The sequence below is a fragment of the Microbulbifer mangrovi genome (assembly GCF_002009015.1).
Lineage (GTDB): Bacteria > Pseudomonadota > Gammaproteobacteria > Pseudomonadales > Cellvibrionaceae > Microbulbifer > Microbulbifer mangrovi.
Genome location: NZ_LZDE01000320.1, coordinates 1 through 40,839, shown reverse-complemented (window position 1 = coordinate 40,839; position 40,839 = coordinate 1). Strand labels below are relative to the sequence as shown.

At 55.9% G+C, this 40,839-nt stretch carries 27 protein-coding genes and 1 tRNA gene; 13 read left to right on the top strand and 15 right to left on the bottom strand.

Going from position 1 to position 40,839, the window contains the following annotated elements; all coding sequences use genetic code 11:
- Positions 1-13: 13 nt before the first annotated feature.
- The 6 genes from B4U49_RS11790 to B4U49_RS11765 all read right to left on the bottom strand — a co-directional run bounded on the left by B4U49_RS11790 (position 14) and on the right by B4U49_RS11765 (position 5,579).
- Positions 14-1,279 carry a hypothetical protein gene (locus B4U49_RS11790; protein ID WP_193432841.1) on the bottom strand — a complete coding sequence of 422 codons (1,266 nt, stop codon included), beginning with the start codon at positions 1,277-1,279 and terminating at the stop codon, positions 14-16.
- A 116-nt stretch (positions 1,280-1,395) separates the two neighbouring features.
- A complete protein-coding gene (lhpI, locus tag B4U49_RS11785; protein ID WP_078084796.1) occupies positions 1,396-2,349 on the bottom strand; it encodes a bifunctional Delta(1)-pyrroline-2-carboxylate/Delta(1)-piperideine-2-carboxylate reductase in 954 nt (317 codons plus the stop codon).
- Positions 2,350-2,381: 32 nt separating this feature from the next.
- On the bottom strand, positions 2,382-3,434 hold the full coding sequence (locus B4U49_RS11780) for a proline racemase family protein (protein WP_204903028.1): 1,053 nt from the start codon (positions 3,432-3,434) through the stop codon (positions 2,382-2,384).
- 150 nt (positions 3,435-3,584) lie between these two features.
- Positions 3,585-4,256, bottom strand: coding sequence for a cupin domain-containing protein (locus B4U49_RS11775; protein WP_078084794.1), 672 nt, complete (start codon positions 4,254-4,256; stop codon positions 3,585-3,587).
- A 258-nt stretch (positions 4,257-4,514) separates the two neighbouring features.
- Positions 4,515-4,591: transfer RNA gene (locus B4U49_RS11770), tRNA-Pro, on the bottom strand.
- 139 nt (positions 4,592-4,730) lie between these two features.
- The gene (locus B4U49_RS11765; RefSeq protein ID WP_078084793.1) at positions 4,731-5,579 is read right to left on the bottom strand and encodes an acyl-CoA thioesterase; all 849 of its coding nucleotides are present in this window, start codon (positions 5,577-5,579) and stop codon (positions 4,731-4,733) included.
- A gap of 103 nt (positions 5,580-5,682) precedes the next feature.
- On the opposite strand from B4U49_RS11765, the gene B4U49_RS11760 reads away from it, so the two are divergent.
- Positions 5,683-6,555 carry a GntR family transcriptional regulator gene (locus B4U49_RS11760; RefSeq protein WP_078084792.1) on the top strand — a complete coding sequence of 291 codons (873 nt, stop codon included), beginning with the start codon at positions 5,683-5,685 and terminating at the stop codon, positions 6,553-6,555.
- Between the two features lie 5 nt (positions 6,556-6,560).
- On the opposite strand, the gene B4U49_RS11755 is transcribed toward B4U49_RS11760, so the two are convergent.
- The 3 genes from B4U49_RS11755 to B4U49_RS11745 are packed head-to-tail and all read right to left on the bottom strand — an operon-like array spanning position 6,561 to position 10,097.
- Complete coding sequence (locus tag B4U49_RS11755; protein ID WP_239692602.1) at positions 6,561-7,544, bottom strand: proline racemase family protein; 984 nt, start codon at positions 7,542-7,544, stop codon at positions 6,561-6,563.
- 55 nt (positions 7,545-7,599) lie between these two features.
- Positions 7,600-9,174, bottom strand: a complete 1,575-nt coding sequence (locus B4U49_RS11750) for an aldehyde dehydrogenase (NADP(+)) (protein ID WP_078084790.1) — start codon at positions 9,172-9,174, stop codon at positions 7,600-7,602.
- Between the two features lie 23 nt (positions 9,175-9,197).
- Positions 9,198-10,097, bottom strand: a complete 900-nt coding sequence (locus tag B4U49_RS11745; protein ID WP_078084789.1) for a dihydrodipicolinate synthase family protein — start codon at positions 10,095-10,097, stop codon at positions 9,198-9,200.
- Between the two features lie 224 nt (positions 10,098-10,321).
- Here B4U49_RS11745 and pepQ point away from each other — a divergent pair, with 224 nt between their 5' ends.
- Positions 10,322-11,704 (top strand): Xaa-Pro dipeptidase, encoded by a 1,383-nt coding sequence (pepQ, locus tag B4U49_RS11740; RefSeq protein WP_078084788.1) that lies wholly within the window; start codon positions 10,322-10,324, stop codon positions 11,702-11,704.
- Positions 11,705-11,772: 68 nt separating this feature from the next.
- On the top strand, positions 11,773-13,029 hold the full coding sequence (locus tag B4U49_RS11735; RefSeq protein WP_078084797.1) for an NAD(P)/FAD-dependent oxidoreductase: 1,257 nt from the start codon (positions 11,773-11,775) through the stop codon (positions 13,027-13,029).
- A 71-nt stretch (positions 13,030-13,100) separates the two neighbouring features.
- Here B4U49_RS11735 and B4U49_RS11730 read toward each other — a convergent pair whose 3' ends face one another.
- Positions 13,101-14,192, bottom strand: a complete 1,092-nt coding sequence (locus tag B4U49_RS11730; protein ID WP_078084787.1) for a M24 family metallopeptidase — start codon at positions 14,190-14,192, stop codon at positions 13,101-13,103.
- Entirely contained in the window at positions 14,189-15,463 is a 1,275-nt protein-coding gene (locus tag B4U49_RS11725; RefSeq protein WP_239692601.1) for an MFS transporter, read from the bottom strand. Before B4U49_RS11725 ends, B4U49_RS11730 begins: the two co-directional genes overlap by 4 nt.
- 266 nt (positions 15,464-15,729) lie before the next feature.
- On the opposite strand from B4U49_RS11725, the gene B4U49_RS11720 reads away from it, so the two are divergent.
- Entirely contained in the window at positions 15,730-18,684 is a 2,955-nt protein-coding gene (locus B4U49_RS11720) for a TonB-dependent receptor (RefSeq protein WP_078084785.1), read from the top strand.
- Positions 18,685-19,006: 322 nt separating this feature from the next.
- Here B4U49_RS11720 and B4U49_RS11715 read toward each other — a convergent pair whose 3' ends face one another.
- The 3 genes from B4U49_RS11715 to B4U49_RS11705 all read right to left on the bottom strand — a co-directional run bounded on the left by B4U49_RS11715 (position 19,007) and on the right by B4U49_RS11705 (position 26,506).
- Entirely contained in the window at positions 19,007-21,853 is a 2,847-nt protein-coding gene (locus B4U49_RS11715; RefSeq protein ID WP_078084784.1) for a TonB-dependent receptor domain-containing protein, read from the bottom strand.
- A 180-nt stretch (positions 21,854-22,033) separates the two neighbouring features.
- Positions 22,034-23,491 (bottom strand): collagenase, encoded by a 1,458-nt coding sequence (locus B4U49_RS11710; RefSeq protein ID WP_158078612.1) that lies wholly within the window; start codon positions 23,489-23,491, stop codon positions 22,034-22,036.
- Positions 23,492-23,911: 420 nt separating this feature from the next.
- Positions 23,912-26,506 (bottom strand): M9 family metallopeptidase, encoded by a 2,595-nt coding sequence (locus tag B4U49_RS11705; protein WP_078084782.1) that lies wholly within the window; start codon positions 26,504-26,506, stop codon positions 23,912-23,914.
- Between the two features lie 523 nt (positions 26,507-27,029).
- Here B4U49_RS11705 and B4U49_RS11700 point away from each other — a divergent pair.
- The 4 genes from B4U49_RS11700 (at position 27,030) to B4U49_RS11685 (ending at position 33,197) form a co-directional block, all read left to right on the top strand.
- On the top strand, positions 27,030-27,728 hold the full coding sequence (locus tag B4U49_RS11700; RefSeq protein ID WP_078084781.1) for a TetR/AcrR family transcriptional regulator: 699 nt from the start codon (positions 27,030-27,032) through the stop codon (positions 27,726-27,728).
- Positions 27,721-28,275, top strand: a complete 555-nt coding sequence (locus B4U49_RS11695) for a DUF1285 domain-containing protein (RefSeq protein WP_078084780.1) — start codon at positions 27,721-27,723, stop codon at positions 28,273-28,275. The genes B4U49_RS11700 and B4U49_RS11695 overlap by 8 nt, the downstream gene beginning before the upstream one ends.
- 361 nt (positions 28,276-28,636) lie before the next feature.
- Entirely contained in the window at positions 28,637-30,310 is a 1,674-nt protein-coding gene (locus B4U49_RS11690; RefSeq protein ID WP_078084779.1) for a serine/threonine protein kinase, read from the top strand.
- 163 nt (positions 30,311-30,473) lie between these two features.
- Positions 30,474-33,197, top strand: coding sequence for a TonB-dependent receptor domain-containing protein (locus B4U49_RS11685; RefSeq protein WP_078084778.1), 2,724 nt, complete (start codon positions 30,474-30,476; stop codon positions 33,195-33,197).
- Positions 33,198-33,352: 155 nt separating this feature from the next.
- On the opposite strand, the gene B4U49_RS11680 is transcribed toward B4U49_RS11685, so the two are convergent.
- A complete protein-coding gene (locus B4U49_RS11680) occupies positions 33,353-34,990 on the bottom strand; it encodes an electron transfer flavoprotein-ubiquinone oxidoreductase (protein ID WP_078084777.1) in 1,638 nt (545 codons plus the stop codon).
- A 440-nt stretch (positions 34,991-35,430) separates the two neighbouring features.
- Here B4U49_RS11680 and B4U49_RS11675 point away from each other — a divergent pair, with 440 nt between their 5' ends.
- From B4U49_RS11675 to B4U49_RS11655, 5 genes are all read left to right on the top strand, one after another.
- Positions 35,431-36,180 (top strand): electron transfer flavoprotein subunit beta/FixA family protein, encoded by a 750-nt coding sequence (locus B4U49_RS11675; RefSeq protein ID WP_078084776.1) that lies wholly within the window; start codon positions 35,431-35,433, stop codon positions 36,178-36,180.
- On the top strand, positions 36,180-37,109 hold the full coding sequence (locus B4U49_RS11670; protein ID WP_078084775.1) for an electron transfer flavoprotein subunit alpha/FixB family protein: 930 nt from the start codon (positions 36,180-36,182) through the stop codon (positions 37,107-37,109). The genes B4U49_RS11675 and B4U49_RS11670 overlap by 1 nt, the downstream gene beginning before the upstream one ends.
- Before the next feature lie 219 nt (positions 37,110-37,328).
- Positions 37,329-38,009 carry a type II secretion system protein N gene (locus B4U49_RS11665; RefSeq protein ID WP_078084774.1) on the top strand — a complete coding sequence of 227 codons (681 nt, stop codon included), beginning with the start codon at positions 37,329-37,331 and terminating at the stop codon, positions 38,007-38,009.
- Positions 38,010-38,093: 84 nt separating this feature from the next.
- Entirely contained in the window at positions 38,094-40,061 is a 1,968-nt protein-coding gene (gene gspD, locus B4U49_RS11660; RefSeq protein ID WP_078084773.1) for a type II secretion system secretin GspD, read from the top strand.
- Positions 40,061-40,839 (top strand): GspE/PulE family protein (locus B4U49_RS11655; protein ID WP_162276139.1); only part of this gene is annotated, 779 nt, incomplete at its 3' end. The genes gspD and B4U49_RS11655, both read left to right, overlap by 1 nt.

Sequence of the window (40,839 nt, the reverse complement as noted above, 5' to 3'; positions counted from 1 at the left end):
CCCCCCCCCGTCGTCAGGGCTTTTTTTTGCCCGTAAGAAATGTACGGTCGAGCTGTGGAATCTCCGCGCCGGCGGCCTGCTCCGCGAGCGTGCGAAATTTCTCCAGGGTGATTTCCCCGCGATCCACGGCAATAGCGCGCACCACATCATCCAAACTTTTCTCTCCATTGCTGGATTTCTGAATCGCGTCGTCAATCTCAGACAATACGACCGCCGCCCTGGCGGTGGTTGGGCCGGATGAGCGTTTGACCAGAAGATTGGGAGACTCTTCCCCCCATTTTGCGAGCTCGTCTAGTGCCTGCAGGTATCGCTTCTGGCTAATGCCGCGGGTGCGGCGCAGTGTCTTTAGCGAGTAGTATTCCGCGATGCCCTCGACAATCCAGTCGCTTTCCTTGTCTCCACGAATCCCTGTCGCGACATGGACCAGCTCATGCAGCATGCTGCTAGTCCGGTTCCCGGAAATTAGCGGTCGGTCTGCGTGCATAAACAACGAGCGAGTACCCGACAGGCCACCACGCCACATGGGGTCGCCCGCCATGACGATCAGAAGTTTGTCCGGAAATTGAGGGAACACTTTTTTCAATTCAGGCAGGGTCCAGCTTAGGAAGGCCAGGGTGTCCTGCCTGCGCAGGCCTTTGCCCAACGGGCCCGCAACAACCGTGTCAGAGCCGTCGATGATGTCTTGGCGGCTGCCAATTCTTCCCGCGATCATCCAGCCTTTAGGGCGGATGAAGCGGCGGCCGGGGTCCTTCAGGGTAAAGGTATCGGGCGCTTTCTTTTCATAGGGCAAGAGCACATTCCAGCGATCCGGTGCTTCTATTTTAAGGGTTGCTCTGGAGTGGAGGTGCTTCGGTGCTCGAGCTGCGATCGGCGGAATAAGCTTGTCGCTGCGCAGGATGGCCCACTTGTCGGTGATCCGGGAGTCGTATCTACCGGAAGACTTTTTGGCGTCTATTACAAACTGATAGCGGATGCCATCGCGCGCGCCGCTGGGTTTCCAGGTAGCCTTGTCGCCTTCTAGCGTCAGAGACTCGCCGACGAGAGCCGTGTGTCGCTCGGGATCAAGGTGGAGAGTGAGTTTGCTGGGTAGCTCTTTACCGGAGAGCGTGATTTCCACATCCGCCAGGCCACTTTCGGGGTCCAGCTGTGCCTTGTATTGGATGTCGTAGTACTGCTTCTCGGCGGCTGCCGCCGCTCCGGCGAAAGTACTGGTTATCACGAACAGGGCGGTGGCTATGGCGGCACGGCAGGAAAAAATAACGCGCAACGTATGGAACATGAATTCTGTCTGGCTCCGTTACCAATGGGCGGCAAGTACATCTTATGACCGCAGGCAAGGTTAACAGTGCCACGACAGGCTTTTCAAAGTCTTATCAGAACCTTTTTGGTTAAAATTCAACCTATCCTGCTGCACGACTTGATTTGCGAGTGGACCAGGCTGGCGGCGACCAGGTCTTCGAGGGCATGTCCCACGGACTTGAAGCAGGTAACCCCTGTGCGTTCCGCTGGCGCTGAGGATTTACACAGGGAGGGGAGGTCGCCGAGGACCGATTGCGGGGTAATCACGCCTTCGGCGATGGGGATCGCGAGATCGCCGGTCTCACTCAGGGCATGGGGCATTACATCCGCATAAAGGGCCACGCGGCGGACCAGCAGATCATCCGCTTCCCGCATATCCGGCCGGTAGGCGCCTACCAGGTCAATATGCTGTTCCTCTCTCAGCCACTTGCCATAGATCAGCGGCGTTCTGCTCATGGTAGCGCAGCTGACGATGTCGGCCTGCTGCATCCCGGATTGGATATCACTGCACGGCGAGACTTCGAAAGGTTCGTCCTGCAAAGCAGTTGCCACCGCCCGGGCTTTTTCTGCGGAACGCCCCCAGATCAACACTTCTTTTATCGGGCGAACAGTGGCATGTGCGCGAATCAGCTCGGGCGCGAGTGTTCCCGTGCCGACCATCAGCAGGGTGTGGGCACCGACCGGTGCCAGATAGTCCGCCGCCAGGGCTGAGGCCGCTGCGGTTCGTCGTGCCGTGATACTGGCAGCATCCATTACCACCCTGGGGGTTCCTGTGGCTGCATCAAAAAGGGTGTACTGCCCCTGTATGGTCGGTTCCCCCGTATTGTCTGGCGCGACCACTACGGTCTTTACTCCCAAATAGCCGTCCGCCTGCCACGCGGGCATCAGCAGCAGCGTATTTTCGCGGTTATGGTCTGCAGAGTAACGGTAGTGGTGGTGATGTCGTTGGGGCACCTGCACATTTTGTTCGCGAAATGCCTTTCGCAATGCGGAGATGAGCGCCGGATATTCTAGTGACTGGCGAACGGTGTTGGCATCAATGTACTGCATGGTTTGGATCTTTCTGATTATTGAGGCGGTATTCAGTCGAGCAAAAAACCGGTGTTGAGCGGATCTCGCGGATCAATATAAAAACGGTGTTGGCCGGTTATGTGCGCTGTGCCACTAATCTCGGGTATAACCGCCTTGCGGCCAGCGTAGTCGAGTGTTTCTGTGATACTTCCCTGAAAACTGCTACCGGTGATGCTTTCTACTGCCAGCGTTTTGCCGGCTGATAATTTCCCCTGGGCCAGGTGCAGTGCGAGTCGTCCTGCCACGCCGGATCCAGTTGGGGACCTGTCCAGTTCTCCATCGGCAAAAATACACACATTGCGACTGCGAATATGGTCGTCACCGGTGCTCGACGCTGGGCTCCTGGAAAGCGCGCTCATATCCATAAATATGGTGCCGTATAAAAAACCGAGATCCGGCTGTTCAGGATGTTGGATTGGGACACCCTGCGTAATCACCGCTTCCTTGATGGCGCGTCCGGCAGTTATGAGCTGTTGTGCATTTTCAGGGAGGAGCGGGAAGGGGAGCTGGCTGGCATCCACGTATGCGTAAAACGCACCGCCATATGCAATGTCGTAACGGATGTCGCCAAGGCCAGCTACAGTGACTTGCTGATTCTGGGCGAGACTAAAGGACGGTACACAGATAAATCGCGAGGAGACCACATGTCCCTCGGTGTCTGTTTTCGCGAATGCGCGAATACGACCACAGGGCGCATCAATAACTACCGGGATTTCGCTGCCTGGCGGGCGGGACTCGACCCAACCCATTTCCACTGCCAGCTTGGCCAGCGCTATCACTGCGTGACCACACATGGTGCTGAAGCCCTCATTGTGAATAAAGAGGGCCCCGAAATCCGCGCCATCGTCATTGGGCGGCACCAGTATCGCGCCATACATATCCCGGTGTCCGCGGGGTTCCCACATCAGGGCCGTGCGCAGGTAATCGTAGTGTTCGCGAGCATACCTTCTGCGTGCCAGTACATTCTCGCCTTCCAGTTCAGGGAACCCCGCAAGAATCACGCGCAATGGCTCGCCACCGGTGTGCATATCGATAGTGTCGATAGCCTGCATGGCGGCGGCCATGGGTGGGGCACAAGGATGGAGGGTCGTCCTGATTTTTTCGAATGCGCTTTTCCGAACCATATAGACCTGCCGATATTGTTATATTGGGCACAATAACAATGTCGAGCTGCGGAATCAATTGGCGCTGGCGCGGTGGGAAGAGTCTTTCTTTCAGGCAGATCGATTCATCACATCGCCAAGATGGTTTTGCTTTTCGAAGTAGGTGACACCATCGCTACCGGCGAGAAATTCAGGGTATTCCCCAGCCGGGAGGCGTATCCAGCTACCTTTTGCGAATCGCTTTTCGCCGGTGCACAGCGTACCGGAGAGGATGAGTAGTTCAGCGCTCTGGATAGGTTCCGGGAACAGCGTTACACCTGCGTTTACTCGCTGAAGGCTAACCTGCTCATAGCCGCCGGTAAAAAGAGGGCAGATTTCCCGATCTGTCAGTTGTTGCCAACAATTCGGATCGTTGGTGTCTGCGCGCACAGTCCGATTTTCTTCCTCTGGCATTTGCCTCAGCTTCACGAAAATAATCGCACCCGGATCGCTGAAAGGCTGATGCGCGGATCCCGGTGGATTGCGAAGATACCAGCCCGCCGGATAATCGCCCATCTCGTCTGAAAAGGTACCGGATAGCACCAGAATCTCCTCGCCGCCGGGATGCTGGTGCTGGGGAAAATGAGAGTTGGGTGCATACCTTACGATACTGGTGGCTCGCGCTTTTTCTTCTCCGATACGATCCAGCATCACGCGCTCGACACCCTTTTGAGGGGAGGCAATCCACTGATACTCGTCGCCACTTACAGTGGCGCGGCGTGAAAAATCTGCGTTGATGAGCATTTGAGGTATTCCTTAAGGGCGCAGTCGTAATGAATTTTGTACTGGCAATATACCTGTTTCTGGCACTGCGAATGTTAGTTCGACAGCGGAGCCGTTGGGCTCAGGAAGGTAGTTTATATGGCGGCCAGGTGATAGAGGTGGGGGCTAAGAAAACGGAATCTGGCTGACCAGCTCAAGACGCGCGGGATATCAGCATCACGGGCAATTGGCTGAAAGAAAGGCATAAAAAAACCCGCTCGAAAGCGGGTTTTTAAAATATGGTCGGTGAGAGAGGATTCGAACCTCCGACCCCTTCGTCCCGAACGAAGTGCGCTACCAGGCTGCGCTACTCACCGATTGTTTGAGCATCCCGGCGTCGGGATTAACTCGGGCTTCCTTAAGAAGCGGGCGGCATTATAACAAGCGTTTCGCTTCTGTAAACCACTGATTTCATTAAATTTAACTCCGGAGCCGGTCAGGGCCCCGGAAGCCGCGTCAGCCCTTGATTTGGCGGATTAAACCTTCTTGTGTGGTGGAGGCCACCAAGCGTCCGTCGCGGGCGTAGATCTGGCCTCGACAGTAGCCCCGGGCGCCACTCGCGGAGGGGCTGTCCGTCACATACAGCAGCCATTCGTCTGCGCGGAACGGGCGGTGGAACCACATGGCGTGGTCCAGGCTGGCGGGCATCAGGTTGCGGTCAAACAGGCTGATCGGGTGTGGCTGCAGGCTGGTGCCCAGTAGCGCCATATCTGACGCATAGCAGAGGGCGCTGCGGTGTTCGACCGGGTCGTCAGATAGTTCGCTGTCCACCTTGAACCAGAACATACAGCGGGGTTCGCGGATCTCACGGTCAAAGTAGCTCATTGGGTCGATCGGGCGGAAATCCACCATATAGCGGCGCTGGTTCTGTGCCGCACCATTCATTCCCGCTTCTTCAGCCAGCTGTTGGGTGTTTTTCAGCTTCTCGGGCGGTATTACCCCTTCGGTGGGCATTTCAGACTGATGATCGAACCCCGGCTCCTCGATCTGGAAAGAGGCCGACATATTGAAGATGGCTTTGCCACTCTGTTTGGCAACCACACGGCGGGTGGTGAAACTTCCACCATCGCGAATAGGATCCACATCGTAGATCACCGGCTTCTCGCTGCTGCCGGGGCGCAGGAAGTAAGCGTGCAGGGAGTGGGGGAGGCGGTCTTCCACGGTGCGAGCGGCCGCCATCAGTGCCTGGCCCAACACCTGGCCACCAAAGAGTACCTTGCGGTAATTTTCCACATGTTCCCGGCTACGGAACAGATTCGTGTCAAGTTCTTCTACGTCAAGGAGCTTGCTCAGCTTTTCCAACATGGGCGATACTGCCTGTCTTCTGTAAATTTATTACCTTTTTCCCCGCCCTGCAGCGAATCACGCCGCGAGGGTAGGGCTGAAAATAATAGCAAGTGTTGGCTCAATGACCATTACTGAATTTATCAAATCTGATGTAAAAGCCGTTCTCCAGGCAGAGGGCCAGTTGCCTTACAAGCTGACTCTGGGCGCCATGTCGGAGCATTACAAGGTCAGTTTGACACCGGTACGTCATGCCGTCGATGAGCTGGTAGAAGAGGGCGTAATCCGCCGCAAAGACAACGGCCGGCTGGAAGCCCAGCCCGAAGTATTGGAAGGGGTGAAACTCGAGACCCCGAGAGCCGATGCCACCGAGCACAAACTGTACGATGCAATTCGCGAGGACGTCATCGCGAGAAGCCTGAAACAGGATACCGAATACCTGCGTGAGCAGGCTACCGCAGAGCAATACGGCGCTGGCCGTACCGTGGTGCGGCAGATTTTTTCGCGCCTGGCCGGGGCGGGGTTGATCGAACATGTGCCGCGCTGCGGCTGGCGGGTGCACCCGTTCAGCGAGCAGGACATGCACAATTATCTCGATATACGGGAAATGCTGGAATTGAAAGCGCTGGATCTCGCACGGGGGCATTTTACCGACGAGGAACTACAGCAGTTACTCAAGGCAAACCGCCCGGCCACCGGCGCCGCGCAGTCTGAGCTGGATTTTGATCTGCACGATTACTGGATAAAACGCTGCGGAAACCGTTACATCGAAGAGTTTTTCGAGCGCTACAGCCCTTTCTACAATGCCCTGTTCAATTACGCGGTGATTGATGAAAAAGTGAAGCGGGAAATGGCGCGTGAGCACTGCGATATTGTGGAGTGCCTGCTGGCGAAAGACTGGAAGGGCGCTCGTAAAGCGTTGAGCGCCCATATCCGTGAGCAGCGGGAGGCGGTGTCCAGAATGATCGCGTTCCTGAACGAAAAGCAGTCCGCGTGATCGTATCAGCCGATGCCGTGGGCGAACGGGTCTTCAGGATCCAGGATAATACGGCATTCGGCACTGATATAAGCGTTGCCGGTTATGGTGGGAGTCACTTCAATCCTGCCGTCCTGCGAGGCCGGTAGTGCTTTAACCCTTCCTTCAAAAACACTGCCAATGACGCTTTCCTGGCGCCACACGTCGCCTTCCTGGATAACCCCGTCCGCATACAAACAAGCGAGTTTTGCACTGGTCCCGGTGCCGCAGGGTGAGCGGTCGTATGCGTTGCCCGGGCACAGCACAAAGTTCTTGCTGTCCGCTTTCGCGGGGTCAGACGGGAGTGCAAACAGCTCGATGTGATCGATCTCGCCGCCGTCTTCGCCGACAATATGGTTTTCCGCCAAAGCAATGCGCACACGTTGACAATAGTCCGAGAGCTGGTCGGTATTATCTACATCGACACGCAGGCCGTGTTCGCCAATCAGAAAGAACCAGTTACCGCCCCAGGCGATATCCCCGGTGACGGTCCCCAGACCTTCTACTTCCACAGAGACAGATTTCCGATAGCGATAACTGGCAACATTATCCACGCTTACCCGGTGGTTGTTGTGCAGGACAAACGACACTTTGCCGACCGGCGTTTCCAGCTGGTGCTCCCCCGGTGCGATCAATCCCTTGCGGGTAAGGGTAACCGCCAGACCGATGGTGCCGTGGCCGCACATACCGAGATAGCCGACATTGTTGAAAAAGATAACCCCGGCAGCGCACTCCGGATCCTGAGGCTGGCAAAGCAGGGCACCGACCAGTACATCGGAACCTCGCGGTTCGCGGATCAGCGCAGCGCGCAGGTGGTCGAAATGCTCGCGAAACTGCGCCAGACGGTCGGCCATACTCCCGTTACCCAGGTCGGGGCCGCCGTCCACGATGACGCGAGTGGGCTCTCCACCGGTATGGGAGTCCACGACTTCGATACTGTGATTTACGGTTTGATTCTTGTCACCGAGCACGATAACTCTCCGGATTATTCTTATTGTCGCTGTTAGCAGAATGGATTCAAAGTGATCAAAGTGGCGCTCTGGTCCATTCTCCGTCCACCAGTCGCCAGGCCCCGGTGGGGTTGTCATTTTGCAGCGATGGGGGCAAACGGTGCGCGCGCACATTGTCATAGCAATCGAGCTTGCTAAAACGGATGAGCGAGGCCGGGATTCCAACCGCGGTGAAACCGGGGTGCCCGGATGCCGGGAAGGGGCCGCCGTGATTCATCGCCGGGGACACGGCTACGCCCGTGGGCATCTTGTCGTTCAGCAGGCGGCCAACCTTACTCCGCATTACCGGTTCGATCTGATTGTAATCGGAATCGTCACCGTCATCCGCTGCGGAGTAGATGCAGCCCGTGAGATTACCTTCCAGCGCACCGAGAATCTGGCGTGTCTCATCCGTACTGTCGCTCACCACGACCAGTGCGGTATTTCCGAAAGCCTCGGTCTGGCAGCGTTCTGGTTGCTGGAGAAACTCCCGGCCGGAAACCCGAAGCAGGGTATTTGGCCGGGCGACCCGGGTTGGGTCACCAGTGACGTTATCCGTCAAAAGCGTTGCCCCTGCGGATTGTAATTCCTCCACGGCGCGGCTGAGGTTGGTTTCCACACCCGCACTCAACAGAGTGCCCACCGGGCTGCTGTTGAACAGCTCCACACAACGACCCACAAACTGCTCGGCGTCATTCCCCGACGGCAGAATGACCAGGCCAGGATTGGTGCAAAATTGACCCGTGCCCATCAAGCAGCTACTGGCAAATTCTTGTGCGAGATCATCGCCGCGCTCGCGCAGCGCGCCCGCCAGAAAAACCACCGGGTTGATGCTGGAAAGCTCGAGATAGATCGGCGTGCCCACCGCATCTGCCGCCTGTTTCAGGGCGAGACCAGCAGCGCGGGACCCGGTAAACGCGGCCGCGCCGGTGCGAGGGTCACTGACCATTTTCAAACCGTCGGCGCGGCTTGTTGCATAGAGCATCTGTACTGTTGCCAGAGGCAGCCCGGTTTCGTTCAGGGCTTGCACCGCCAGCTTCGCGAGTAACTGGCAGGTACCGGGATGCGCCGAGTGCGCCTTGGCAATTACCGGGTTACCTGCGGCAATTGCAGCGGCAAAATCGCCACCGGCCACGCCGTTGAAAGCCAGGGGGAAGTTGTTGGGTCCGAAAATAATGACCGGTCCCAGGGGGGCGTGCAGGCTGCGGATGTTGGTAGCGGTGTCGATCGTCGCCCGGGCCCATGAACCTTCCGCGGCAGCACGTGCGGCCTGACGCAGTTGATTGGTGGTGCGCGGCAGCTCCACTTCGAGCAGGCGGGGCTTTACCGGCAGTCCGGTCTCCTCGTGTGCCTGGGAGCAGATGGACTCTGCGTCGGCTTCAATCAGCTCGGCAAACCGTTCCAAAAACCGGGCCCTTGACTGCGCCGGGAGCGATTTCAAAACCTGTGCTGCTTGCTGTGCAGCATCCAGTGCGGCATCGCAATCGAGCCAGTTGGACACCGGATACAGTTGTTCGATGGCGTCACGAGTAGACGGGTTGGCAGGCTGAAAGCGGCCGGATTCGGCCGCTTGACGCCACTCGCCCGCAATCAGTACGGGGGCTGTGTACATCGCAAATTCTCCGCTCACTGCTCTTACTGAATGTTCGGACGATTGGCGATGGCGGTGCGAATGATGTTCAGCACCTCTTCTCGCTCTTCACCGACCAGGTTGAGACGTGGATTGCGGCACAGTTCGCTGCCGTAACCACACTCCTGTACCGCCAGCTTGATGTATTGCACCAGCTTGGGTTTGGTGTCCAGGTGCAACAGCGGGGTATACCAGCGGTACACTTTGCGCGCTTCCTCGAAGTTGCCACTGGTAGCCAGGTCCCACATCAGGCGATTCTCCTGTGGAAACGCATTGACTAGTCCGGAAATCCATCCGTGGGCGCCGAGGGCGATACTCTCGAGTGCCAGATCGTCGACGCCACAGAAGAGTACAAAGTCATCGCTGACCAGGTTGGCGATATCGGTAAGGCGGCGGGGGTCATCCGATGCCTCTTTTACCGCGACAATATTGGGTACCTGAGCGAGATCGGCTACCGCTTCTGCCGATACGTCGACGCCGTAGCATGCGGGGTTGTTGTACACCATTACCGGCAAATCCGTGGCTGCGGCCACTCCGCGAATGTGGGTCACGATTTCTGTGGCGTCTGCCTTATAGGACATAGGGGGCAGAACCATAAGGCCATCTACGCCCGCTTGTTGTGCGGCGCGGGCAAAGTCCTGTGCCTGAGTGGTGGTGTACTCGGAGACGCCGGTCAGCACGGGTACACGTCCATTGACGTGTTTGACAGTGGCTGCCAGCACTTCGGTCTTTTCTTCACGGCTCAGGGAGCAGTTTTCTCCCACGGTGCCAAGCATGACCAATCCATTGATACCCGCTTCAAGCATCACTTCCAGGTGGGCCAGGGTGGCCGGAATATTCACGGTTTCATCGGCATTGAACTGTGTGGTGGCTGCCGGGAATACGCCGCTCCAATTAATCTGCATGGGACTTCCTCATCGTGGTTACTGCATGTTTATTGCGTGAATGGGGGGATTGCGCTGGCAGTGGAAAAAGCGCTTTTCCCTTATGTGTTTTTGTGTACAATAAATAAAGTTTTCGATGGCTGTCAACTGATAAATATCTCGCGAGCCACTTTTCATGGACTGCACGAGTCAGGTAACAGCCGTACATGCAATATTGATACGCATTCGCACCGGAGAGATTACAAATGACACTGGCGGCTTTATATCCGGCACATATAGATACACTCATCCACCGTCATACGCAGGCCATGGAAGCGGCGGGGTATTCCCGGCTGGTTATCCATTCAGGCGGTGCGCTGGTCCCGTTCCTTGATGACAACCACTACCCGTTCAAGGTCAATCCGCATTTCAAGCACTGGCTGCCCCTGCTGGCACATCCGCATTGCGCGATCGATTACCGGATTGGTAACAAGCCTCGCCTGATTTACTTCCAGCCCGAGGACTACTGGCACAAGCCACCGTCTGACCCGGTAGGCTACTGGGCAGAGTTCTTTGATATCGAGCTGGTGACGGCGGTGGAGGATGTGACGGCCGCGCTTGATGGAGATATGAGTCGCTGTGCCTTTATCGGGGAAGATGTATCTTGCATGCCGGGTATTGCCAAGTCCCAGGTCAATCCCCGCGCGCTGGTCGATGAGCTGCATTATTACCGCGCCTACAAAACCGCTTATGAGGCGGAGTGCCTGCGCCGTGCCAATCGCATTAGCGCAGCCGGACACGTAGCGGCAGGGGATGCGTTTATGGCCGGCGGTACCGAACTGGATATCCATCATGCCTATTTACGAGGTGCCGGGGTCCTGGAAGTCGAACTGCCCTATACCAACATTGTCGCCATGAATGCCCACAGCTCGGTGTTACATTATCACGGTGCTGATCGGGACAAGATGGCGGCAAGCGACATACACTCCCTGGTGATTGATGCAGGTGCAGATTACGCAGGCTATGCCAGTGATATCACCCGCAGCTATGCGTTTCGCGATGGGGAATACGCGGCGCTTTTGCACGCGCTGGATCAGGCGCAGCAGGCACTGGTCGGCGAGGTAAAAATCGGTAAAAGCTTTGCCGACCTGCACTGGCTGGCACATTTCAAAATTGCCGAGATCCTGCAGCGGTTCAATTTTGTGACCATGGACCCGGAAGACATGGTGGCCGAGGGGATTACCAACGTATTTTTCCCCTGTGGCCTGGGGCACTTTATCGGCTTGCAGGTACATGATGTGGGTGGTTACCAGATGGCGCCGAGAGCGAGAGCCAGCCTTCGCGACCCACGCGCTCCGTATTTGCGCTTGGCGCGTACCATCGAAGCAGGCCAGGCGTTGACCATAGAGCCGGGGATCTACTTCATGGATATGTTGCTAGGGGAGCTGGCACACAATAAACACAGCCGCAAAGTGAATTGGGCAAAGATCGATGACTTCCGCAAATATGGTGGGGTCAGGGTGGAAGACTGCCTGCTTATCCATAAAGACCGCATCGAAAACCAGAGCAGGGATGCGTTCACGGCTCTGGAAAAAGAGCGAGCGGTTGAACTTCTGCACGTTGATGCGGAGAGCACTGCACTGCAGTGACGTGATCTTTCTGCACATGATAGTTACACGACGCGCTCAATTGACTGGATAAAAGAATAGTGACCGGTGTGAAAGACAATAACGCGGAAAAAGAAGTCGTTGTTATCGGCGGCGGTATCGTCGGTGCCGCCATTGCCGAGCAGTTGCAGAGTCGCGGGCACCAGGTTTTACTGGTGGATCGCGACGCGCCCGGGAATGGTTGCTCCTATGGCAATGCGGGACATTTTGCGACAGATGTTGTATTGCCTCTGGCCAACATGCAGACCATTCTTTCCCTCCCCAAAATGCTCGCTGACCCATTGGGGCCGCTTTCGATTCGCTGGCAGTATCTGCCGAAGATGTTGCCCTGGTTGGTGCGATTTGCACTGGCCGCGCTACCCGGTAATGTGCGCCGCTCCTGCGACAACCTGCGCGCGCTAAATAGCCGATCTATTGAAAGTTATGATCGGCTGCTGACGCGTCTCGGACTGCAGGAATTGATAACCAGAAAGGGCGCACTCACGATTTATGAATCCCGGGAGTCGGCGACGAAGAACTGGACTACCGTTGAGCAACTCCGGGGATTCGGGGTAGAAATCGAGTCCCTGGATCGTGCGGATATTCGGGCGCTGGAACCGGCGCTAGGGGAGAATATTGCGGGCGGACTCTTCTTTCCGAAAACTGCGCACACGGTGAATCCGTTTAGGCTGGTACAGTCCCTGGTTTCCTGCTTCAGATCCCGTGGCGGCGATTTCCTGCAACAGCAGGTGACCGGGGTGCAGACCCTGTCAGACGGCGCCACGCGGGTTACATTGGCAGACGGCAGTGCACTGCGTGCAAAAAAAGTCATTCTCGCTGCCGGGGCATGGTCCCGCCCCCTGGCTGCGCAGCTGGGATTTTCTGTGCCTCTGGATACCGAACGCGGCTATCACCTGATGCTGCCGGAGCCGGGTTGTACACTGACCAGACCGATGGTGTCCTTCGAGCGATCGTTTGTAATGACACCCATGGAGGAGGGGATGCGTCTGGCGGGCACAGTGGAGCTGGCGGGATTGAAGGCCCCGGCCGACGATCGCCGGGCAGATATCCTGTTTCAGCATGCACAATCGATTTTGCCTGGGTTGCAAAATCAGCGGGCACAGCGCTGGATGGGATTCCGGCCATCGCTGCCGGATTCATTACCGGTCATCGGTACGTCTCCCAAAAACCCGAACCAGTTGTTTGCCTTCGGGCACCAGCACCTCGGTCTGACGCAAGCCGCGATTACTGCAGAGCTGCTCGCTGACCAGCTGGAAGGAAAGCGTCCTGAACTGGACCTCACACCATTTTCCATTGCCCGATTCTGAACAGATAATCCGGTGGAAGAAGCTTCTTCTACCGGATTATCCTGCATGTGAAGTTGCCGGTGGGTTTCCGGTCAAATCTCAATAAGTTCCTTGCTGAAGCTATTGAGAATTTCGATGCCCTCATTGCCGATCAGCACATCATCTTCGATGCGCACACCGCCCCAGCCCGGAATATAGATGCCGGGTTCAACCGTCACCACATATCCCGCTTCCATCAGTGTCTCTTCGCCCACAGCGAGATAGGGCTTTTCATGGGTCTCCAGACCCAGCGCGTGGCCGAGTCCCTCGCCAGCGAAACGGGCATATTCCGTTTGAGACAGAAATTCGCTTACGGCTTGTGCAGGATACGAGCAGGGTTTACCGGCCGCGAGATGGTCGAGCCCGATTTGTTGGGCTTCGCGTACCATCGCATAGACTTTCTGCTGCTCCGGATCCGCGCGGCCCATCACGATACTGCGGGTCATATCCGAGCGATAACCATCAATGACCGCGCCAAAATCGATAGTGATCAGGTCGCCTCGTTGTAGAACTCTCTCGCTGGGCATACCGTGAGGACGTGAACTGCGGGGGCCCGAGGCAAAAATGGTGGGGAAGGCAAGCCCCTCCGACCCTTGCCGTAGTAGCGCGTACTCGAGCTCGATCGCCGCTTCCTGCTCACTCATACCGGGCTTCAGTATCGCAAGAAGCTGCTCAAGTGCCCGGTCGCCTACCTTTGCGGCGCGACGCATGGAGTCGATTTCCACTGATTCTTTTACACGACGCAGCTGCTCGACCAGGCCGGAAACACCAGTGGTGTGCTCAAGACCTGATACGAGGGCGTCGGCAATCAATTGCCATGCACTGCAGGTAAAGTGGTCCTGTTCGTACCCTAGCTTTTGGACCTCCGACTCGCCGGCGAGGCGACGAATAGTTTCCCCGAGTGACTCGCGGGCGCGATCGCGCACGATCACTTCCGTGTCGGGGGTGCATTGCTCCGTGGCCTGCTCGCCAAACCGGTAATCGGTGATCAGGAATTGCTGCTCGCGTGTGACTAGCAGCAGGGCGACGTTCTGTTCGTCGCTGGCAAAGCCACTCAAATAGCGGATATTGGGCATGCTGGCTATGAGCAAGCCATCCAGGCCATGATGATGGATTGATTTTCTGGCGTTATCTGTACGAGTCATGGGGTGTCTTCGCGTCTACCTTGATTTTGGCGTTGAAAGGAAAACTGGCGGTGGTACCAGAGCAGGCCGGCTGCTGTTATCGATGCGAGGAATGCAAAACATCCCCACATCAGGTCGGGTCTACCCATGTTTTTGGCAAGGGTCCCGTAACCCCAGCCGGACATTAGTCCAGCCAGCAGAAAACCCAGTGCCATGGATAGAAAGTAATAGCCCATAAACAGGGCTGCCTGGGCGCTGGGCATGGACTCTGCGACATACTCCTGGCTTTTCGGTGATGCGAGCATTTCGCCGACGGAAAAGGCCACCACCGCTGTGACTACACCCAAACCACCCCAGACGGGTCCAAAGCCAATCCACATAAAACTGGCGGCTACGGTTATGGTGCCCATCACCAGTACTCTGAGCGCGGGCAAGCTTTGGCACCAGGTACTCACGGCGATCTGTAACACGAGGATGCTGCCGAAATTGAATGCGGTAATGAATTCCGGGCTTACCTGAGTCCCGTCTTCCGAGGCAATCGCACCGGCGACGCCTGGGCTAAAACGGGCTACGGTTTCGAGTAAGGGAGCAGTATCGATAAAATCCCGTATATACAGGGGCAGCGTAAGAAATAGCTGGTTATAGCAGGCCCAGAAGCCGGACATGATCAACAGGTAGATTACAAACGGCCGGTTTTGTATTACGCGCGCGATATCCGTCACGATTGAGATTGGATTCTTCGATTCGGGTACGGGCGTTGTTGTTACCGGTTCTCGGTAAACCAGCAGAAGCAGGAAATTGACTGCGATCCAGGCGGAGGCAAGGGTAAACACCCAGTCCCAGCTGATGGCCTTGATCACCCCGGCTATCAATGGGCCCACAAAACCTCCCACATTCACCATGGTATAGAAAATCCCGAATCCTACTCCCCGGTTCTGGTCATTGGTGGTTCGACTCACTGTCGCCACAACCAAAGGTTTGAATATGGCTGCACCGAGGGCCACAAACAGCAATACCGTAAAGAAGGCGCCGTAGCTACTGACCTGGCCAAGCAGGTAGTAGCTCGGTGTCATGATGGCGAAGGCGATAAGGAACATCTTCCTGTACCCGTAGCGGTCGCCCAGTGCCCCGGTAAAAACCGGTAGTAGATACAGCAAGAAGGGAATGATTCCCTGAATCGTGCCGCGCTCGATATCAGTAAACCCGAGTCCCCCAGAACTCACGTCCGAGCTCATATAGAGCGAGGAAAGGGTGAAGAACCCGTACCAGGCCAGCCGTTCAAAAATTTCCATGGCATTCGCCACGTAGAAACTGCGATCAAAACCGGAGCGTCGGCTGGCGGTGTCCGAGTCTGTCTCTGCTGTTACTGGTGTCGCTGGTATTGCGGCGTCTAAGTGTGCCGGTGTCGATTGGCCCATAGCGGTGCCCCCTGTCTGTCGCTGACTCGTTATTCTCGTTTCTTGTCATTGTACACAAGATATGTTTAAGTTGATATTGCGTGCAAAAATATTTTGAGCGCAATAATAAATATCGAGAATAAACCGAGGGTTAAGAGACTATGGAAATCAAAAAAGGACTATTGGCGCTCGCCATTAGCGCCACCTTGGGCAGTACGGCCGTGTTGGCGGCGGATACTTCAGGGGGTACCTTGAAGGGACAGGTAATCAGTTCGCGCGGTGAGGTCTTGGCCGGGGCGGAAATTACTGTGACTCATATCGGCAAGGGATTTACGCGGACCGTCACCACCAACGCAAAGGGTGAGTACAACCTGCGCAACCTGCCGGTGGGCGAATACACCCTGCGATTTGAGAAAGAAGGGTACGACAGTGCGAGCGCACCAGAAGTGCTGGTGCGTGTGGGCCAGGCCGTGGTTTACGATGGGACACTCGCCGAACCCGGCGAGGTGCTGGAGATCGTTGAAGTCACCGGCAGCATGCGGCGTCCGGTCGATACAGGATCTTCCACAGCAGGTGTTGTCATCACCCAGGAAAAACTCGAATTGCTACCGGTCAATACCGGGTTTGAAGCGATGGCGCAGCTCGCGCCGGGCGTTGTCAGTGCCGGCGGTAGCAGTTTCAACGGTGCCTCCAGCTTTGGCGGTGCGTCCTCCGCGGAGAATGGCTACTACCTCAATGGCCTGAACGTATCCAATATCAAAACCGGGCTTGGCTCCATTGCGCTGCCGTGGGAGGCCATCAGCCAGACCCAGGTCAAGACCGGGGCTATCGACCCGGAATTTGGCGGTGCCCTTGGCGGGATTATCAATGCCGTCTCGAAGTCCGGTAACAACGAGTTCAATTTCGGCTCACAACTGCGTATGGACCCGGACGGAATGCGCAGCCAGCACAGCTCGGTGCGCAATGCGGCCGGGGATTACACCCTTAACACTGAGCAGAGCGGGATGGATTTCCACGAGGCGCAGGTCTGGGCAAGCGGCCCGATTGTACCCGACAAAGCGTTCTTCTATGCCCTGTACAGCCCGCGTAAAACGGACGATCAATGGGCGAGTGGTTCCAGCTTCTATGACCGCACTCGCGAGGAAGATCGCTGGCTGGTAAAGCTCGACTGGTTTATCAACGAAGATCACGCGCTGGATTTTACCGCGATCAACAATGAAGAAAATGGCGAATACCAGAGCTTTTCCTATGCCCCTGACCAAAATCAGGTAGGTGATTTTCTCGGAAACACGAAAAGTCGAGAGGGTGGCCAGGTGTACGGGATGCACTACAACGGTCGCCTGACCGATGCACTCACCGTGGATCTGACTGCTGGCCGTACCCAAGAGACCGTTTACAACTCTGCTCTGAACAGCTTGCCTTCCGTGTACGATTGTCGTGCTACCTGTGTCAGTTTCAGTAACCACAGTGATTCCACGATATACGACGAGGACTATATTCGCGATCAGGTACGCCTGGACTTGAGCTATGACCTGCTGGATCACGCCATCAAGGTGGGTGTAGATCACAGCACCGTGGATGTTTTCTACCAGGAAAACCAGAACGGGGAGGGCGACGCCCGCGGCTGGTGGCAACAGCGCCTTGCGACGGTCAACGATCCGTCTCTGCAGCCGGAGGGCACGAGCCTCGTTCAGCGCAGGATTCGCGTACGCGGTACCGACTCCACGGTGAGCGCAACCGCACTTTACCTGCAGGATTCCTGGACCGTAACCGATGATTTTACCCTGAACCTCGGGGCGCGCTACGAGCAGTTTGAAAATACCGTAACTGGTGGTGACGCCTTCGTAAAAAATGAGGGGATCTCACCTCGTATCCAGGCAATCTGGGACTTTAACGGGGATGGCAACAGCAAGGCGTTTGCCACTTACGGGCGTTACTACCAGCCGGTTTCTGCCAACATGAACATCACTCAGGGTTCCTTCTCCCGTGAGACGTTCGACTATTACGAGCCCGGCACCACCGACGCCGACGGCCGCGTTGCGCTGAATGAAGACGGCTCACCAAGCCGTGGTGACCTGCTGCACAGCTATGTGCGGCAACAGGGTATTGTGGAACCGGAATTGATCGCCAGCGGTAACCTGGAAGGCATGTACTCTGATGAGTTCACCGTCGGCATGGAAACACTGGTGCTGGACGGTATGGTTCTTGGTGTTCGCGGTGTCTACCGGGATCTAAAACGCTCGGTTGAAGATTCGGATATTGGCCCGGTATTGAGCAATTACCTAGAGGCCAACGGTATCGAGGATAACGTTGGCCAGAGCAGCTATTACGTGCTGCTCAACCCTGGTGAAGATGTGAATATCCGTTACGATTTCGATGGCGATGGACAGCCTGACAGTGTGAGCCTTTCCGCTGAAGAACTGGCATTGCCCAAGGCTTCCCGCCGGTATCTCGCACTCGAGACATCCCTGCGTGGCCAGGTTACCGACCAGTTGTTCCTGGATGCTTCCTACACCTGGTCGCACAGCTACGGCAATACGGAAGGTCTGGTGCGTACCGACAACAACCAGGCGGATCCGGGTTGGACCACATCTTACGATTACGCGGACCTGATGGACCACGGTTACGGCGATCTTCCCAATGACCATCGCCACGCCTTCAAGCTGAACGGCTTCTACGACCTGAGTGATGACCTGACGTTTGGTTTTGTAACCTCGCTGGTTTCTGGCCGGCCGCAGAACTATTTCAGCATTCACCCGGCGGGCGTCGACAGCTGTGCCGAGGGTAGCCCCTGGAGCGACTGTATCAGCCAGTACTACGGGGAAGCTTCGTTCTATGATGAAAATGGCAACCCGGCGCCACGCGGCTCGGCCGGTAATCTACCGTGGAGCAAGCAGCTGGATCTGTCGCTTGCGTATCGCATGCCGCTATTTGACGGTGACCTGTTGCTCAAGGGCACTATCTACAACGCACTGAACGACGATGCCCCGCTGGATGTTAACGAGATCCGCTCGGTTCAGGGCGCGAACGGCTTGGAAGCCAATCCGGACTACGGGCTGACTGAAATGAGAAGCCGTGCGCGTTACTTCAGCTTGGTCGCCCGCTACGATTTCTGATTGATTCACTGTCCGGGTCCACCCAAAAGGCGAGACCCATCGAGAACACGAGATCCCGGCCATAAGCCGGGATTTTTTTGTCTGGGAAAGTGCCTGGGAATGTCCTCGGGAATGTATTAGGGAATGTATTAGGGAAGATTCCGCGGAGTTTGCCACGAACAAGCGCGGGCAAATCGGACTGCAAAAAAAAGCGCCGCTAAGCGGCGCACAAGCAGAGAGGTCCAACGTTCTCTGTAAGAAAGCCCCTCGGGGCAAGTACCTGTGAGTACGATTGCGTACCGCTGTGTAAAACGACAAGTCGTGGTGAATGCGTTTTAGGGCCTTAGAACTTGAGCTGGGCCCCCGCGTACAGGGTGCGGCCCAACAGTGAGTAATTGGCTGAGCCATAAGACGTGTAGGGATGGTCGGTCCAGCGCTCATCGGTCAGGTTGTTGATGCCCAGGTACAGCTGCGTCGATTCCGCAACCTGGTATCCCGCCCACAGATTGAAGTACAGGGAGTCTTTTACCTCGCTGCGTTCATAGCGTTCTGCACGGCCATCCAGGTCAATTGGGCCGCCCTGGGTAAACTTGGTCGTTAGGCTCACCGACAGATCATTCAGGTAGTAGCTGGTGCGAAGATCTGCTTTCCATTTGGGCACGCCAAACTCGCCGAGGTAATCGGTAGTTTCCAATTCCCCGGTAAGGTTGTTGGTCGCAGAATAGGAACTCTCCAGTTGACGCGTAGTGACCAGGTTGAACCGCAGATCACCCGGCAGATTGAATACGTCCACCAGGCTAAACTGGTAATCCGCCTCGATATCCACACCGGTCCGGCGTGAACCGTCCGCATTGATATACGTGTCCCGCACGGATTCCACATCGCCGTTAGCGGCACGAACCACCTGGGTACAGAAATCGTTGTTAACGCTTTCTGAGTCCACACACAGCGCCAGGGTATTGCTCGCACCAAAACGCACGATCATGTCGGTGAGGTCGATATCGTAGTAGTCGATAGAAACGTTCAGGCCTTCAATGGAGGTCGGCGTGAACACAATACCCGCGGTAAAGGTCGTCGCATCTTCTTCCTTGAGGTCCTGGTTGCCCTCGGAGATTACCCGTCCGCGCTGTCCCTTGAGGTTGGAGTCCCAGCCGGAATCAATACCCAGTGCGGCGCAATTGACGGCGCGGCGACCGTCTGCTGGCCCGCCATCAATCTCGTCGGCATCGCAAGGGTCGGTCAGGTCGGTATATCCGATACTGGTTCCCAGATACATTTCACCCAGCTGTGGTGCACGCACGGCTTTTGAGTAGACGGTTCGGAAACGCACGCTGTCATTGATCGCCCAGTTAAGGCCGGTTTTCCAGCTGGTAAAGTTGGCGGCCTCGGTGGAGTACTCGGCACCGCGAACAGCGGCTTCAAACTCCAGGCTTTGCATGAGAGGCAGGTCGGCGAGCAGCGGAACCAGCAATTCGCCGTAGGCTTCGTGCACCGTGCGGCTCACATCATCAATGGCAGTTTGCTGAGAACTCAGTACCCCGGATTGCCACAGCTCGGAAGGCTGGTAGTCCAGGCTTTCGTAGCGAGATTCAAAGCCCGCGCCGAATTTTGCAAATCCCGCCGGCAGTTCAAGCAGATCTCCCGTCAGGTTTGCAGCGAATGCATGCTGCTCCACATCTGTATTGGTGGTGTGGGTGGCCATGACATAGTCGTGGACGGCGTCAGACGACGGTGTAAATGGTGAAAAATCCGGGCAGTTGCCGTCCTCTACACAGGGGCCAATCAGGGTGAAATTGCTGCTGTCCAAACGATCGTAGCGCAGGCTGTTGCCTTGGGTTAGCTGTGAGTCGGTAAAGCCTGTATTGAGGTAGGTATCCCATTTCCAACCATTATTGAACTCGCCTTCAAGCGACGCGCTGACTGCAACGTATTCACGCTCGGTGGTATGCCAGCGCGGGCCGGCGTTGGAAAAGGTATAGGGGAGTAAAAGCCAGTTGTCGCCGTAGTCTGACAAAACCTGCTGTACGCCGGAGGGGATTGCAATCCCGTTTGACTCGAGGTCTTCAACTGTGGTCCAGGTGCCCCAGATAAAATCGGGATCGATTTCGTCGTAAGACTCGGTCTTGGAATACATGAGGTCGGCGGAGAAACGCGTGGTGTCGGTCAGGTCATAGGTGACTCGGCTGTAGCCATTCAAGCGTTCGAATGGACTGCGGGCGAAATTGTACGCATTGGGATCGTAGCCGCTACCGTCGGTTGCCATCCATCCCTGGGACAGGGCAGATGCAGGTGTTCTCAGTTGCGCCTGTTCACCATTCAGCTGATACCAGTCACTTTCCTGGTATTCCGGGTTCCATACACCAAAAGCATTTCCGGTGATATTGAAGTCCGGGTAGGTAATGTTGTTGTGGATGATGAAATCCGGGATGCCGTCTTCGGGGCCGGTGTTTTCCGGATTTGGGATATAGCGCGTACGACCGGCAGCACTTTCGCGATCTCGATAGTAGAGGGGCTTCTGCTCGAAGTAGTCCAGCGACAAGGCAAAATTGCCCCGATTGTTGGCGAAGTTTTCGCCGAAAGTGAAGGTAAGGGATCCGTTGTCCGCGCCACCTTCCTCGGTGGTGCCCAGCTGGGTCCGCACGGAAACCCCCTCATAGTTGTCCTTGAGGATGAAGTTCACCACGCCCGCGACGGCGTCGGCACCGTAAACCGCGGATGCACCGCCGGTCAGCACCTCGATACGCTCCACCAGTTCAGCGGGGATCATGCCAATTTCCGTGACCATGGTGTTGTTGTCACTGGTGATCTGCACCGGGCGGTGGCCGTTTACCAGCGATAGCGTGCGCTTAACGCCGAGGTCACGCATATCCAGCGCATTGAGGCCGGAGTTGCCAAATGAATAGCTTCCGCTGGTGGCGTCGTAGCCGGCACCGAACTGGGGCATGGTCGAGAGCACTTCGTTCAGGTTCAGTTCGCCGGTCATCTGGATCGCTTCTTTATCGATCACCGATGTTGGCGATGGCGTATCGAAAGTGGAGCGCTGGATTCTCGATCCTGTCACCACCAGCTCTTCAACGAGCGCCGCATCCCCGATATTGCTGTCGGTATCGTCGTTCGCGGACTGTGACAGGGCGGAGTGACTGGCGGTCGCCGCAATGGCGATGGCCAGCAGCTTCTTTGAGGTCTGCATTTACTGTTCCCCTAATAGTGTTATGTTTTATTTTGTGTGCAAGAGCATATTAACACTAACCAAATGTGCTTTTGTGTGCAATAGGTTTTTTGGGCGTGGCGGGGTGTGATGGTGAATGAGGTCATGAGACGGGGGGAGGGGACCGCAGGCGCAGGCCTGCGGCACGCAGTTGTGGCTATCTCATCCGAGATGGCGGTGCTGTTCTCCGGCAGATAGCTCCAATGGCTGCAGGTAGTCGCGATACAGGTATCGGTAAAGTCGCCGTGGTAACTTCTCCGGTTCATCGACCGAATCATTTGCGCTTGCTCTTTGTCGCAGCCAGTCGGCAAAGGCCGGTTGCAGGGTATCTGCGAGCTTATCGAGTTGCGCCGTATAACCTTCGAAATCGTCAGCGCGCAGATGGTCGGCCAGGCGAGACAAGTGGCTTCGGTCCTGCTGGTAGAGGAACTGGATGGCCAGATAGCTCCAGGAATAGACGCGGGTAGAGCCATCCTCATAGGTGGTGGCGAAAATATCCGCGAGGCTCGGATAGTCCGATGGGCGGCTCTCGTTCAGGTCCCGCTGGGCGCTGTCGTACTCTTCTCCCTGGGCAATATAGTTCGCCAATCCTTCGGACCACCAGACCATATGGCTGGGAAAATGCCCGAATCCGCCCCGCTTGTTAAATCGTCCATCCAGGTAGTGCACGTACTCGTGCTCCAGGTTCCAGATGGTGAAGTCCGGGTCTTTCCAGAAGGCCTCGAAGGCGATGAAGCGAGCCTGGTTGCCGGGTTCCTCCGGCGTACCCTCAAGATACATGCCGCCATTGTTGGTATTGATATCGAATAATAGTGAGGCGTATTGGTTGTATTGACTGTAATTGTCGAATACGACCACCTCGAGCTTGTCGTTATGATCCTCGGCTACGGGTTGTCCATCACTTGCCAGCTTCAGGTGGAAGTCCTGTTCCTGTGCGAGCATTTGTTCACAGGCACTGAGCAGCGCGGCATCGCCCATGCTGTTGGCTCTGATGATCAGCGATTCCGAACAGTTGTGTGAAATCGGCAGTGCAACGGATGCGTCCGGCAAGGCGCAGCGTTCGGGGAACTCTTCCTCACAGGCACTTTTACCGCGAAACGAAGTGACCAGATATGGCCGCGTGTACAGTGCTTGTTGCTGTCCCTGGTTCAATCCGGAAAGATCTCTGGAAAGCAGCCGCCATACGGTTTCGTCGAGCAGCTCGCCCTGTTCCTCATCCATCAATAGTTGCAGGTTGCCCAGCGCCCACAAAGTGTGATTCAGGGGCCAGTGGCGTTCCTCGGTATATCCATTATCACTTCGAGAAAATTCGAGCAGCGTTTTTTCCAGACGCTTGTGATGGAGAAGGGTATCGGCGATCAGCTGATTGCTGCGAGCCTGGTAGCCGAGAAAGCCGATCGCGCGAAGACTTTCCCACAGGGCATATTGCTTCGATACAGATAAGTCGCCACGCTGATATCGCTCGAGAACTGCCTGTAGTGTGTCCACATGAGCTGGTAATCTGGCTGCGAGTGGGGCCCTGTCGTAATAGCGGAAGAGGGTGACCGCAAAGTGCTCCTGTAATCGCGCTGCTTTGTCACTGTCTGCGCTGAACACGGGGTGCTGGCGGAGTCTGGTCATTACCGTGTCCAGTGTCAGCCATTGCATATGATCAATTTCTTCGTAAGGACCCAAATAACTGTATGCGCGCAGATAATACATAAGCCGGTCAACTTTGCCGGTGTCCGGCGCCGGCGTGGATAGCAACTGGCCGAGTTGCTGAATGGCTTGTCGAAAATATTCGGGCGTATGAATATCGCCCGTTTCCCACAGCTGGCTATTCGGAGAAAGTATCTGTGCAACTTCGTCATTCGCTACAGGTTTTCGACTGCAGGCTCCGACAAGTACCGTCGCGACGGTAAAAAATAAAATAAACCTTGCGGATAAAGAAGGTATCGAATACATCAAGCGCAATTCTCCAGACTCTTTAACGTTTATATCGAAGAATTAAAGGCTGCAATCCCGGCGCAAGGCCGAGATTGACTGCCAGTTTGGAAGTGGTTAGTTGGTTGTCAGTTGTATGCCGACATTGCTGTAAGCTTCAGAGGCAACGACCGAAATGTAGTACCAGCCGGACTCTGGTGCGCTTACGGTCAGGGTTTCTTCGTTACCACTATTGGTAGCGCGCTGATCGTAATCGGACTCAGTGGCCCAGGTCGCATCGTTGACGTACAGGTCCGCATTCCCTTCGCCTCCAAACAGCTTCACAGTCAGACTGCTGGTTCCTTCCGGGATGAACGTGTAGTAATAATTGAGGCTGCTGTTGTCAGATAGACACGTACTGGTTTCCAGCTCCAGGTTGCCGTAAGAAACCGGGGTGCCGCTACAGGACAGGGTGCTGCCGGTGACGAAGCTGGGCAGCAGGCTGACGTTGCTGAATGCCTGGTAGGCTTTCACTCTGACGTACCAGCGACCCTGTTGTGGGTTTTCGATGTCACAGACTTCCGTATTGCCACCGATATAGGGACGACACGCGTATTCTGCGTCGGTGGCTTCAATACCGTAACGCAGGTACAGGTCTGCATCTCCGCTACCGCCACTGATGGCTATGCTGAGGCTCTCTGTATTTGCCGGTACATCGATGTAGTAGTGCAGGTCGTCTCCCGCAGTTGTGACAGAGAGTCCACTTACTTCGACATTATTGGACAGGGCAGTCGGTGTGCCGTCTCCGCCGTTATCGCCGCCATCATCTCCACCATCGTCACCACCGCCGTCAGTGGTGCTTTCCACCTGCTGCAGCCAGCTCTGCCACTCGCTGTCGTAAGTGGTCCCGATATTGTTGAGATAGTTCAGGTAAGCGTCGTAGTCGCCTGCGCGCAGGTACGCCAGTAACTGGACGACTTCACTGTGATGTTTTTCAAACATGAAGCGCACTGCCAGGTAGCCCCAGCGGTACACGCGGTCCTGGCCACTGCTGTAGGTATTGGCAAAGATTTCACTCAGGTTGAATTCACCGGTGCGGGCGAGATCGATCGCGGTATCGTTGAAATCCTGTTTGGAGACATACTCTGCAAGTCCCTCGATCCACCAGACGGTTTTATGGGTGCCGGTACGTGCATCGCCGAAGCCACCGTAAAGGTTGAAGCGCCCGTCCAGATAGTGCACGTATTCGTGGGTAAGGTTCCACACTTCAAAATCCGGGCGCAACCAGTCGGCTTCATGGGCGATGAATCGCGCCTGGTTGTCTGCACTTGAGGGATCACCCTCCAGATACATGCCGCCATTATTGGTATCGATGCCATAGAATAGTGAGGCATAGGTGTTGTACTCATCCCAATCGTCAAATACCACCACTTCGAGATCGGTATTCAGGTCGTCAGCGACAGGGTTGTAGTTGGTCGCCAGAAGCTGATGGAAGTAAGTCTCCTGATCCGCGAGCTGTGAACAGGAATCTGTCATTTCCGTGTTGCTCATATCCTGAGCGTGGATACGCAGGGTGCTGCTGCAGGTATGTCGGTCAGCCAGGACTTGTTGTTCAAGGTCGTCGGCGAATCCGCAGATACCGAAATCATTACAGTTGCCGTAGTACTCTGCATTTCCGGCCGTTGCAATCCAGACACTTTTACCAGTACCGGTCATACTGTATCGGTCCAGTACCTGCTGTACCTGGTTTTTGACCGTGGAGTAGGCCGGTACCGTGTCGTGTTGCAGGAATCTCGCCAGCTCTCGGCCGGCATTTTCCTGCATGAACAGCGCCGAGGAATCCAGCATCCAGTCGCTGCGGGCGAACGCACCCAGAGACTGCATCAGTTGGGTATCGCTGCCTGCGGTATCGACAAAGTCCTGACTGTAGTGACCGCGAAACAGCACCGTGAAAATGCCATTGACGGCAGCACGCATGCTACTGAAGGAAGCGGCATTTTGATTCCAGCTCTGCAGCCAGTTTTTTACCACTGGAAGGTAGCGCGTATTCTCGCCTGCGCTGTCGATCAGTACGATGGCATCCTGAATCGCCTCCCCGTGGGTACTGGAAATACTGTAGAAATCCGGATTTGCCGTAAAGCTGTCCAATGCGCCCACAACCGCGCTCTGTACGGCAGTGTCGAAGCTCACATTGTCCGGGTAGTAGTACTCGATGTAATAGCCGGTGCGCAGAAAGTAGAACAGTTTGTTGATGCTGCTGTCCCCGGCTGAAGCAACGTAATCTTCAGCCAATTGTTGAGCCGCATTTGCCACGGTGATCATTTTTTGCGGCGTGAAACTCGCAAAACTATTGCTGTCACCGTCATACAGGTCGTTGATACAGCTGGTCTCGGCGGTAAGGATGTAGTCCACCAGCGCCTGACCAGTATTTTGCGCATAGCCGGTAACATCACAGGTGGCGAGGGGTTCCGCCAAGGTGCTTATGGAGAGTGTTTGCGTGCTCAACTGCTGGGGCGTGGTATTCGAAGTAGGGGGTTGATAGCGGGGCTCTACCGGTGCAGTTACCGGCACATTGCGCATTGGCGTACTGTGTTGCTGAGCGCTATTTACGCTTTGTAACGTTGGGGTTGCGGGCTGTGGTGCGGCATGCACCTGTGAGGCGGCTACTAGCAGTAACCCGGTGAGGCCGGTAACAATCGAGTTTACCGACACTTTCTTTATGTTCATGATCATTGTTGTCTCTTCTTTATTCTTTGCATGTGTTCAAATCGAGATGGGGCGCTGGCAATCACCAGTCCGGCTGCAGCAGGGCCGGTGCTGCACATTGCCCGTTGTTGCTATGTCGTGGGCACCCTCCTTATTTTTATTGGGTGCAAAAACATAATATTGCATGCAATAAATTTATGGTAGTGCGTCACGCTGTGGCAATTTGGCGTCGTCCAATTGCTCTTATGAGGAGAAAACTCGAACTGCGGCGCAAAGTGAGGTTGAAAAATGACCAATCAGGGTGTGACCGACTAGAGTCAATGTATGAGGCGGGACTAGTGAATATTACGAGTTGGCTGAGGGCGTCCGTCCCGAGGGTTCTATGAGTTGTGAATGGAATCACGGTTTTGGTCATTCATCGGGTGTGATTGGACGCAAAGTCCTGCCGCAAGCAGTGGAATTACTTTTCCAAGCTAGGGGAATTGCCTATCATTCATGAATGGATAGTCAATTTCAGTCTCCAAATTCACGGACAGCTAAGGTCGGAAGTATGGATAAGGCAAAAGAGAAGGTTCAGCGATTCCGCGCGCGGGAGCAGCGGATCCTGGATGCGGCACTGGAGCTGCTCTTGGAACACGGTGAGGAAAAGGTCACCGTCGAGCAGATTGCCGAGCGGGTAGACATCGGTAAGGGGACCATTTACAAGCATTTCATCTCCAAAACGGAGATCTATATGCGCCTGCTGATGGACTACGAAAAATCCCTGACAGAGCGCCTGAAAAGTGCTGTTGCCACCGCAGAGCAGGGGGATATCACAGCGCCGGCTCGTGCCTACTTCGAGTCCCGCATGGCCGACCCCGCCCGGGATCGACTGTTCCAGCGGCTGGAAGAGAAGATTATCGCGCTCAACCTGGCGCCGGAAATGATCGCCGAGCTGCACGCGCTGCGTAATTCCAACGCCTCCGCACTCAATCGCGTATTTGAACGCCGCATGGAGCAGGGGGTGCTGAAAAAGGTGCCTGCCTACTATTACTATTCCACCTACTGGGCGCTGGTACAGGGCGCGGTGGAACTTTATCACTCCAAGTCGTTCGCAGACGTGATCGAGGATCGCGAAGGACTGATGGAATTCATCATGGACGTCGGTGTGCACATTGGCGACATCTCTGGACGTCGCGGCGTTGGTCAATCCCAGTCCGAGCCGCAGGCCCAGACGCCTTCTGCAACACCGGGTAGTAGCTTTGGCTGAACCGCTTTTCCAGCAACTTGAAAAGCTACAACAGGAGTTCCGCGGCCACCCGCCTGTGGCCCAATGGAACCCTGATCTGTGTGGCGATATGGACCTCGTGATCCAGGCCGATGGCCATTGGATTCACGAGGGTTCAGAAATCAAGCGCCAGCCTCTGGTGAAGCTCTTTGCCAGTATCCTCAAGCGGGAGGGACGCCATTACTACCTGGTGACACCGGTAGAAAAATGGCGCATCCGTGTCGAAGATGTCCCTTTCCTAGTCACTCAGGCGGCGCGGGAAGGGGAGCAGGTTTTGTTGACCACCAATACCGGTGATGTCGTCCCCCTCGATCAATCCCATCCATTAATGCTCAAGCCGTTCGGCGATCCACCATTGCCTATACCCTATATTGAGGTGCGCGCAGGACTGGAAGGCCGGATGTCCCGCGACGTGTACTACCAGCTTATAGATTGGGCCGAGCCGCGCGAGCCGCAAGAGCCGCCAGCCAGGTTGTGTCAGCTCTGGTTAAAAAGTAATGGCGAGGAGTTTTTGCTCGGGGAATACTGAGCTGGTTAATTTTTGATCGAAGTCAATGTTGGCTTAGAATTGGGCCAGCCGTCAGTGTATTTTTCGCTGGTATCCCCTCGCTATTATTTTTTCCACCTGCCCGCTAAAATTTCTATTTCCACTGCTCCTGATCCCGGCTTCGGGATATCTCTGAAATATTGTCGAAACAATAGAGAAATGTAAGCGACATAAAAAATTCACAATGAAATATTTTTGAATTAATTCGCTAAAATTATCGTCCGCGTCTTTCATTCGTAACAATTTCGCAACACTCCATTCCTAGACTCCCCCTCGTCCAAATTGCTTTGGCATTAAAAAAATATTCACGGATTAATTCACTTCATCCTTGTTAGGGGGATACATGAAACTTGTAACCAAGAAGCTGCTGCTTGCGGCTGCTATCACTGGTCTGCTGGCTGGCTGTGACAGCGGCGGCATCAACATTGCTCCGGTTAACGAAGACAACTCTGTAGATAACTCTACCGGTGGCAGCGACAACGGTGGCGTTGACAATAATCCGTGTGCTTCTTACGAGAAAGCCGGTAGCGTGAAGCAGGGCGAATTCGATTCCGCTACTGGTAACTGTACTTACAGCGCCGCATTTGTTGACTCAGGAAACCCGCTTACCGTTGACCTGGTCATCCCGGCTCTCGAAGAGGGCGGTGCGCACATCTTTGAAGGCAGCCTGTTTGTCGGTAACAACTACGACGACGACACCACCATGGCAGCAGCTGGCATCGCCGAAGGCGGCGACGGCGCGCAATTGACGGTTCAGGCCGGTGCTACCCTGTCTTTCCCGAACAGCACCAAGTTCATGGTGGTCAACCGCGGTTCCCAGTTGTTTGCGGTTGGTACCGCACAGGATCCAATCACTTTCACTTCCCTTTCTGACGTAGAAGGCACCGTAGGTCCTGAAGACGTACAGCAGTGGGGCGGTATGGTGATCAACGGTTTCGGTATCACCAACAAGTGTGCTTACGATGCCGATCTGAAAACTTCCGAATGTCACGTACTGGCCGAGGGAGCCGCAGGTAAAGACCAGTCGAACTACGGTGGTGACAATAACAGTGATAGCTCCGGCCAGCTGGAATATGTGCGCGTGAAGCACACTGGTGCAGAAGTGGCCAACGGTGACGAGCTGAACGGTATTACCTTTAGCGCTGTTGGTTCCGGCACCATGGTCAAGAACCTGCAGGTTTACTCTACTTACGATGATGGCATCGAAATGTTCGGTGGTGCAGTGAGCTTCGAAAACTACCTGGCCATGTACGTTCGCGATGACTCCATCGACATCGACGAAGGATGGAGCGGTTCCATCACCAATGCGCTGGTGATTCAGAGCGCAACCGACGGAAACCACTGCATCGAGTCCGACGGTATCGGCTCTTACTCCACCGAGAACGCCAGCGACCTAGAGCGCAACAGCAACATCGTTGCTGCTGGCCTGAACAGCCGCCCGGTAATTGATGGCCTGACCTGCATCATCTCCACCCAGTCCGAAGGCACCCACGATCCCGGCGCGGGCTGGCGCTTCCGCGAAGGCATCTTCCCGATGATCACCAACTCCATGGTCATCGGCTCCTTCGCTGCAGATGAAAACGGCATTGAAGGTAGCAATTATTGCCTGCGTGTTGAGAGCGACGAAACCGCCGCTGCTCTGGAAGCTGGTTTGGATGCTGCGATCACCTCCAACATCTTTGCCTGTGCCGACAAAACCAAAGGTGGCCCGATCGGTGCTGACGATCTGGAAACCTGGGCTGTTGCCAATGGAAACGTATTTGCAACCGTTCCGGCCGATGCAGCCCTGAATCCGACCGCTGCTGCCGACACCGGCTTCCAGGTACTGGAAGGCCCCCTGTCTGTCTTTTCCATCGACACCGGCAGCATGATGGTGAACGACGCCGCGGTAACAATTACTCCGGTTGAGCGTGCTTACCTGGGTGCGCTGAGCGCTGGTGACAGCGATTGGACTGCTGGCTGGACCTACGGTCTGCACGAAGGCAGCCGTGCTCAGGCTCTCTGGTTCGAGCAATAAGAGCTAAGCGTGGTCGGGCTGTGATGCCCCGGCTATGAAGGGCGCCGCCTTCAAGATCTGGAGTCGGCGCCCTATTTGATTCTGAGATGTTGTGGTGGCGCGAATGCCGCTGACGGATTAAGACGAATAGAACAATACGCAGGAACGATAAGAGGCCTGGGAAATGGTAAAGAACGAAAAGTTTCAACGAGCGCCGCTGGTACTGGCTATCGCCACGGCCTCGATCATTGCTCCTAATGCTTATGCGCAAGCAGAAATGGATGCTGTCGAGGGCCCTCAGGCTCCACAGATTGAAGAAGTGATGGTTCAGGGGCGTCTGAAAGACTCCGCAGAAATGCTGGTGAGTGAGCGCCTGGACGAAGAAGTGGTAACCGACATTCTTGGTTCTGAAATGATTGGCCGGGTAGGGGACTCCACCGTTGCTGCAGCACTGCGCCGTGTTTCCGGTCTCTCTCTGGTAAATGACAAGTTTGTTTACGTTCGCGGTCTCGGCGAGCGCTATTCCAGCACCACGCTGAACGGCGCCACGGTGCCTTCCCCGGATCTGACCCGAAACGTAATTCCGCTGGACATTTTCCCGACCTCAGTGGTCGAGTCCCTGGCGGTACAGAAATCCTACTCCGCCGACCAGGCGGCAACCTTTGGCGGTGGTAACGTAAATATCCGCACCAAGGGTATTCCCGATGATCTGACCTATTCGATTGAAATTGGCAGCGGCACAAACAGTGAAACTGATGGCGATGTGCTGTCTTACAACGGCGGCGACGATGACCACTTTGGGACCGACGACGGTACCCGCGCGCTTCCTTACCAGTTGCAGGCCGCATTGCAGCGCTTCCAGGGGCGCTTGGGCGTTCAGGATATCCGGAAGGGGCTCGAACGCGAGGGCCGGGAATTCGCCTCCGCATCACAGGCTATTGCCGCTGCGCAGCGATTGAACCGCAACCTCGCTCTGAGTCTGAATCGCGACGTTGAACTGACCGAAGAATCCAGCAATCCGGATATGGACCTGAAGGGTAGTGTTGGCAACCGCTTCTACCTGGGCAGCGACTGGGAAGTGGGCTTCCTGGCAGGTGGCTCTTACAAAAACAAATGGCGCGAGCAGGAAACTCTTAAGCGTAGCTACGGTTTTCCGGAAGAGCGTATCGATACCGAAAACACTTCTACCTACTCGGTCGATATCAGTGGCAATGTGAACCTGGGTATCCGCTACGCGGACGAGCAGGAAATTACCCTGACCAGTCTGTATCTGCGCAATACCGATGACGATGCTTCCATCCGCGATTATTTCAACGAAAACCGTCAGGTCTCCGATGGTCGCGGTTTCCGTGAAGTTACGATCAAGTATGAAGAGCGCGACATGCTGGTAAACCAGGTGAAAGGTAGTCACCAGTTTGGCGCGATGAGCAAGTCACTGGTACCGGGTGGACTGCTGAACTGGGTGCCGGAAGAGACCACCGTGGACTGGTTCTACTCCGACTCCACCGCGCGTACCGATATCCCGAACGAGGTAAGTATCAGCTCGGACGCGATCACCAATGCGAGCGGCGAGGTAGTTTCCTCTTCCGTGAGTGTCGGTGTGAACAGCTCAGGCTTCCGCTTTACCGAGCTGGATGACGAGGTGATCAACTACGGTTGGAGCGCGACGCTGCCTCTGTATTTCTCCAGTTCCAGTGTGGAGCTGAGTGGTGGTTATGCCCGTACTGAAAAAGGCCGTACTTACAAGCAGAGCGAATTTCGTATCGGCGCGCTGAGCGTGGACGACCCGAGCTCCCTGGGTGGCAGTCTGAACGATGTGTTTGGTGATGAGCAGATCACGGATACCGACAACAACTATGTATTTGATCGCGCCGGTTCCAACAACCAGAGCTATATTGCCGCAACTCTGACGGATGCGGCGTTCGGTAAAGTGGACTGGACCCTGAACGAGACATGGCGTCTCGCCGCCGGTGCTCGCTGGGAGGAATACAATCAGGTTGCCTTGGATTGGAACCCCTACGGCTACACCCAGGAGGATCCGCAGATCACCAGTGATCCGGATGAGCTGCGCGATGCCACCTATGTAGAAGATGCGGTATATCCTTCTCTGTCCCTGACTTATATGGGTAACCTGTGGGCGGATACCTTCCAGTTGCGCTTTGGTGCCAGTAAGACTGCCGTGCGTCCAGACCTGCGTGAAATCACTGATGCAATCTATATCGATCCGATTACCGATGAGCAGATCAAGGGTAACCCGAACGCGCGTCCATCTGAGATTACCAACTTTGATATTCGTGGCGAATGGTTCTTCTCCAACGGCGACAACCTGACAATTTCCGCGTACTACAAGGATATCCTCGACCCGATCGAATTCTTTGAGCTGGCGTCCAGTGATACCAACGTGGCCCGCGAGATCATCAATGCGGAGTCCGGTGAGATCACCGGTGTCGAAATCGAAGGCCTCAAGAGCCTCGGTTTCATGGGTGAGTTTATGGACAGCTTCTTCCTGCAGGGTAACCTGACAGTGCAGGAAACCGAGCTGGTGGCGGGTGCCGAGGCGGATGCGCCCACTAGTCCGGTTCGCGAAATGACAGGGTCCTCTGAATACGTTGTGAATATGCTGATTGGTTTCGACTCTCCGGATGGCAACCACTCCGCGACCCTGGGCTACAACGTGTTTGGAGATCGTTTGTACCTGGCGGGCCGTAACGGTGCACCGGATGCCTACGAGCAACCGTTCCACTCGCTGGATCTGACTTACTCCTGGTATCCCACTGAGGAGATCACCATCAAGGCAAAAATGCAGAACCTGCTGGATGAGGCAATTGAAATCGAGCGCGCGGATGTGATCGTGTTCGAGCAGAAACCGGGACAGTCCTTTTCCCTGAGTGCCCAGTACCAGTTCTGAGTGGCGGTACTGCGTAGTAATTAGAAAAATACCTGGAAGTTAAAACTCAACAGGGATGCCTTGATAGACCGGACGCTGGTGACAGTGTCCGGTTTTTTTATGCACGAAAAGAAAAAAGGGCACCAGAGGTGCCCTTTGATAAATTGACTGACCGATTACATATTCGGATAGTTGGGGCCGCCGCCGCCTTCGGGCGTTACCCATACGATATTCTGGGTGGGATCCTTGATATCGCAGGTCTTACAATGCACACAGTTCTGCGCGTTGATCTGGAAGCGTTTGCTGTCGCCTTCCTCAATTACTTCGTAAACGCCGGCAGGGCAGTAGCGCTGTGCCGGCTCATCATAAATCGGCAGGTTGTGGTTCAGCGGAATATCACTGTCCTTCAGGGTCAGGTGACAGGGCTGGTCTTCCTCGTGGTTGGTGTTGGAGATAAACACCGAGGAGAGCTTGTCGAAACTCAGCACGCCATCCGGCTTGGGATAGTTGATTTTCTTGCAGTCCGCTGCGGGTTTCAGTTGTGCGTGATCCGCTTTGTTGTCGCTCAGGGTCCAGGGCAGCTTGCCCTTGAATACATTGATGTCGAGGAACGCATAAGCAGAGCCAAAGATATTGCCCCACTTGTGCTGTGCCGGACCGAAGTTGCGCTGCATATGCAGTTCTTTCCAGGCCCAGCTGTTTTTGTAGCGCTCACTGTAGTCTGTGATTTCATCACTGGTGCGCTCTGCAGTCAGAGCCTCTGCCACGGACTCGGCGGCGAGCATGCCGGACTTCATCGCGGTGTGATTACCCTTGATCTTGGCAAAGTTCAGGGTGCCGGCGTCATCGCCGATCAGCAGGCCGCCGGGGAAGGTCATCTTCGGCTGGGACTGCAGGCCACCTTTTACAATGGCGCGCGCGCCGTATGCGACCCGTTGACCGCCTTCCAGGTACTGTTTGATTACCGGGTGGTGCTTGTAGCGCTGGAATTCGTCAAACGGGCTAACGTGCGGATTACTGTATGACAGGTCAGTGATCAGGCCAACCACAACCTGGTCGTCTTCCAGGTGGTAGAGGAAGCCACCGCCCGCAGAACCGGATTCATCCAGCGGCCATCCAGCGGTGTGTACTACCAGGCCTTGCTGATGCTTGGCACTGTCGATCTTCCAGATTTCCTTGATACCGATGCCGTAATGCTGTGGGTCGCGATCGGCGTCCAGGCTGAACTTGGCGATCAGCTGCTTGCCCAGGTGTCCGCGACAACCTTCGGCAAACAGGGTGTATTTGGCGTGCAGCTCCATGCCCTGCATGTAGCTGTCCTTGTGTTCGCCATTGGCGCCAACGCCCATATCCCCTGTAGCGATACCTTTTACAGAGCCGTCTTCGTTATACAGAACTTCTGAAGCGGCAAAGCCGGGGAAAATCTCGACGCCCAGGGCTTCAGCCTGTTCGGCAAGCCAACGGCACAGATTGCCAAGGCTGATGATGTAATTGCCATCGTTGTGCATGGTACTGGGTACCAGCATATTAGGAACCTTGAGTGCCTTTTCCGGGCCGCGCAGTACAAAGATGTCATCGCCTTTGACGGCGGTTTCCAGCGGTGCGCCGCGCTCTTTCCAGTCCGGGAACAGTTCGTTGAGTGCGGTAGGTTCGAATACCGCACCGGAAAGGATATGGGCGCCCACTTCGGAGCCTTTTTCCACGACGCAGACGGAGATGTCTTCATTGATCTGACGCAGTTTGCACGCGGCGGCAAGCCCGGCGGGGCCGGCTCCCACGATGACTACGTCGTATTCCATTGACTCGCGTTCCACAGGTCACTCCTCAGCAGGTTTCATTATTCAGTCGCCGAATTACGGTAGGCGATCTATAAGCTGGCGCATTATATCGGCCCCGGGGCCACCCTACCAATTGCAGGAGTTTTCATTTCTGCTGGCAAAAGCGGCGCAAAATGCCAATTTCCCGGGAGTAAAATATAGGGCAATTATGGCCTGAAATTGATCTTATGAATGACTGCTAGGCTTAGTATTCAACTATTGATTTTGGCCTGTGAAAGGGCCACCATACACGCCGCTCAAACAACTGTTTGAACTTGAGGTGAGCTCGCAGGTGCCATAGATCGCCCGCTTTGTGCGGATCTGGCAGGGCCGCCACAGTACTCGGCCGGGAGGCTGCCCGAGTTACCCACGTTGCCCTGAGGCTGTATTGGCTGTCGGGTTGCAACTTCTAAGTAGACTACTGAGACGGGATTTTCATGAAAGTTCTTGTAGCTGTGAAACGCGTTGTCGATTACAACGTGAAAGTTCGCCCGAAGGCGGACGGTTCAGATGTGGACACTGCCAACGTTAAGATGTCCATCAACCCCTTCTGCGAGATCGCGGTGGAAGAGGCGGTGCGCCTGAAAGAAAAGGGTGTGGTCAGCGAGATCGTCGCTGTGTCCATGGGCCCCAAGCAGTGCCAGGAACAGATTCGTACTGCGCTGGCGCTGGGCGCTGACCGCGGCATCCAGGTTGAGACCGATGCCGAGCTGCAGCCGCTGGCGGTTGCCAAGTGCCTCAAGGCCATTGTGGAAAAAGAAGAGCCGCAGCTGGTTATTCTCGGCAAGCAGTCCATCGATGGCGATAACAACCAGACCGGCCAGATGCTGGCAGCGCTGACTGGCATGGGGCAGGGCACCTTCGCTTCCGAAGTGAATGTCGAAGATGGCTCTGTGAAGGTTACCCGCGAAATCGACGGCGGCCTGCAGACTGTTGAGCTGACCCTGCCTGCAGTGGTAACTACCGACCTGCGTCTGAATGAGCCCCGTTACGCTTCTCTTCCCAACATCATGAAGGCGAAGAAAAAGCCTCTCGATACGACTACCCCGGATGAGCTGGGTGTAGACATCGCCCCGCGCACCAAGACCCTGAAGGTTGAGCCGCCGGCCGAGCGCCAGGCGGGCATCAAGGTTGCCGATGTGGCGGAACTGGTGGAAAAACTGAAAAGCGAGGCGAAAGTAATCTGATGAGTATTCTTGTAATTGCGGAGCACGATAACGCCGAACTGAAAGGCGCAACCCTCAACACCATCGCTGCGGCCAAGGCTATCGGCGGCGATATTGACGTGCTGGTTGCCGGTAGCGGCTGTGGCGCAGCAGCAGAAGCGGCTGCGAAAGCTGAAGGTGTTAGCAAGGTTCTGGTAGCAGACAATGCGGCCTACGAGCACCAACTCGCCGAAAATGTAGCCAAACTGGTGGCGGATCTGGGCAAGAACTATAGCCACGTACTGGCGCCGGCCACTACGACCGGCAAGAACATGCTGCCGCGCGCAGCGGCCCTGCTGGATGTCCAGCCGATCTCCGACATTATTGCTGTCGAGGGTCCGGATACCTTCAAGCGTCCGATTTATGCCGGTAACGTGATTGCTACCGTGCAGAGCTCCGATGCCATTAAGGTGGCCTCCGTGCGTACCACCGCATTTGACCCGGTTGCCGCTGAAGGTGGCAGTGCAGTGGTCGAGAACGTGGATGTTGCCGAAGACGCAGCGGTATCCAAGTTTGTCGGTGAAGAGCTGGCCGAATCCGACCGTCCGGAACTGACTGCCGCACGCGTGGTCATTTCTGGTGGTCGCGGTATGCAGAACGGCGAGAACTTCGAGCTGCTGTACAAGGTGGCGGACAAGCTGGGTGCTGCCGTGGGTGCTTCCCGCGCCGCCGTTGATGCCGGCTTTGTTCCGAATGACATGCAGGTCGGTCAGACCGGTAAGATTGTTGCGCCCGACCTGTACGTGGCCGTTGGTATCTCCGGTGCCATCCAGCACCTCGCGGGCATGAAAGACTCCAAGGTGATTGTGGCCATCAACAAAGATGAAGAAGCGCCGATCTTCTCGGTTGCCGATTACGGCCTGGTGGCCGACCTGTTTGATGCAGTTCCCGAGCTTGAAACAAAGCTGTAACTTCGGGGTCATATACTGACATCGATCGGAAAGGGCGGCGAAAGCCGCCCTTTTTAGTGGTGCAGGTATTGGGTTGAGTTATCGGGCTTTGCGCCCTGATTGATTATTTATTAATCTGTTTGGCCGGTAACATTGCCTTTCTCGGTGCTAGCCCCGAGAATAGGCGCCCCAATAAGTAGAACTATGCTGTCTGTGGTACAGCCGAGACGGGTTTTGAACATGTCTTTGGTAAAGCGCACAATATCGTCCGCGCTGCAGAATCCTGCGGCGCCCGGTGGAAACACTGCCCGCCGCAGCCTGTTGGCTACGGTGGCCGTCGTTGGTGGCTGGCTCGCGGTCAACGTGATGGCATACGGGAACCTGGCGGTTCCCGCCGAAACAGATGGCGGCCTTCTGGCCGAGCGCAGCACGCGGTCAACCCAGTCGAATGCCGCCGCTTCACTTCCTTCTACAGCCTTTTTCGGCGTTGCTGCCGTCAAGAACGAAGCAGAACCCGAGCTGGATCTGGCCAATATTCCGATTACCCAGCTGAATCTGGTGCTTTCCGGTGTCCTTAGCAGTAGTGTTAACGACCACGCCAGTGCGCTGGTGGCGGAACGCGGCAAGCCCGCGGAGCGTTTTTATGTAGGTCAGAGCCTGCCAGGTGGTGCCGAGGTCTATTCCGTAGAGGTCGATCATATTATCCTTCGACGGAACGGTCAGATGGAAAAGCTGACCTACCCGGATGCAGATGGCCGGCCCACTGTTCCAAAGCAGTATGCGAACTACGCTCGTGAGGCTTCCCGGGTGATCAGTGCCAACGCGTCTTCCAATCGTGCGGACAAGCAGCAGTCCATCCGCGATCGACTGGAAAAGCTTCGCGAGATGGCCCGCCAGCGGCAAGGGGCGCAGCAACGCTAAATTCGTACACGCGTCCGGGGGGTACGGCGCGTTTTACAAGACCATAAATTTACCGACCAAATAAGAATTAGAGTCAGATTTATAATGATGAGCGTGTTTCACCGACGGCTGGTTGCAGCCGCCCTGGGTTTTTTGTTGTCGTTTTCGGTGCTGGCTCAGTCTTCCCCGGAGAGGGTTACTCTTTCGCTGGATAACGCCGATATTCGCGACCTCATCAACTGGGCAGCGGATTTCACCGGCAAGAACATCATTGTTCATCCCAATGTCAAAGGTAAGGTGACTGTGGTCGCGGGTGATCCGATGACCCATCAGCAGGCCTTTGACGTGTTTATGTCGGTACTGCAGGTCAATGGCTTCAGTCTGGTAGAGCAGGGGGATGCCTGGAAGGTGGTGCCCGATGCGCTAGCCAAGCAGCAGGCCATCCCGGTGATTGATGACCAGACCCGCGCGCCCGGCGAAGCCCTGGTGGTGCGCACAGTGCGGGTTGAGAATATTTCCGCAGCGCAGCTGATCGCCATGCTGCGTCCGCTTATTCCCCAGACAGGCCATCTGGCCGCCTACGCCGATACCAATACACTGATCGTTGCCGACCGGGCGGCGAACATCGACCAGATCGTGCGTCTGATCAAGCAGCTCGACCGGGCTGGCGCCATCGATATCGAACTGGTCCCCCTCGCGTTCGCCTCCGCCAAGGAGGTCAAGCAGGTGATTAATGAGCTGCTGCAGGGCGGCGGCAAGCAGGCCGGTAACGATGTGCAGCCCCTGCGTATCGCTGTAGATGAACGCTCAAACAGTATTCTGCTCACCGGTGATCCGGTCACCCGCCAGCAGCTCAAGAAAGTCATCGAGCGTCTGGACCAGCCACTGGCAGGTGAGGGCAACACTGCGGTGGTTTACGTGCAGTACGCCAGTGCCGCTGACCTCAAGCCGATCCTCGAAGGGATGAGCGGCAGCATCCAGAAAACCGAGAAAGACCAGCAGGTTGCCGATGTCGAGGTGAGCATCCAGGTCAACGAAGAGTTGAACGCACTGGTTCTTACTGCACCGCCGTCTCTGCTGGAGACCATGAAAGGGGTGATCGCCAAGCTCGACGTGCGTCGCGCTCAGGTATTGATTGAAGCAATTATCGTTGAAGTGACCGAAGGTACCGGCAACAAGCTCGGTGTGAAATGGATCGCGGGCGATGATGACGATGTGTTCGCCGGTTTTGAAAACGATTTTGCGGAAACGCCGATCATCGATGCCGACGGCAATGTGCTGTCTGAATTCAATCCATTCTCTCTCGCACCCGCGAACCTGGCCCGTTCCGGTCTTAACCTTGGCTTCCTGAGCGGCACCGATGTGCGCGTGGCGATCAATGCCATGGCCAGCGAGAACAACGCGAATATTCTCTCGACGCCGACCATCATGGCGCTGGATAACGAGGAAGCGGAAATTCTGGTGGGTCAGAACGTGCCGTTTATCACAGGCGAGCAGCTGCTGTCTGGTAGCAACAACGATCCGTTTACCACCATTCAGCGTCAGGACGTGGGTACCACGCTCAAGGTCACACCGCGGGTAAACAATAACAATTCGGTCACCCTGGAAATTGAGCAGAAAGTTGAAAACGTTCTGCCAGTGGCCAGCTCTGCAGCGTCGGACATCGTGACCAGCAAGCGTGAGATCCGTACCAAGGTGCTTATCGATGACGGTGCCATTCTGGTGCTGGGCGGCCTGATCGAAGACAAGGTAACCGAAATCAACCAGAAGGTGCCGCTGCTGGGCGACATTCCTGGCATCGGCCGTCTGTTCCGCAATTCGGACAAGGAAGTTGATAAGACCAATCTGATGGTGTTCCTGCGCCCGAAAATCCTCAGCACCCAGATCGCAGGGTATGAGGAGACGCGCAAGCGCTATCGCGATATGCAGGAAAAGCAGCTGCACCTGCGTGACAACACCAGCCGTCTCTGGGACTGGAATCACGGCGAAGTATTGCCGGACCTGCTGCCGCCCGGCTCTGGTAATGCGACAGAGGGAGAGGTACTCCCGATGGAGCCTGAGGACGTCAAGTGATGACGGATCTCGCGTTAAAACGATTGCCATACGCTTTCGCCAAGCGCCATCAGGTGCTGCTGGCGGAAGTAGACGGAACCCCCGTGTGTCAGTATGTGGCGCCCCTGAACCCCAGCGTGCTGGCTGAAGTGCAACGTTTGTGCGAGACCCCGCTAGGGATCGCTGCCGTCGAAGTCGAGGTGTTCCAGGAGGCGCTGCAGCGCCAGTATGAAAACCGGGAAGGTGGCAACCTCTCGGATGTCGAGGGGCTGGGTGATGACCTGGACCTTGCGGCGGTGGCCGATTCGCTGCCCGAAACCGAAGACCTTCTCGAGCAGGAAGACGATGCGCCGATCGTCAAACTGATCAATGCCATTTTTGCTGAGTCGCTGAAGCAGGGCGCCTCGGATATTCATATTGAAACCTTTGAGAAGCGCCTGGTAGTGCGCTTCCGTGTGGACGGCGTATTACGCGAGGTATTGCAACCTCGGCGCGCCCTGGCACCGCTGCTGGTTTCCCGTATCAAGGTAATGGCGAAACTGGATATCGCCGAAAAGCGCGTGCCTCAGGATGGCCGTATCTCCCTGTTGATGGGGGGGCGCGAAGTGGATGTGCGGGTGTCTACCATGCCGTCCTCTGCCGGCGAGCGTGTGGTAATGCGACTGCTGGATAAGCAGGCGGGTAAAATGGATATGCGCCATCTGGGCATGGCTGAGCGGGATCTGAAGGTCATGATGGACCTGCTCGGACGTCCCCATGGCATCCTGCTAGTCACCGGTCCCACCGGCTCCGGTAAAAC

What these genes read in the sequence shown, in the direction of transcription:
- B4U49_RS11790 (WP_193432841.1), bottom strand. Translation starts at nt 1,279, where the DNA reads ATGTTCCATACGTTGCGCGTTATTTTTTCCTGCCGTGCCGCCATAGCC.
- lhpI (WP_078084796.1), bottom strand. Translation starts at nt 2,349, where the DNA reads ATGCAGTACATTGATGCCAACACCGTTCGCCAGTCACTAGAATATCCG.
- B4U49_RS11780 (WP_204903028.1), bottom strand. Translation starts at nt 3,434, where the DNA reads ATGGCCGCCGCCATGCAGGCTATCGACACTATCGATATGCACACCGGT.
- B4U49_RS11775 (WP_078084794.1), bottom strand. Translation starts at nt 4,256, where the DNA reads ATGCTCATCAACGCAGATTTTTCACGCCGCGCCACTGTAAGTGGCGAC.
- B4U49_RS11765 (WP_078084793.1), bottom strand. Translation starts at nt 5,579, where the DNA reads ATGTTGGAAAAGCTGAGCAAGCTCCTTGACGTAGAAGAACTTGACACG.
- B4U49_RS11760 (WP_078084792.1), top strand. Translation starts at nt 5,683, where the DNA reads ATGACCATTACTGAATTTATCAAATCTGATGTAAAAGCCGTTCTCCAG.
- B4U49_RS11750 (WP_078084790.1), bottom strand. Translation starts at nt 9,174, where the DNA reads ATGTACACAGCCCCCGTACTGATTGCGGGCGAGTGGCGTCAAGCGGCC.
- B4U49_RS11745 (WP_078084789.1), bottom strand. Translation starts at nt 10,097, where the DNA reads ATGCAGATTAATTGGAGCGGCGTATTCCCGGCAGCCACCACACAGTTC.
- pepQ (WP_078084788.1), top strand. Translation starts at nt 10,322, where the DNA reads ATGACACTGGCGGCTTTATATCCGGCACATATAGATACACTCATCCAC.
- B4U49_RS11730 (WP_078084787.1), bottom strand. Translation starts at nt 14,192, where the DNA reads ATGACTCGTACAGATAACGCCAGAAAATCAATCCATCATCATGGCCTG.
- B4U49_RS11725 (WP_239692601.1), bottom strand. Translation starts at nt 15,463, where the DNA reads ATGGAAATTTTTGAACGGCTGGCCTGGTACGGGTTCTTCACCCTTTCC.
- B4U49_RS11720 (WP_078084785.1), top strand. Translation starts at nt 15,730, where the DNA reads ATGGAAATCAAAAAAGGACTATTGGCGCTCGCCATTAGCGCCACCTTG.
- B4U49_RS11715 (WP_078084784.1), bottom strand. Translation starts at nt 21,853, where the DNA reads ATGCAGACCTCAAAGAAGCTGCTGGCCATCGCCATTGCGGCGACCGCC.
- B4U49_RS11710 (WP_158078612.1), bottom strand. Translation starts at nt 23,491, where the DNA reads ATGACCAGACTCCGCCAGCACCCCGTGTTCAGCGCAGACAGTGACAAA.
- B4U49_RS11705 (WP_078084782.1), bottom strand. Translation starts at nt 26,506, where the DNA reads ATGATCATGAACATAAAGAAAGTGTCGGTAAACTCGATTGTTACCGGC.
- B4U49_RS11700 (WP_078084781.1), top strand. Translation starts at nt 27,030, where the DNA reads ATGGATAAGGCAAAAGAGAAGGTTCAGCGATTCCGCGCGCGGGAGCAG.
- B4U49_RS11690 (WP_078084779.1), top strand. Translation starts at nt 28,637, where the DNA reads ATGAAACTTGTAACCAAGAAGCTGCTGCTTGCGGCTGCTATCACTGGT.
- B4U49_RS11685 (WP_078084778.1), top strand. Translation starts at nt 30,474, where the DNA reads ATGGTAAAGAACGAAAAGTTTCAACGAGCGCCGCTGGTACTGGCTATC.
- B4U49_RS11675 (WP_078084776.1), top strand. Translation starts at nt 35,431, where the DNA reads ATGAAAGTTCTTGTAGCTGTGAAACGCGTTGTCGATTACAACGTGAAA.
- B4U49_RS11670 (WP_078084775.1), top strand. Translation starts at nt 36,180, where the DNA reads ATGAGTATTCTTGTAATTGCGGAGCACGATAACGCCGAACTGAAAGGC.
- B4U49_RS11665 (WP_078084774.1), top strand. Translation starts at nt 37,329, where the DNA reads ATGTCTTTGGTAAAGCGCACAATATCGTCCGCGCTGCAGAATCCTGCG.
- gspD (WP_078084773.1), top strand. Translation starts at nt 38,094, where the DNA reads ATGATGAGCGTGTTTCACCGACGGCTGGTTGCAGCCGCCCTGGGTTTT.